This window comes from Methanobrevibacter filiformis (assembly GCF_001639265.1).
Taxonomy (GTDB): Archaea; Methanobacteriota; Methanobacteria; order Methanobacteriales; family Methanobacteriaceae; genus Methanacia; species Methanacia filiformis.
In genome coordinates this window covers 1-57,671 of the sequence record NZ_LWMT01000098.1, presented here as the reverse complement: position 1 = coordinate 57,671, position 57,671 = coordinate 1, and the positions used below count along the sequence as shown (strand labels likewise).

General features: G+C 26.2%; 48 protein-coding genes and 1 pseudogene. 26 read left to right on the top strand and 23 right to left on the bottom strand.

What is annotated here, in order from left to right; all coding sequences use genetic code 11:
- Positions 1–8: 8 nt before the first annotated feature.
- The 5 genes and pseudogenes from MBFIL_RS03555 to MBFIL_RS03535 form a co-directional block, all read right to left on the bottom strand.
- Positions 9–1,091 carry an iron ABC transporter substrate-binding protein gene (locus MBFIL_RS03555; protein ID WP_066971567.1) on the bottom strand — a complete coding sequence of 361 codons (1,083 nt, stop codon included), beginning with the start codon at positions 1,089–1,091 and terminating at the stop codon, positions 9–11.
- A gap of 95 nt (positions 1,092–1,186) precedes the next feature.
- Entirely contained in the window at positions 1,187–2,026 is an 840-nt protein-coding gene (locus tag MBFIL_RS03550; protein WP_066971565.1) for a class I SAM-dependent methyltransferase, read from the bottom strand.
- A 757-nt stretch (positions 2,027–2,783) separates the two neighbouring features.
- Complete coding sequence (locus tag MBFIL_RS03545; RefSeq protein ID WP_066971564.1) at positions 2,784–3,623, bottom strand: Rpn family recombination-promoting nuclease/putative transposase; 840 nt, start codon at positions 3,621–3,623, stop codon at positions 2,784–2,786.
- Between the two features lie 20 nt (positions 3,624–3,643).
- A pseudogene (locus MBFIL_RS03540) lies at positions 3,644–4,516 on the bottom strand (Rpn family recombination-promoting nuclease/putative transposase); the annotation flags it as partial.
- 673 nt (positions 4,517–5,189) lie between these two features.
- Positions 5,190–6,029, bottom strand: coding sequence for an Ig-like domain-containing protein (locus MBFIL_RS03535; RefSeq protein ID WP_066971557.1), 840 nt, complete (start codon positions 6,027–6,029; stop codon positions 5,190–5,192).
- Between the two features lie 672 nt (positions 6,030–6,701).
- On the opposite strand from MBFIL_RS03535, the gene MBFIL_RS03530 reads away from it, so the two are divergent.
- The 6 genes from MBFIL_RS03530 (at position 6,702) to MBFIL_RS03510 (ending at position 17,347) form a co-directional block, all read left to right on the top strand.
- Entirely contained in the window at positions 6,702–8,762 is a 2,061-nt protein-coding gene (locus MBFIL_RS03530; protein ID WP_066971556.1) for an Ig-like domain-containing protein, read from the top strand.
- A gap of 638 nt (positions 8,763–9,400) precedes the next feature.
- Positions 9,401–11,032: a right-handed parallel beta-helix repeat-containing protein gene (locus MBFIL_RS03525; RefSeq protein ID WP_066971554.1), complete on the top strand. Its 1,632-nt coding sequence runs from the start codon at positions 9,401–9,403 to the stop codon at positions 11,030–11,032.
- A gap of 287 nt (positions 11,033–11,319) precedes the next feature.
- Positions 11,320–13,119 carry a right-handed parallel beta-helix repeat-containing protein gene (locus tag MBFIL_RS03520; RefSeq protein WP_157078633.1) on the top strand — a complete coding sequence of 600 codons (1,800 nt, stop codon included), beginning with the start codon at positions 11,320–11,322 and terminating at the stop codon, positions 13,117–13,119.
- A 154-nt stretch (positions 13,120–13,273) separates the two neighbouring features.
- A complete protein-coding gene (locus MBFIL_RS03515) occupies positions 13,274–14,998 on the top strand; it encodes a right-handed parallel beta-helix repeat-containing protein (protein ID WP_066971550.1) in 1,725 nt (574 codons plus the stop codon).
- A 219-nt stretch (positions 14,999–15,217) separates the two neighbouring features.
- Positions 15,218–15,487, top strand: a complete 270-nt coding sequence (locus tag MBFIL_RS11225; protein WP_084266283.1) for a nucleotidyltransferase domain-containing protein — start codon at positions 15,218–15,220, stop codon at positions 15,485–15,487.
- A 276-nt stretch (positions 15,488–15,763) separates the two neighbouring features.
- Complete coding sequence (locus MBFIL_RS03510; protein ID WP_066971548.1) at positions 15,764–17,347, top strand: ATP-binding protein; 1,584 nt, start codon at positions 15,764–15,766, stop codon at positions 17,345–17,347.
- 433 nt (positions 17,348–17,780) lie between these two features.
- Here the strand turns inward: MBFIL_RS03510 and xth are convergent, their stop codons facing one another.
- The 5 genes from xth to MBFIL_RS03485 all read right to left on the bottom strand — a co-directional run bounded on the left by xth (position 17,781) and on the right by MBFIL_RS03485 (position 21,776).
- Positions 17,781–18,557: an exodeoxyribonuclease III gene (gene xth, locus MBFIL_RS03505; protein WP_066971546.1), complete on the bottom strand. Its 777-nt coding sequence runs from the start codon at positions 18,555–18,557 to the stop codon at positions 17,781–17,783.
- A gap of 12 nt (positions 18,558–18,569) precedes the next feature.
- Positions 18,570–19,289 (bottom strand): metal-dependent transcriptional regulator, encoded by a 720-nt coding sequence (locus MBFIL_RS03500; protein WP_066971545.1) that lies wholly within the window; start codon positions 19,287–19,289, stop codon positions 18,570–18,572.
- 192 nt (positions 19,290–19,481) lie between these two features.
- Positions 19,482–20,162, bottom strand: a complete 681-nt coding sequence (locus MBFIL_RS03495; RefSeq protein WP_066971544.1) for a TIGR02253 family HAD-type hydrolase — start codon at positions 20,160–20,162, stop codon at positions 19,482–19,484.
- 173 nt (positions 20,163–20,335) lie between these two features.
- Complete coding sequence (locus MBFIL_RS03490) at positions 20,336–21,019, bottom strand: DNA polymerase domain-containing protein (RefSeq protein ID WP_066971543.1); 684 nt, start codon at positions 21,017–21,019, stop codon at positions 20,336–20,338.
- Positions 21,020–21,392: 373 nt separating this feature from the next.
- Positions 21,393–21,776, bottom strand: a complete 384-nt coding sequence (locus MBFIL_RS03485; protein ID WP_066971541.1) for a 30S ribosomal protein S8e — start codon at positions 21,774–21,776, stop codon at positions 21,393–21,395.
- A 502-nt stretch (positions 21,777–22,278) separates the two neighbouring features.
- Here MBFIL_RS03485 and hypE point away from each other — a divergent pair.
- The gene (gene hypE / locus MBFIL_RS03480) at positions 22,279–23,289 is read left to right on the top strand and encodes a hydrogenase expression/formation protein HypE (RefSeq protein WP_066971539.1); all 1,011 of its coding nucleotides are present in this window, start codon (positions 22,279–22,281) and stop codon (positions 23,287–23,289) included.
- A gap of 36 nt (positions 23,290–23,325) precedes the next feature.
- On the opposite strand, the gene MBFIL_RS03475 is transcribed toward hypE, so the two are convergent.
- Together MBFIL_RS03475 and MBFIL_RS03470 are read right to left on the bottom strand one after the other, a co-directional pair.
- Complete coding sequence (locus tag MBFIL_RS03475; protein ID WP_066971537.1) at positions 23,326–23,700, bottom strand: hypothetical protein; 375 nt, start codon at positions 23,698–23,700, stop codon at positions 23,326–23,328.
- Between the two features lie 28 nt (positions 23,701–23,728).
- Positions 23,729–24,073, bottom strand: coding sequence for an Imm51 family immunity protein (locus MBFIL_RS03470; RefSeq protein WP_157078632.1), 345 nt, complete (start codon positions 24,071–24,073; stop codon positions 23,729–23,731).
- Positions 24,074–24,234: 161 nt separating this feature from the next.
- On the opposite strand from MBFIL_RS03470, the gene MBFIL_RS03465 reads away from it, so the two are divergent.
- Positions 24,235–24,636: an RDD family protein gene (locus MBFIL_RS03465; protein ID WP_066971535.1), complete on the top strand. Its 402-nt coding sequence runs from the start codon at positions 24,235–24,237 to the stop codon at positions 24,634–24,636.
- 93 nt (positions 24,637–24,729) lie between these two features.
- On the opposite strand, the gene MBFIL_RS03460 is transcribed toward MBFIL_RS03465, so the two are convergent.
- Positions 24,730–25,212: a thermonuclease family protein gene (locus MBFIL_RS03460; protein WP_211261702.1), complete on the bottom strand. Its 483-nt coding sequence runs from the start codon at positions 25,210–25,212 to the stop codon at positions 24,730–24,732.
- Positions 25,213–25,491: 279 nt separating this feature from the next.
- Between MBFIL_RS03460 and MBFIL_RS03455 the strand changes: the two genes are divergently transcribed.
- Both MBFIL_RS03455 and MBFIL_RS03450 read left to right on the top strand, forming a co-directional pair.
- The gene (locus MBFIL_RS03455; RefSeq protein ID WP_066971533.1) at positions 25,492–26,175 is read left to right on the top strand and encodes a CRISPR-associated protein Cas4; all 684 of its coding nucleotides are present in this window, start codon (positions 25,492–25,494) and stop codon (positions 26,173–26,175) included.
- 476 nt (positions 26,176–26,651) lie between these two features.
- Entirely contained in the window at positions 26,652–27,941 is a 1,290-nt protein-coding gene (locus MBFIL_RS03450) for a DEAD/DEAH box helicase (RefSeq protein ID WP_066971531.1), read from the top strand.
- A gap of 159 nt (positions 27,942–28,100) precedes the next feature.
- Here MBFIL_RS03450 and MBFIL_RS03445 read toward each other — a convergent pair whose 3' ends face one another.
- The 8 genes from MBFIL_RS03445 to purC all read right to left on the bottom strand — a co-directional run bounded on the left by MBFIL_RS03445 (position 28,101) and on the right by purC (position 34,388).
- Positions 28,101–28,913 carry a DUF7839 domain-containing protein gene (locus MBFIL_RS03445; protein WP_066971529.1) on the bottom strand — a complete coding sequence of 271 codons (813 nt, stop codon included), beginning with the start codon at positions 28,911–28,913 and terminating at the stop codon, positions 28,101–28,103.
- Between the two features lie 92 nt (positions 28,914–29,005).
- Positions 29,006–30,424 carry a single-stranded-DNA-specific exonuclease RecJ gene (gene recJ, locus MBFIL_RS03440; RefSeq protein ID WP_066971527.1) on the bottom strand — a complete coding sequence of 473 codons (1,419 nt, stop codon included), beginning with the start codon at positions 30,422–30,424 and terminating at the stop codon, positions 29,006–29,008.
- A gap of 64 nt (positions 30,425–30,488) precedes the next feature.
- Positions 30,489–30,767: a signal recognition particle protein Srp19 gene (locus MBFIL_RS03435; protein WP_066971525.1), complete on the bottom strand. Its 279-nt coding sequence runs from the start codon at positions 30,765–30,767 to the stop codon at positions 30,489–30,491.
- A gap of 80 nt (positions 30,768–30,847) precedes the next feature.
- Complete coding sequence (locus tag MBFIL_RS03430) at positions 30,848–31,633, bottom strand: uroporphyrinogen-III synthase (RefSeq protein ID WP_066971523.1); 786 nt, start codon at positions 31,631–31,633, stop codon at positions 30,848–30,850.
- A 108-nt stretch (positions 31,634–31,741) separates the two neighbouring features.
- Positions 31,742–32,470 (bottom strand): uroporphyrinogen-III C-methyltransferase, encoded by a 729-nt coding sequence (gene cobA / locus MBFIL_RS03425; protein WP_066971521.1) that lies wholly within the window; start codon positions 32,468–32,470, stop codon positions 31,742–31,744.
- Between the two features lie 54 nt (positions 32,471–32,524).
- Positions 32,525–33,178 carry a phosphoribosylformylglycinamidine synthase subunit PurQ gene (gene purQ, locus MBFIL_RS03420; protein WP_066971519.1) on the bottom strand — a complete coding sequence of 218 codons (654 nt, stop codon included), beginning with the start codon at positions 33,176–33,178 and terminating at the stop codon, positions 32,525–32,527.
- 46 nt (positions 33,179–33,224) lie between these two features.
- Entirely contained in the window at positions 33,225–33,473 is a 249-nt protein-coding gene (gene purS / locus MBFIL_RS03415) for a phosphoribosylformylglycinamidine synthase subunit PurS (RefSeq protein WP_066971518.1), read from the bottom strand.
- A gap of 171 nt (positions 33,474–33,644) precedes the next feature.
- Entirely contained in the window at positions 33,645–34,388 is a 744-nt protein-coding gene (gene purC / locus MBFIL_RS03410; RefSeq protein ID WP_066971515.1) for a phosphoribosylaminoimidazolesuccinocarboxamide synthase, read from the bottom strand.
- A gap of 714 nt (positions 34,389–35,102) precedes the next feature.
- On the opposite strand from purC, the gene glmS reads away from it, so the two are divergent.
- From glmS to MBFIL_RS03370, 8 genes are all read left to right on the top strand, one after another.
- The gene (gene glmS / locus MBFIL_RS03405) at positions 35,103–36,911 is read left to right on the top strand and encodes a glutamine--fructose-6-phosphate transaminase (isomerizing) (protein WP_066971514.1); all 1,809 of its coding nucleotides are present in this window, start codon (positions 35,103–35,105) and stop codon (positions 36,909–36,911) included.
- A 108-nt stretch (positions 36,912–37,019) separates the two neighbouring features.
- Entirely contained in the window at positions 37,020–38,465 is a 1,446-nt protein-coding gene (locus tag MBFIL_RS03400) for an MnmC family methyltransferase (RefSeq protein WP_211261701.1), read from the top strand.
- 377 nt (positions 38,466–38,842) lie between these two features.
- Positions 38,843–40,822: a tRNA guanosine(15) transglycosylase TgtA gene (gene tgtA, locus MBFIL_RS03395; protein WP_066971512.1), complete on the top strand. Its 1,980-nt coding sequence runs from the start codon at positions 38,843–38,845 to the stop codon at positions 40,820–40,822.
- Between the two features lie 313 nt (positions 40,823–41,135).
- The gene (locus MBFIL_RS03390; protein ID WP_066971510.1) at positions 41,136–41,546 is read left to right on the top strand and encodes a VOC family protein; all 411 of its coding nucleotides are present in this window, start codon (positions 41,136–41,138) and stop codon (positions 41,544–41,546) included.
- Positions 41,547–41,755: 209 nt separating this feature from the next.
- Positions 41,756–42,106 (top strand): nascent polypeptide-associated complex protein, encoded by a 351-nt coding sequence (locus tag MBFIL_RS03385; RefSeq protein WP_066971508.1) that lies wholly within the window; start codon positions 41,756–41,758, stop codon positions 42,104–42,106.
- A 176-nt stretch (positions 42,107–42,282) separates the two neighbouring features.
- Positions 42,283–43,029, top strand: a complete 747-nt coding sequence (locus tag MBFIL_RS03380) for a metallophosphoesterase family protein (protein WP_066971506.1) — start codon at positions 42,283–42,285, stop codon at positions 43,027–43,029.
- Between the two features lie 594 nt (positions 43,030–43,623).
- A complete protein-coding gene (locus MBFIL_RS03375; RefSeq protein ID WP_066971504.1) occupies positions 43,624–44,655 on the top strand; it encodes an NYN domain-containing protein in 1,032 nt (343 codons plus the stop codon).
- Entirely contained in the window at positions 44,648–45,853 is a 1,206-nt protein-coding gene (locus tag MBFIL_RS03370; protein WP_066971502.1) for a hypothetical protein, read from the top strand. The genes MBFIL_RS03375 and MBFIL_RS03370 overlap by 8 nt, the downstream gene beginning before the upstream one ends.
- A gap of 302 nt (positions 45,854–46,155) precedes the next feature.
- On the opposite strand, the gene MBFIL_RS03365 is transcribed toward MBFIL_RS03370, so the two are convergent.
- On the bottom strand, positions 46,156–46,299 hold the full coding sequence (locus MBFIL_RS03365) for a hypothetical protein (protein ID WP_157078631.1): 144 nt from the start codon (positions 46,297–46,299) through the stop codon (positions 46,156–46,158).
- A gap of 1,067 nt (positions 46,300–47,366) precedes the next feature.
- On the opposite strand from MBFIL_RS03365, the gene MBFIL_RS03360 reads away from it, so the two are divergent.
- The 3 genes from MBFIL_RS03360 to argB all read left to right on the top strand — a co-directional run bounded on the left by MBFIL_RS03360 (position 47,367) and on the right by argB (position 50,450).
- Positions 47,367–47,669: a hypothetical protein gene (locus tag MBFIL_RS03360; RefSeq protein WP_066971498.1), complete on the top strand. Its 303-nt coding sequence runs from the start codon at positions 47,367–47,369 to the stop codon at positions 47,667–47,669.
- Between the two features lie 296 nt (positions 47,670–47,965).
- Positions 47,966–49,363 (top strand): bifunctional ornithine acetyltransferase/N-acetylglutamate synthase, encoded by a 1,398-nt coding sequence (gene argJ / locus MBFIL_RS03355; protein ID WP_066971496.1) that lies wholly within the window; start codon positions 47,966–47,968, stop codon positions 49,361–49,363.
- A 205-nt stretch (positions 49,364–49,568) separates the two neighbouring features.
- Positions 49,569–50,450 (top strand): acetylglutamate kinase, encoded by an 882-nt coding sequence (gene argB / locus MBFIL_RS03350; RefSeq protein ID WP_066971494.1) that lies wholly within the window; start codon positions 49,569–49,571, stop codon positions 50,448–50,450.
- Between the two features lie 93 nt (positions 50,451–50,543).
- On the opposite strand, the gene aksF is transcribed toward argB, so the two are convergent.
- A complete protein-coding gene (aksF, locus tag MBFIL_RS03345) occupies positions 50,544–51,545 on the bottom strand; it encodes a homoisocitrate dehydrogenase (RefSeq protein WP_066971492.1) in 1,002 nt (333 codons plus the stop codon).
- A 390-nt stretch (positions 51,546–51,935) separates the two neighbouring features.
- Here aksF and MBFIL_RS03340 point away from each other — a divergent pair, with 390 nt between their 5' ends.
- The 5 genes from MBFIL_RS03340 (at position 51,936) to MBFIL_RS03320 (ending at position 56,981) form a co-directional block, all read left to right on the top strand.
- Positions 51,936–52,412, top strand: a complete 477-nt coding sequence (locus MBFIL_RS03340; protein ID WP_066971489.1) for a HEAT repeat domain-containing protein — start codon at positions 51,936–51,938, stop codon at positions 52,410–52,412.
- 474 nt (positions 52,413–52,886) lie between these two features.
- Positions 52,887–53,474: a pyridoxal 5'-phosphate synthase glutaminase subunit PdxT gene (gene pdxT, locus MBFIL_RS03335; protein ID WP_066971487.1), complete on the top strand. Its 588-nt coding sequence runs from the start codon at positions 52,887–52,889 to the stop codon at positions 53,472–53,474.
- A 1-nt stretch (position 53,475) separates the two neighbouring features.
- Entirely contained in the window at positions 53,476–54,393 is a 918-nt protein-coding gene (locus MBFIL_RS03330; RefSeq protein WP_066971485.1) for a class II glutamine amidotransferase, read from the top strand.
- A gap of 342 nt (positions 54,394–54,735) precedes the next feature.
- Complete coding sequence (locus MBFIL_RS03325) at positions 54,736–55,446, top strand: GltB/FmdC/FwdC-like GXGXG domain-containing protein (RefSeq protein WP_066971483.1); 711 nt, start codon at positions 54,736–54,738, stop codon at positions 55,444–55,446.
- Positions 55,447–55,496: 50 nt separating this feature from the next.
- Positions 55,497–56,981: a glutamate synthase-related protein gene (locus MBFIL_RS03320; RefSeq protein WP_066971481.1), complete on the top strand. Its 1,485-nt coding sequence runs from the start codon at positions 55,497–55,499 to the stop codon at positions 56,979–56,981.
- Positions 56,982–57,671 lie beyond the last annotated feature (690 nt).

Below are 57,671 nucleotides of genomic sequence, written 5' to 3'. Positions count from 1 at the left end.
AGTATGTTTTAAAAGTCTTTAAGTCCACTATTTTTAAGAATGTTCTTCACTTCTTCATCATTTAATTCATAATGATAAAATTCAGAATAAAACTCTTTTGTTATTTCTTTAAGATTAACATCATTAAATTTATATGGATACAACACTTTTGCAGTCCATGGAATTCCAATTATACAATTTGCACCAGGTGGTCGGTCAAACCAGTTAAATGGGGATGATGGTGATAGGTAAACTTCCTTGTTTTTAATAGCTTTCACATCTTTCCAGTTAGGATTATTATATGTATTATTATAAAAATTGGCATCTGTAGTTATTATTACATCAGGATTCCACTTTATCACTTGTTCCATTGTAACAGGAACTTCTCCAACTCCTTCTTGGACTGGTATATCTGCTACATTTATTCCTCCACAAATATCAATAAGTTGGCTATGGTATGTTCCAGAAGGATCAGTTTTAAGTCCATCAGGTCCTTCAGCATAATAAACTTTTCGTTTATCTGAATCTGGAATTGATGATGTAACATCTTCTACTTTATCATAGTATTTTTTCTTGAATTCTATTAATTTATTAGCTTTATCTTCCTTTTTAAGTAATTTTCCCATAAATTCAATTGATGAGTCTATTTCTGTCAGATTTGATGTATCTAAAACACCTACAACAGGTATTTTTCCAAATTGTTCTTGTCTTAAGTCAACATCGCTTTTATCAACATCTCCCATTCCTGTTTCAATTATGATGTCTGGATTCACTTTAAGCATTTCTTCATAGTCTCCATCTTGCCTACCATACCATCCTCCAACAACGGTTATATTTTTGTATTTTGAAGGAATGTGGGTTAATTCTTCAGGAGTCCATTCATAATTCAAACCTACAATTAAATCAGGATCTAATATATAAACTAATGTTGTCATTGGAGGAGATGTTGCAATTATTTTTTCAGTAACTTTTGGCACAGTAATAGTTCTACCAACCATATCATTTATAGTCATATCACCCTCTGGAGATACATTCTCTACACTGTAATATGTAAAAATCACTCCTAGAATAAGTAGAATACCTATTAATGGAAGTATGGTTTTTGCTTTCATTTTACCCACTGATTTGTTTAAATAGCTATTTTATTTTTATTAATTTATTAGTTTTTAAAAATAAGTTCTAAAGAGGGGGAAGAGGAGGAGTGGATCTAAAAACTATTTTTTTTCCACCAAATTAGAACTATGTCTGATTTATCAAGAGGGTTTTCTAATTTACCATCTTCTTCATTTAAATGTAAATTTTCTTTAAGAAATGGTTCGATTTTATTAATTTCTTCTTCACTTAAAATATCTTTTTTCCATTTCATACGATTAAGCGCATCATCGATATCATCGTATTTTCGGTTACCTACAAGATCGAAGTGTTCAATGTTGGGATATACTTCCAAATTGATGAGTAAATTAAATAAGTAATCAAAAGGTGCGAAATCTGGATATTCCTTTCCAATTTCTTTAAAGAATTTCTTTTCAATTCTCCAATTTCTTCTTCCAAAAACAGCTAAAAAGACGTATTTATTAGCTATTTCATTTATATTTTTTAAAACATCTTTTATATCGTATATTCCCATAAGAGAACGTGAAGCTAAAACAATGTCAAATTTTCCAACGGTATCAACATTCGCTTCTTCTATCTTCATATTTTGTATTTTTATATTTTTAATATTATCATGCTCAATTCTTTGATTAAGTAAATCGAGCATCATCTCTGAGGAATCTATTCCAAGAACTTCAGAAACCTTTTCAGCTATTAATGTGGTAACCGCACCTTCTCCACATCCTAAATCAATTACACTGTCATGTTTATTCAAAATCAATTTTTCCATAAGTTTGTCATGGTATTCATCTTTAATAGCTATTTTTTCAAAATGTATCTTAGGAGTTTTTTTTGTCCAATGCTTTTTCTTTTTATTTTCTTCTCCAAGTTCATTTACCCAAGCTTTTTCCCAATCATCTGCATTAAGATTATGTATACTTTCTTCTCTATTCATGTCAACACCATATTTTTATTAGTTCAAATTAAATCATCCAATTCTATTTAACATGTATTGTATAATTTAAATAATACTAAGGTTATACTATTTTTAATATCTTTGAAACAAACTTTTAAAAATGAGAAATCAAATTTCTCTAAATTTCTTTAGGAAATAAAAGTTTGATCAAAGCTATTTTGAAATAATCCTTCTAAAGAATAATGATTTTATAATATTAATTAGTATTAATATTTTTACTAATGTCTTTATTAATTCTCCTATTGAAATGTATTATATATTATTTCGTATAATTTATTATCAATTTGATAGTATAAATATATTAATAAATCAATTGATTAGTAAAATTAGGTCATTGTTAATTGTATTATATTTATCTACTTATGATTCATTGATAAATGATTTTTCATAAAAAAATATTATTCTTCGCAGGATTAAAATTTTTAAATTTTTTAAATAATCGTTTTAATAAAATATATCTTAATGTTGATTAGAATAGATTTTTATTAAATATTAACATCTATTATCGCAGTATAATTAATTATAATCGTGTAGATATAAACTTAACTTATTTATAATTAAATTTGAATTTATAAACTTAAAGTTGTTACACAGGATAAAGCTTAAAAGAAAAATTAACATGAAATACTGTTAAAAGCTCAAAGTGTGCCAAATTCTTAAAAAATAAGAAAATAAGAATATGATTTCTTATATAATTAATAATAATGTATTATAATTAATGTATTATAATGAAGTGTTATAAATCTTCAATCTCATTTATTGGAATTCCTGTAGCTTTACTTATAGTTTCAGGTGTGAAACCTTGCTTTTTTAAATTAATAGCTATTGTTAGTTTTTCTTCACTTCTGCCTTTTTCTATTCCTTTTTCAATACCTCTTTTTTCACCTATTTCGATTCCTTTTTCTTCTCTGCGTAGTAATGCGTTGTTGTATTCTGTTATTGCGAATTCTCTTTTTTGGTAATGTATTAATGATTCTTTATCTTTTAGAAGATCTTTCATTTTTTCGTCTGCACTTTTGATTCCACTATCCATATTTATCACCTTTTTAATTGTTTCATCTGATTCTTTTTCATTTAAAAATGACAGCCATCTGTGTAATGGATTATTTTCAATATCTTTATTTTTTAATTTCCTGAATTTTTTCATGTCTATGAAATGAAGTTCTAGATCATCTGTTAGTTTGCATTTTTTGTTGTTGTCTTCCCATATGTGGTATGTTGAGTGGAATTCTGGTACTGTGAGTAGACTGAAGTTTAATATGCCAATAGCTATTACTTTAGGTAATTCTTGATAATTGTCTCCAGAGTTTAAGTTAACAACGAATTCTCGACTCCAGTAGTACAATAATCTTTTTATCATGTTGTATTCATTAGCTAATTGTACTTCGATTTCTATTTTAGTTCCATCTGCTGTTTTTGCTCTAACATCTAAAATACAACTTTTATCTCCTAAAACGTCTGGTGTAATCTTTGTATTTTCAATAATCGCAATAGGAGTCAAAACATTGCATTCAGTTTTAGCTAAGACTGCATTAAGGAAAGATAAGAGTTGTTCTTCATCTCCTTGCTTAACAATGTACTATAAGAATAAATATTTTATTGTAAATCTTCAATCTCATTTATTGGAATTCCTGTAGCTTTACTTATAGTTTCAGGTGTGAAACCTTGCTTTTTTAAATTAATAGCTATTGTTAGTTTTTCTTCACTTCTGCCTTTTTCTATTCCTTCTTCTATTCCTTTTTTAATACCTCTTTTTTCACCTATTTCGATTCCTTTTTCTTCTCTGCGTAGTAATGCGTTGTTGTATTCTGTTATTGCGAATTCTCTTTTTTGGTAATGTATTAATGATTCTTTATCTTTTAGAAGATCTTTCATTTTTTCGTCTGCACTTTTGATTCCACTATCCATATTTATCACCTTTTTAATTGTTTCATCTGATTCTTTTTCATTTAAAAATGACAGCCATCTGTGTAATGGATTATTTTCAATATCTTTATTTTTTAATTTCCTGAATTTTTTCATGTCTATGAAATGAAGTTCTAGATCATCTGTTAGTTTGCATTTTTTGTTGTTGTCTTCCCATATGTGGTATGTTGAGTGGAATTCTGGTACTGTGAGTAGACTGAAGTTTAATATGCCAATAGCTATTACTTTAGGTAATTCCTGATAATTGTCTCCAGAGTTTAAGTTAACAACGAATTCTCGACTCCAGTAGTACAATAATCTTTTTATCATGTTGTATTCATTAGCTAATTGTACTTCGATTTCTATTTTAGTTCCATCTGCTGTTTTTGCTCTAACATCTAAAATACAACTTTTATCTCCTAAAACGTCTGGTGTAATCTTTGTATTTTCAATAATCGCAATAGAAGTCAAAACATCACATTCCGTTTTAGCTAAGACTGCATTAAGGAAAGATAGGAGTTGTTCTTCATCTCCTTGCTTACCCATGTACTCCAAGAATAAATAGTCGTTTAAAGGATTAAAACGTTCACCATTTTCTTTTTCATATAATTATTCTCCTTAAAAAGTTATAATGGTGGAGAAATAATTAGTTAACTAGTACAATGAATATCTAGTAAAAATATATAATTTATAACATTTAAATTTAACTAAAGTTATTACTAGTATGATCTAAAGTGTAAAACTAATTTAATATCGCCACTATAACTAATAGTAACATGGATAATATTAATAAATATTACTTAAGAATGGCCTGATAATATTTATCAGTGTGAAATAGTTATATTGGATAAAATAAAAATTATAGCATTGAAAAACTACAAGATGAAAGTAAAATTAATATGGGAAAAATAAGAACAATGTGAAATTGGGATTTCCAATTTGAAAAAATTAAAATTATTCTAAAAAAAAATGATTATTTTAATTAAATAGCTATTAAGTTTAATTAAAATAGATTTTTATTAAATATTAAAATTTATTCTCACGATATAAATGATTATAACCATATAAATGCAAATTTGACTTATTTAACTAAATTTAGAAATTTACATTTTTGAGTTGTTGTATATGCTAAAAATAATATAATAATAAAATAAAAGTCTTTAAAATTAAAAATAAGTATTTAATAATCTATAAAAGAAAAATAGTTTATTAATGTCTTAAACTATTTATTTAAAGATTATTTAACAGTTGCTGTTATTTTGTTGTTAGATTTGACTTCTAATCCTGAAGTTCCAATGATAGTTGGTCTAAGATTTTTATATGTTCCTTTTTTAGCTTTTAATGTAAAAATGATTTTTGCTGAGTTTTTAGTACTTACTTTTAAATTATTCACTTTTAAAGTAACTATTCTAGGATTTTTGTTGTATGTAACTGTTATTCCTTTACTAACAGTTGGTTTTTTGTAAGTTAATCCTTTAGGAATTTTATAAGTTATTTTAAATGTTTTTTTAGCAGGTCCAAGGTTAGCTAAAATAGTTGTTATGGTTAATTTACCATTTTTCACAGTATGACTATTTTTAACTTTTAAAGAACTATTTGAATTAACTTTTAAAGGAGTATTATTTTGAACAGGTTTTGAATCCTCTTTGATATTATTTATACCATCATTAGGACTAGCTAACTGGTCATTTTTAGCATTTGGGTTATAAACATTGAAATTAATAATTTCAGTAGAATATGCATTATATTCAGTATCTCCTGCAAAACTAACACGAAGTGTATGCTCACCTATATTTCCTGCAATATAATTAAATGTAACTGTTCCATTTATATCTGAGTATTCATGTCCACTACAATGTTCACCGTTAATTGAGAAATCTATTTTTTTTCCTTCTATTGCTTTACCTTCACTATTTATTATGGCAGTAACATTAAGATCGGTTCCTAATGTGACATTTTTATCAAAACTAACATTAATTTGAGTATTTGCCGCAGCACTCACACTAGAAACTGAAACTAATGTTATAACAATAGCTAGTACTATTAAGAAGCTATGTAATTTAATATTTCTTTTCATTTATCATCAACTCTATAGTGATTTAAAATATAATCAATAAAATTTAGTGTAAATCAGTGTAAATCTATTTTTGAGGGTATAAATCTAAAATATCATAAAATAAATAGGATAATTATTTTCATCTTTACTTCGATTTGTACCTATATACATATTATCATAGTATTTATAATATATATTTTTCTAAAATTGTTAAAATTGTTATGATATGTGGAATATATGGTCCTTCTCTTTTAGAATATTTGGTATTTAATAATTAATCAATAAAATAATGTTGATATATTGAAAATTCATTTTTTAGAAACAATTAGTTCATTATATGTTTATGTTATTTGTAATGCATATCATAATCAGTTTAGACATATTGATGGACATGAAATTAATTACATATTATAATCTAAAACTGAATTTTATTCGATTAAATTTATCGATTTAAAACTTGATTTATCTGTTAAGATTAGATTTTATTGAATTTAATTATAATTAAATCAATATTAATGATTTTAATGTAAAAATAATAATTAAATGGTTTTAAAATTGAAAAATAATTATTTATTAACTATTTAGTAATCTGTTGATAAATTTATTAAATAGAAAATATTTATATGATGTAATTACTATACATAACGATAATTATATCAATATAATAGTTTTATACTACTTGAGGAGGCTAAGATGATTAAGAAAATATTCATTTTTATATTGCTTATTACATTAATATCTATTTCACTTGGAGGTGTAAATGCTTCAGGAACTGAATATATTAATGATGCTACAATTGAAGGAATTAATGGAGCTATAGGAGATATTAATGATTATGATACTATTTATTTAGAACCTGGAACATATTTTGGAAAAAATAATACTAATATTATAATTAATAAAACAATCACTTTAATTGGAAATACTAATAATTCAACAAAGGTTATTATTGATGGTGAGGGTACTAACCAATTGTTCAAAGTAACAAGTTCTGGTAATCTAACTTTAATAAATATGACTTTAGCAAATGGATTTGTTGATGGAAATGGTGGTGCTATTTATAATGAGGGAGACTTAGCTGTAAGTAATTCTAATTTTGTAAATAATGTTGCAACTAATTTAGGTGGGGGAATTTTCACATTAGGTAATTCTAGTATTCTCTCATCTAATTTTACAAATAATACTGAAGCTATTTACATTAATGGGAATGATAATAGTGTTTTATCCTCTAATATTCTCAATAATTTAAAAGGTATAACTATTTCAAATGCTGCTAATGGGACAATTATTAACTATAATCGTTTATTTAATAATACTGCTTTAGGATATGATTTAAATAATGGTGGTAATAATACTAATGCTAATTTGAACTGGTGGGGTGCGAATTCTATAGCTTCAAATCAAATCAAAAATACTGGTGAAAATTTTGATAACCAATATTGGTTTGTTCTTCAATTAAGTTCTAATGACAAGAATTATCATGTTAATACAACTGAATACTACACGAAATTAACCACTTACACTTTAACTTATAACATATCAACTAACTTACCTACTGCATATGATCGTTTGAAATTAGCACTATTTAATGTCACAGTCATATGTCCATTTAATAATGTATGGTCGAGATATAGTAATGATATTACTCCTCAGAAGGGTTCTTTTCAATTAGCTAACATGACTGCAAGTAAATATAATTTAGATTATCACATGCCCTTTGGTGATTTTAATGTTAATGGAACTAATGTTTTCACAATGAAGGCATTTGTAGATAATGAATATTTAGTTTTAAATCTGAATTATATTTCATCTAATCTAAGTGTTGGATATTCAGATAATAACTCTGGAGAGACTGTAGAGTTAATAGCTAATCTTACAACTGTTTCTGGTACTCCTATTTACAATAAATATGTTGAATTTTGGATAGAAAATGTATATGTTGGTACTAATAAAACTGATCAGTTTGGAATAGCTAGACTGCAATATAAACCAACTATAAATGGTTCTTTCAATGTAAAAGCTATATTTGAGGAAGATGGTTCTTATGGAGAATCTGATGATAGTACATTAGTTGTTTTATCTAGTTTAAATACGCGGGAATCTCAAAATAAAACACAACTATCTATTTTAAAAGTTAAAAATGTAGTTTACGGAGAATTAACTGTTCTAAAAGCTAATTTAACTAATGAAAATGGTAAAGCAATTCCTTCTAAAACTATTTCTTTCTATGTTAACAATAAATTAGTTGGTACAAATAAAACTAATTCAAAAGGCATAGCTATTTATAAATACAAAGTTAAAAAAACAGGCACACTAAAAATTAAAGCTACTTTTGCTGGTAATGCAAACTACATAAAATCAACTGATGAAGATAAATTAACAGTACCTAAATTAGCTATTATAAAACTTAAAAATAATATTAAAAAAGGTAAAGGTAAAACTGTAAAATTACATACTATATTATATAATATAGGTCCAGATAAATCAAGCTTTAAAATTCCAATCAAGGTTACTAAAGGACTTACAGTTACTAAAGTCTGGTATAAAAATAAAAAAATGAAAGCAACATTTAACAAAAAAACAAAAACAATAAATTGGACAATCAAAAAATTAGGTATTACTAAAAAACATACAACTTGTGTTATAGTAACATTTAAAACAGATAGAAAGGGTAAATATTCAATTGAACCAATTGTTAAAAAAGTAAAAGGGCTTGTAGTAAGTTCTAACAATAAAGTTACTTTTAAAGTTTAATTTAATTAGAAAAAATTATTTAATCTTTTCTCATTTCTTTTAAATATTTTTCACAAGTCCTATTTTTAAATTTAGCAGGAGATTCAGCAGAATATATAGCCAAGCACGAAATTTTTGGCAATAATTATATTTTTTTATTTAGTTAATATGTCTTTATTCCCAATATAGAGAATAAAATAATCTATTTGGAATTTATTAATATTGCCAAAAAATCGGTTTTCTACTATAAAAACTCAATATGTTGATAAGTCTACATAAATTCTTTGCAAAGAAAACACAACCATATAAATATTGGAATCTAAACAAACCGTAAATCATGCAATACAAAGATTTTTATCAACGCACAATTAAAACATTAAAAATTCTTAACATTGCAATAGTGATATAGCATAGAATGTTTTCCATCAAATCGAAAACTATTTATATGCATAACGAACTCTACCATTATATGATGGGAGATTGTTTACAAAAAATTATTATTTAAATCAGTAGTGATATGCACATATATGATTTACATGTGTATTGTTATGTAATCATTATTTATAATTTATACACATATCTTCTGTTAACTTTTATATTATTAAATTTATATTAGAGGAGTTGATTAAATTAAAAGAATAAATAAAATATTATTCTTAATGGTTCTACTCGTAGCAATTGGATCATTAACATCCGCAGTTTCTGCAGCACAAATTAACGTAACTTCAGGTGCAGATATCGCTGGTCTTCAAGGTCTTTATGATAATGCTGCAGATGATGTTGAGATAATATTCAATAATGGAACTTATAATGATGTTAAGTTAGTAGTTAACAAAACCGTTAAGATTCATGGTAATGGTGCAACATTAAATGCTAATGGTACTGCACCTATATTTGAAATTAAAACAGGTGACAAAGCAGAATTGTATAATAACATTCAGATATACAATTTAACATTAGTAGGTAGTACTGCTATTACTGTAAGAGGTGGTACTGATATAAGTTTAAAAAGTCTCACATTAACTGGAAATAACATTAGTACTGGATATGGAATTGATGCAAAACAAGGAGTAAATGGACTATTTATTGATAATGTTAGTGTAATTGGATTTAGAGATGCTTTAGGTGTAGGTGGAGGATTAAATACTATAATTAGTAACTCTACTTTCAAAGATAATGGTAGAAATGCAATGTCTTTCTTCCAAAATGCAGCTAACATAACTGTTACAAATAACATATTAGATAATGCATCATTTGGAATCTTCTATGGTGGAGGAGTTAAGAATGTTGTAATTTCTGGAAACACTATAACTAATATGACTTGCCAAGCAATAGCTTTAGTTAAAGCTGCTAATAGTACTATAATTGCAAATAACACTATTACAAATAACCAAATAGGACTTATTATAAAAGCTGGTGATGAAAACCACGGTGAACCTACTGATGTAAATGATATATTTGTTGATAATAATACTATTGCTGATAATTACTTAATAGGAATTCTTTTAGAAAATATTCCTGAATTTATTTTAAATAGTAGTAAACTTAACATCACTGTTAATAATAACATAACTAATAATGGTATTGGGTACAAAGAAAATTATTATGATTTGCAAACAGGTTCTGGTTGGAGTAATGAAATAGGAACTGCTTTTAATGTTGTTAAAACATATTTGCCTGGTACATCTCTTGAACCAATCATATATGTTACTGTACAGGTTCCTGTAGAAGTTATTAAAGAAGTTATTAAAGAGGTTCCTTCAAATGCTACTGTTGTAGAAGTTATTAAAGAGGTTCCTGTAGAAATTATTAAAGAGGTCATTGTAGAAGTTATTAAAGAAGTCCCTATAAATGTTCCTGAAAATGCTACTATTGTAAATGTTACTAAAGATGTTATTAAAGAAGTTATTAAAGAGGTTCCTGTAAATGTTATTAAAGAGGTTCCTGTAGAAGTTATTAAAGAGGTTCCTGTAAATGTTCCTGGACCTAAAGAAATTAAAACTAAAAACGTTCAAGCTATTGTTGTCCCTACAGTTAAAGTTTCTAAAGCTACAATTAAAAAAGGTAAAAAAGTAACTATTACTATTAAATTAAAAAACTATTCAAAAACAAAAACTGGTAATTTATCAGTAGCTGTAAGTAAAACATCTAACAAAAAATCTGCTATAGTCAACGGTAAAAAAACTAAAACTATTAAATTTACTGTAAAAATTACTAAAAAAGGAACCAATAAAATAGCTGTATACTTAAATGGTGTAAAATTCACTACCCTTAAAGTAAAAGGTATATAAACTAATATGAATTAATTACAACCATTATACTTCCTTTTTTTATTTTTTATGTACTATTAATTTAAGCTAAATTAAATTAATTTAAACATATTATTGATTCATTAGACTCAATAACTCTTTAAGTTAATTTAAGTTAATTTAAACTATTAACAAAACAAATTAATTAAACATTATAAGGATTAATGCAAATTTAATTTGTAATAGGAGGAATTAAAATATTTTCAAAATTTAATATATTGTGTTGTTTTAGTATTGTTTTATGTTTATTATTATCTTTATCAAATGTAGTGGCTACTGAACTCACAATAGATTTTGATGATACGGGGATGCCTGATAATATAAACACTATACAAAGTATTATTGATTCTGCTATAAATGGAGACACTTTAATTTTTAAAGGGTTATCTTATGGACATATTTATCTTACAATAAATAAAGCTTTAAATATTATCAGTGATGTTGGAACAACACTTTCATCTTGTCCAAGTAACTCTGATAAGCCAATATTCACAATAAATGAAGGTGGAAGTGGTACTAATATAACTGGATTCACCTTTATGTCAAAATCAGAAGACAATATTGCAATATTTTTAAACAACACTAAAAATGTATTAATTAAAAAAAATAACATATCTGGTTCTAAAATAGCTATTGATGCTGTTAACTCTAATTATACAAAAATAATTGGAAATACAATTACAAACAATAAAGATGGAATAATTTTTGAGAAAAACACTACTAATAACGAAATAACTGAAAACAATATTTCAAAGAATAAAGAACATGGAATTATTTTTGAAGGAGGAGAAGAGTCTACTCATAACAATATTAAAATTACTTATAATTATCTAAATGATAATGAAAAAGGGTCTGGAGTATACATCAATAGTAACTTTCCAAACATGAATATATCAAGTAATATGTTGACAAATAATGAGAAACATGGAGTATACATGGGTTATGGAGCTAATAAAACTGATGATTCAATTGCAATCAATAATAATTATATAATGAACAACAGAGGCTTCAATGATTTTGAAGTTCAAAGAGTAAATACTTCAGATGAAGATAGGTTAGTTTTAAAAATGGGATATAATTTTTTCGGTACACAAATAAGAAGTTTGATTTCCCTTTGTGCAAAAACAAGTACAGGACTTATGGGGACTGAAATAAAACAAATATCCAATGGATTATACAGATTATCTTATATAAATTCAGATAACAAATCATTAATTGAAAATATCATACCTCACTATGTGAAAGTTTATCTTAATAAAGAATCCACTAATGTTTATGTTGTAAATGGAACTGGAATAATTGATTTTAGAGAATCTGAATTTAAAACGACTGGAAATGAAGTATATACTTATTATAAGTATAAAGATGCTATTAACATAAATGATGGTGATGTACCTAAAAAATCACTTGATATTTCAACAACAGCTAATAAATTAAATGTGAAAAATGGTGATTTAGTTCAATATACAACTACTGTGAAAAATAATGGGGATAAAAAAGTTCAAAATATTAATATATCAAAAATGATTCCTAACTTTAACATAAATAGCTATAATGTTAATATTGGAGAATTTGATAAAAAAACAGGTCTTTGGAGCATTCCTATATTGAAATCAGGAGAAATAGCTATTTTAAAAATAGATTTAAAAACAAATAAGGCAAGTACTTATAAAACAGCATCTACTTTAACTGGGGATGGATTTAACTTAAAATCAAATGAACTATCTTTAAAAGTTGAAGATTATGTAAAGTTATCTTCATCAAATAAAATTAAAAAACCGCAAATTAAGAAAAACAAATCCACTTTCCTTATTTCTACTATTAAAAATAGTGGAACTATAAGTTCTAAATATTTAAAAGTAAAAGTACAGCTACCAAAAGGGGTTAAATTAGTCTCTGTAAATTATAAAAACAAATTTAATAAGAACACTAAAACGTGGAAAATTAAAATACCTTCTAAAAATGGAATTACACTTCAAATGAAAGTTAAAGGCACTAAAAAAGGTAAAAATAAAGTTGTCTTTAATGTTAATGGAAAAAAAGAAACTAAATATTTGGAAGTATATTAAACAGATATTTATGGTGTTAAACTCACTTTAGATAATTATAAATAGATTATCAATAATAAATATAAATAGCTAATAGTTATATGGGATGTAAATAGTTAATTATGTATAAATCTAAATTAAATTGTGTGCTTATGATAAATAAAGGGTTGATTTCATGAGATGTGAATTATTAGTATTAGTAATATTTCTGATATTTTTATTACCTAATGTTGCATCAGGAGCAATTATTCAGGTAGATGATTCTTCAAAATATACTAATGTTAATGAACAAATACAAAGTATTTTAGACAATGCATCTTCTGGAGATACCATTGCTTTTAATGGGAAAAAATATGAAAATTTGACTTTATCAATAAACAAAAAATTAAACATAAAAACAAATGTTGAAACATCAATAAAAAATTCAAACAACAATAATGCTATATTTTCTATTAATGGATCTAAAGCTTCAGGAACAACAATATCTAATTTTTCATTGTATAATGAATATGGATCTACTATTAATTTAAACAATACTAAAAATATCAATATATCTAAAAATAAATTAACCTCTTCTAATAGCTATGGTATATCAATTAGAGATAGTTCTAATATTAATATCAGTGGTAACACTATAATTAATTCAATTGAGGGATTAATAGCTATAGATAGTAATAATATTAATATAAAAAATAATAATATTTCTAAAAATAACATTGGAATTGATTTAGCAAATATAAAAAATATAGTAATTAGTTCAAATAAAATAGATAATAATAAAAATGGGATAATATTATCTAATATTGTATGGGTTGATGTTGTTAATAATGAAATTATGAATAATAACGAATCTGGTATTCATATGGGTAGTTCAATAAAGGATTTAAATATAAAAAACAACACAATTAAAAATAATTATTATGGGATAAGACTAGATTCAACTACTAACAATGGATTAACTATAAAAAGTAATACTATAACTGAAAATCATGAGGGTATTAGCTTTGGTTTTAAATATGTTGATACTACACACAAAGACATATCTTCAAATGTTTTATATAAAAACTCTGGAAAAGAGGTAGAATTAATTGAATCAAATTATGCTACTATAACTATAGGATCAAATTGGTATGGTTCAAATGATTGGGGTTTTGTAAACATCTGCCATAAACTTAAAACAGATTTAATTCGAGTGGACCTTGTAAATATGAAGGGAGGATTGTTTGCTATTAGATTTTATGATGAAAATGGTAAAGTAGTAACTGATTTACCTTCAGTTAATTTAATTTCTATTTTAAATGGGAAAAACAAACAATCCTTATCTACCATTAATGGTGAAGCTATTGTTAATTATAGTAGTGAACTAGATTTATTATCAAATCAAGATAATAACATTGATTTTTATGTGGATAATTTTCATGATAAAAAAACCATAAAAAAAGAAGATTTATATCTTAAAGATAATGGCAAGGGTAATAATGGAATAGGTGCTGCTGGGGATGGTAGTGGCTCTAATGGCAATGGTACTAGTGGAATAGGTGGTAGTGGAAAGAGTAATAATGGCTCTGGAGATGATACAAATGTTACGGGAGTTTTTGGAACTGATAAAGGTAAAACAGATAATAATTTAGATAAAATTAATGGTGGCGAAGATAAAACTAAAGGTGAAACACTTAAAAAAGAAGGATCAAACATTAACTCAGCAGGTGCAAAATCTACTGCTGCTGCTAAATCTAAACCTGTTGTTGCTAAAGAGCTAAGAATTAAAGATAATACTAAATTTAGAATTAAAATTGATTATTATGTAATAGCTATTATTACAATATTCCTTTTTTTATTTATTATTGTAGGATATATTTCAAATTATTTCAAAGCAAATAGAATGGAATTTAAACAATAACAAGAATATTCTATAAATTAAAGAATATATATTTTATTTGCATAAGTTTCACAAGTCTCAATTTTTAGTCCAATGCTCAGTTAAACACTATAAATTAGAAAAACAAGTAAAATATCATAGCTATAAATTTTCAATAATGTCAAATTAAGATAAAAATTCATTTTAAATCCTTTAAATACTGAATTTTATTGTCTTTATAGTATTTATATTATTTAATAAATTATTTATATTATAAAAAATAGATTAAATAGTGATAAAACGAATCGTAAACAAATAGCTATTGATTTTCCTAATCCTTTAAATCACACTGAAATTGAGAAGATTATCTTATTTGGCTCTGTTGCTCGTGGAGAGGATAACGGGGAATTAGATATAGATATTCTTATTATAACAAAAAAGAGAATGATGATATTAAGATTAAAAGAGATATTTATAATAAAGTTTTTAATATTCTCATGGATATGGGTGAGAGAATTTCCATTAAAATGAGACATTTAAATCAATATAACTCTAATCTTGACTTTCTATTTTATGTAAATGTTGAAAGAGAAGGTATTGTCATAAAACAATGAAATTATTGAGATATTTATGGATAAAACATACCAAAAAAGATTTAAATAATGAAAAAGAGTTCATTGATGGGTGTATGAAATTTTTATAATTCAAAAGAGAATGAGGTAAATTTTTAACAGAACCTAAATATTTAAAGCATTTAAATTTAATTAAATGGTATTTTAAACTCTAAATAGAATATAAGTGATAACTATGAAAGATTTACCTTTGGATATTGGAACATTTTCTAACTTAATTGAAAATGATTATATATATGTAGATAAAACAAAATTTATTCATGAGATATATAAACCTGGTAAAAAGTTTTTTTTATCACGTCCTCGCCGTTTTGGTAAATCACTTTTTGTTAGTACGTTAAAAGAGCTTTTTAAAGGGAATAAACAACTTTTTAAAGATTTATACATCTATGACAAATGGGATTGGGATGAAACATATCCTGTAATACATTTGGATTTGAGTGTAGATAGTACTAGTTCTGATGAGCTAAAAAATTCTTTAAATGATTTAATAGAAAGAATAGCTAGAGATTTCTCAGTTAAACTTTGTGGTTCTAATTTAAAAAGTAGATTTGGAAGTCTAATCATAGAAATTCATAAGAAACACAATCAAAATGTCGTGGTTTTGATCGATGAGTATGATAAACCTATAATTGATAATATTACACATTATGATTTGGCAGAAGCCAACAGAAAAATCTTAAATAACTTTTACGGTGTTTTAAAGTCTAATGACGAATTTATTCAGTTTATTTTTTTGACTGGTGTTACTAAATTCTCTAAGACTTCTATATTCTCAGGTCTTAATAATGTGACTGATATCACTCTTACCTGTCCTAATATTTGTGGTTATACTCAAGAAGAATTAGAATATTATTTTAAAGAATATGTAGTTAAATTTACTAAGGATAATAATATTTCTAACCTTCACTTGTTGTCTTTAATTAAAAAATGGTATAATGGTTATTCATGGGATGGTGAAAATAGGGTGTACAATCCTTATTCTATTTTATCCTTATTTTTCAAAGGTCAGTTTAACAATTATTGGTTTGAAAGTGGAACACCTTCTTTTTTAATAGATTTTATCAGAAATAATAGCAATATAAATGTTTTATTTAATTCAAATAAGATTATTCGTGGAGAATTTCCTAATTTTCATTTAAAAAAGCTTGATTTCACCACATTATTATTGCAAACTGGTTATTTAACTATTAAAGAAGTAGATATTGTTGTAGGTGAGCTTCCTTCATACACTTTAGATATTCCAAACAAAGAAGTTAATGATTCTTTATTTACTTCAATAATTACAGATTATACTAATGAGGATAGTGAGGATGTTATTTCTTTATCCAGTAAAATTTTAAATGAAATTATTAAAATAGATAATAATGGTTTGCAAAATTCATTTAACAATTTAATTAGCAGTATTCCATCATTATTATATGGTAATATTAAAAAAAAAGATTTAATTGAGTCTTTTTATCATGGTATGTTACTTTCATGGTTTAAGTTAATGGGGTTTTTTATAGAGGGTGAAGTTTTAACTTCTAAAGGGAGGCTTGATGCAGTTCTTAAAAAAGGAGATCTTATAATCATTATTGAAATTAAATATAGCTTAACTGAATCTTTAGATAAATTGATAGATAAAGCAATTTCACAGATTAAGGATAAAAAATATTATTCACCCTACATAGATTACAATGTTGTTCTACTTGGTGTTGCATTTGGAGACCGCTCAGTTAAATCTCATGTAGAATCATTAAATATTCAAATGATGTAACTCAGTAGAAAATATTTATTCACATTATACTCTCCTATCTTTTAATATATGTCCATGACATTTTCAATTGCTTATTTTTATGTGTTGATTAAATGTTTATTTTCCATTTTAATTATTATATTTGCTCTCAAGTATTCTTAAATTTATAAAGCATATTATTAAGAATTATGTCATTTAGCTAAATGACAAAAATATTCCTTAAAATTATTAATAAGTTTGATTAAAAACTATGTCATTTAGCTAAATGACAAAAGCCTTATTATAAATTATATTATTTTTATTATTTCTGATAGTATATACAGTAAATATTATTTTTATTATTATTATTGAAAAAAGTAATACTTTATATATTAAGACTACTCTTTTTTTTAAAGTTTGAAATGTTTGTTTTATTAGTACAATCATTTTGCATGGTTAGAATGCTGAAAATAAATTAAGGTAAACTTATAGTAACTCCAATAGGGCAGTGATCAGACCCCATAATATCAGATAAAATATAGCTATTTTTCACATTATCTTTAAATTCTTCATTAACAAAGAAATAATCAAGTCTCCAACCTACATTTCTATTTCTTGCTTTTGTTCTATAGCTCCACCATGTATAATTTTCACTTTCATTATTAAACATTCTAAAGGTGTCTATGTAACCATTAGATAGGAACTTATCAATCCACTGTCTTTCTATTGCTAAGAATCCTGAAACATGTTCATTTTCTTTTGGTCGAGCTATATCTATTTCTTTATGGGCAGTGTTTAAATCACCACATATTATTAAATTGTTTCCTTGGTCTCGTAAATGATTACTGTAGTCTAAAAACGCATCATAGAAATCAAGTTTGTATTGTAATCTTTCCTCACTCATTCCTCCATTTGGATAATAAATATTTAGGAGTATAAAGTCATCATAATCACATCTTAAAACTCTACCTTCATTATCAAATTTTTTAATATTTAATCCTTTTTCTACTGAGTTAGGTTCAATTTTACTGTATGTTCCTACTCCACTGTATCCTTTTCTTTCTGCTGAGTTAAAATAGCTATTATATTTTTTAATATCTGTTATTTTATCAGGTAATTGGTCGATTTGTGCTTTTGTTTCTTGTATACACACTATTTCTCCAGGTTCTTCATCCATCCATTCTAAGAATCCTTTTTTTGATATTGCTCGAATTCCATTGACATTCCATGATAGTAGATTAATTGTGGTCATGTTATATTTTCCTTAATTTAATTTTAAGAAGATATTATTTGCTAATTCTCTCTTTAGTTCTTTTTTTTGGTTATTTACTTTTATAATGATCTTATTTGATTCCTTCACATTATTTTCAATAATAGCTATTTTCGCCCCAATACATACAGATACCTCACTAAATTCATCTAATGTATTGGAGTTACTTCTTATAAATAAGACTTCTCCTTCATTATTCGCTGTGATTTGTGTAAGTGATAGTAAATTATCAGACCTAATTCCAATTTCCTCTATACTTTCATCATTGTCTAAACACTCTTCACAGTTATTAAAATCAAAATCACATTCTGGAATTAACTGTTTACCTGGGCATTCATCAGGATGTTTCATTAAGTGACACATTGCTCTTTCAGCTTCATCTGATAGAGAATGCTCCATTTCACAGGCTTGTTGATGTATATTTTTTTCGTCAATGTTTAAAACATCTGATAAGAACTTTTCAAGGATTCGGTGTTTTCTTTTAATTTTTTTAGCTATTTTATATCCTTTATCTGATAGCATTGCACCTTTATATGGTTCATAATTGATGTATTCTCCTTGTTCCAACTTTTTAAGCATTTGTGTAACACTGCCAGGGGCTATGTTTAATGATTTGGATATTATGGTAGTGGAAACATAGTTATCACTGTCACTATGATCATATAATACTTCTAAATATTCTTCTATGTTTTCACTTAAGACTTTTTTCGCCATATTGTTCCTCATTATTTAAATATATAGTACTTAATATTTTATTAAGATATATAAAAAAGTTTTGGTTAACCTAAAAATAGCTAATTTGTTAAATCATGAAAATTAGTAAGAAAAATGAAAATGCAACAAGATTATTTCCCTAAGGAATTTAGAGAAATATTTGATTTCTCATTTTTAAAAAGTTTGATTCGTTTATAAAATACTATCTACTTCATCAATATTATCAATTATTTGTATATTTATGTTTTCATCTATTATTTTTTTTCTTTCTTCATCTGTGACTTTTGAATTAACTAAGATTGAAGACATTCCAGCATTTACTCCACCCATTGCGTCTTCTTTAAATTTATTTCCAATCATTATACTGTTTTCTGATGAACAGTTCATGGCATTTAAAGCTTCTTCAAATATCCTTTTATTTGGTTTTTCAAAGCCTACTTCTTCAGATGTTATTATTTTATCAAAAAATGGATGTAAGTTCATTCTAACTAATTTTTCCCATTGTTTTATAGTTATGCCATTTGATATTACTGCTAACTTGTATCCCTTGGTTTTAAGATGAATTAAAACTTCATTAGTACGTGGAAATGGTCTAAGTAAAGCAAATTTCACGTTGTGGTATGTTATCATTCCACTAGCTATTAATTTATAATTTTCTTCACCATAGACAGTTTTTGTTAGAACATTAAAATGTTTATCATAATTTGACCCTTTTTGAGCAATGATTTCTTTTAATAAATTATATGCTTCTTCATTAGTCAAATCCAATCCATTATCTACCATAGCATTAATTGCAGCTTCTCTAGCTATTTTAGCAAAATTTGATGTATCTAATAATGTATCATCTATATCAAAGAACACTACTTTATCCATTCTTACACCATAATCCTTATTTAATTATCTATTATTATCAATCTTATTATCTATTATTATATTTGTTTTTAATTTTTCAACAGTCTTTATATTTGTTTTTAAACTTAATAATATTTTTCAACAGTTTTTCACTGTTTTTAATTAATTTATTTTTAAAATAATATTAATTTAATTTAGAAGAATGCATCTAAATTTGTTTGTTTTTCTTTTTCACTTAATTCAGTCAAGCTTTCTTTAGTGTAGCCAAAGGAAGTCATAATTCTTGTTACTGCAGGGATTAGTTGGTTGTCAATATAGTAATCGGCATCATATGTATATCCATTTATCTCTTCAATAGGGACTGCTCTACTACTTATTGATCCTTTGCCTTTAACAATAATGTATCTTATAATGGATCCTTTTCTAATTTCAGTTCCTTTTTTCTGTAATTGTTCAGCAGCTACAATATGTGGACCGATTTGTTTGTATTCTGAAAGCTTTTTTGTAATTTGTGTGTGTATAATCATGTTGTTAATGTCTACTTTTCCAGTTTTTATATTTTTTAAAGTAGTTTCGATTATTTTAACTGCCTCATCAACATCTCCATTTTTTAAGAGAGCCATAAGAATTGCTTGTTGTGTATTTTTAGCAATAGGTGCCCAATCTCTTCTAACAAGCTCTAATCCTTTTGCAATTATTTTATTGTTTTCAATAACAGCATATCTCTTTTTTGTTACAAAAAAACCTCTTCTATAAAATCCTTCGTATTCAAGCTCCATATTCTCAGGTAAACTTGGATTTAAATAATTCAAGAATTTTCTAGCTCTTTGGCTAATTAATTCTTCGAGATTTTCTTGTGTTTTTGATTCAGTTTCCAAATTCCCACCATTTAATTTGAATAATTAATGCTTAAATCATTATTATAATTATTAATAATATTGTCTATGAAATAAATTCTCTATTATATTTGGATATATGTATATTTAGATATAAATATTCTATCTTTATCTATAATTATTAAGTTTACATATTTATAATTATATTTTATTATATTAGGATATACGAATAAAACTAATTTTAAAATAGGTATTTTCATAGTAATAAATGGCTAAAATAACTTAAAATAAAATATTAATTGTAACTTAATTCAATTAAACAGAAATAGTATTTTTATGTAGCTATTAAGTATTTAATAGCTATTTTAAAATTATAATATGTAATTAATCAAAAATAAGAATATTTATAATGGAATTATTCTTGGATTAAAGTGCCATTAATAACTCCATCTTGACCAGGTCTTGAAGTAACTTTTACTTTTCCCACATTTGTTTCTACAACAGCACCTTTAGTAATAATGTTTCGTCTAACATAGTTTGGGTTAGCTTTGTTTTCAATAACATTTAATATTTCAAGTGTTTGAGATTTTTGATTATTTGTATCAACAACATTTATTTTATTGTTTAAAGCTAATCTTAGTTTTTCGTTTCCACCACGAGTTCTTATTTTTCTTAACCTTTTATCGCCGAGTCTAGTTTCAGCTGGTTCTCTTCCGAGTTCAAATTTCTTTTTTCCACGATTTGCTCTTCTTCTTCCACCACTTGCTTTTCTTGTGGATTTTCCTTGAAATATTGCCATAGTTTCACCTTGATATTTATTTAATTTTATAAATAGATAATCTTCATTAAAAAGATTATGGATAAATAGCTATTATTTATTCTATAGATATTTTAGCTATTTTTATAAGATATTTTCTTTAAATTAATTATAAAAATAAAAGAAAAATAGTCTTTTAAAAAGTATGATAACAAAATATTGGTTTTATTAATATATAAATGTTCTTTTTATTAAATTTAATATTTAGTCAAATTTAATATTTAGTCCTAAGTTATATTTATTCTATGTTTCATAAGATTTATAAATTTTATTATAACTTCAACATGAACCTCAAATTTAAATATTTAAAAATTTATACTTAATGTAAAATAATATAATTATACTTAATATAATATAAATTAATAGAGTCATAGGTATTAATTAGATTACAAGTGTAGTTTAATATTCGCAGATATTAATTAGATTATAATATATTAGATTATAATATATTAGATTATAATATTAATGGATTACAGGAGATATTATGAAAATTGGAATGTCACATGGTGCTGGTGGAGAAGTTATGGGAAAACTGATATCTGAAACTATTTTGAATAACATAACTAAAAAAGAAGTTAATGGAGGAATAGGTTTAGATTCCCTTGATGATGGTGCCACAATCCCTTTAGGTAATCATGAAATTGTAGTGACTACTGATGGACACACAATAAATCCATTGTTTTTTCCTGGAGGGGATATTGGTAGGATTTCAGCAGCAGGAACCATTAATGATGTTTCAGTTATGGGTGCAAAACCACTAGCTATTACAAATGCTATGATCATAAGAGAAGGATTCGATATTGATGATTTAGACAAGATTATCAAGTCTTTAAATGAAACATGTATGGAATGTGATGTTGGAGTAATAGCTGGAGACACAAAAGTAATGGAACAAGGAAAAATTGATGAATTAGTTATGGTAACTACAGGTATAGGAATAGTTGAAAAAGGAAAAGCAGTTAGGGACTCTACACTCCAAGTAGGAGATAAAATCATAATAACGGGGAGTGTTGGGGATCATGGAATGTCTTTAATGTCTTTTAGAGAAGGTTTTGGTTTTGAAACAGATCTTAAATCAGATGTAGCTCCTATGTGGGGAATTGTTGAGAAAGCACTTGAAATTGGAGGGGTAACTGCGATGAAAGATCCTACTCGTGGAGGACTCTCAAATGCAATTAACGAAATGTCAAATAAGTCCAATGTAGGGGTTCTTCTTCAAGATGAATTGATACCTGTTAAAGAGCAAGTTAAAGCAGTTTCTGACATGCTTGGAATAGATCCATATGAAGTAGCAAATGAAGGAAAGGTCTTAATGGGAGTTAAAGCAGATTTGGCTGAAGAAACATTAAAAGCTATTTCTAAAGATAAATATGGGAAAGAAGCTCAAATAATTGGTGAAGTAACTAATGATAAACATGTTTTAGTTGAAACTCCAGTTGGAGGAGTTAGAATACTAGAAGCTCCAATTGCGGATCCAGTTCCAAGAGTTTGTTAAATGTATCCTTTAACTTTATCATTTTATTCTTTAACTTTATTCTTTATAACTTAAAATTACTGTTGCATATTTATTGTATCCTGAACTAGAATTAACTACTTTCCCATCCTTTAAAATTGATACATCTAGAGGTGCTGTAGTATTGGCAGTTGATGGGGATTTTTTATTCGCTGTTACATGAACATTATTTGCAGGTCCTATATTAAATGTTTTGCTTCCACTTCCATAATCTGAAAATGTTTTATTAGAAACAATGATCACATGCCATGTTGTACCTGAAATTTCAACTTGATATCCTTTAAATTGACTTTTATTTGTTTTTACATCATTATTTGGAGTATTGCCAAATATTCCAAATCCGACTATAATTATAATGACTATTATTACTATAATTCCTATTACTTTTTTCATATTATGCCCTGGTTACTTTTTAACTCTATTAATCCAATTCTGCTTTTAAAAAGAGGTTTTTTATTAATTCTTCATCTTCACATGCTTCATGAAATTTAACAGCAAATTCCTTAAGTGCTTTTAAATTCTTTGAGTAAACGCAAAACATACTTCCTTCAGGATCAAATCCAATATCTTCTTTTAAATGAGGAACTTCTTCATTTAAGAAAACTAATGCAAGTGATCCCCAATCATATCCATTCCCTTCAAAACCTTCATCTGCTCTTAATTCAAAAATACTATTTAAATACTCGCCAACATTTAATATAAGTGATCCACGATCTTCATATTCTAAAAATCTAAATGGTTTTATTATTTCATTAATATCTATCATTGTATATCATGCCCTTAATTCACATTTTTAAATTATTTATTGATTAATTTATATATTCTATTATAAATTTACAATTCTATTGTAATTTAAATATATTTATCATAATTTAAATAATACTTATTACAAATTTAAATAGTAATTAAACATCTGAGTTGATATGTATGGTAAGTATATTTAAAAAGAGAATTATAGCGTATATTGCTGATTTTTTTGTTATTTCGGCATTTCTATGGATTTTTGCTCAAATATTAGCATTTATTGTAATTCCACATTCTATGTTTTTGATTTACAATTATTTTATTTATTTATTGCCAATAATAATTATTGTTTACTTTGTTTTACTTGAAAAAATAAAAGGAACTACTGTTGGGAAACATTTAATGTTTTTAAAGGTCAAATCTAATACAGGAGGTTCTATTTCTTTTTTTCAAGCTATTTTAAGAAATATATCTAAGTTATATTGGTTACCTATTATTTTAGACATTTTAATTGGATACTTAACTGGTGGATCTAAAGATAGAATTTTAAATAAACTTTCAAAAACAAATGTTGTTGAGGAATAGCTATTATAATTATATAATTATAAAATAAATAACTATTAAATAATAGCTATTAAATAATAGCTATTAAATATAAAATGGGCTATTTTTTTAGCTTTAATTGTATTTTCCAAACCCTTTTTGGAATTCTGATGGTGGAATGTATAATACTTCTGCATAATTTAATTTAAGAAGTTCTTTATTTATATTAACTCCATTAACATATACAATAGCTAAAATTCTTCCATATTTATCTTTATTTTTTTTATTATCAATATCTAAATAGAGTGTTTTTCCAAGACATTTACCTTTAATGTAATCTTTTGCTTCTTGGTATCCTGATTCATTTCTTTCAGGGGTATCTACTCCCACAAGGCGAATTCTTCCTACTCCTTCAACATCAAGAGTATCTCCATCTACTATATAATCACAATAACCTTTTACCTCGTATTTAACTTTTGTTTGATTGTTAGATTCATTATTTGAATTATTTTGAGTTGGAAGAGGTTTTTCACCTGAAATTTCATTTGTAGTTTCATTGTTCTCTATAAAACTATAAACACTGTTAGTATTAGCTATAAAATGGCTTGAAAACATCATAGTTGAGAATATAATAGCTATAATAATAAATATCAATTTTTTTGAAGAATTTCCTTTCATGTTATTTATATCTAGTTTTATTAATTTATTAATTTATTTGTTAACCATGCATCATTTCAAATATTAAATAAAATATAAGTTAATATAATTAAATGACTTATTACATCTTATTACATGATATTAAACTAATTAGTAAATATATTACTATATACTTACATATACTTACTACATAATTTAAATAATTATCATATCTGCTTAAATATTATATTTGGTGAGTTAATGAAATACAAACTTGTTAGAAATCGAAAGGAGCATAATCTTAAAAATCATGCTGAGATTAAAGGAATTCAAATTTTAAATGAAAAAAATTTATTTCCAATTAGTTGGTTGAACCAACAAGGGTATTGTGAATATAGTTTGTATTTAGAACATTTTAAGAAAATTGAAACTATGCCTACTCAAGCTATGGTTGAGGGGGTTAAAGAACATAAGAAACTTGAGGATAAATTTAATGAAATTGCAGTTGAATGTACATTTAGTGAAACACTTGGCTATTCTAAAGAAGAAAAGATTATATCTCGAGAATTTTTTGTTTTATCTGAAATTCATGGGATCATGGGTTATATTGATGAAATATGGATGATGCCTAGTGAATTTATAATAATTGATGATAAGCCAGGAAAGATACCTTATCACTCATTAATAAATCAAGTTTTAGCTTATGCTTTAGCTTTTAAATCAATGATTGGAGAGGATAATCGTAAAATTAAGGTGGCTCTTCGAGAGAGAGGTACTGATAATATATTTTGGATAGATGAATTTGATGAAAATAATGAAAATTCTATTAAATTTTTAATAAATAGGATGAATGGTTTATTTGAAGGAATAAAACCATTTATTCCAACAAAAAATAAAAATAAATGTAATAAATGTCGGTTTCAAAGCTACTGTGAACATTTTTAATTAAATAAGTTAATACTCTTCTTTATTTAACTCTTTTTTATTTTTCATTTTTAATCTTTAAAAGCGATTAATATAAATGGTAGTAATTACATAGTTTAAATGTTATTGATTATAACTAATTTTAGCATGAATTATAAATATATTTTTATTATCTTAATCATAATTATTAATAATTTTTATTTGATTAATATATGTATGTTTATTTGATTGAATTTATGGAATATTTATTCGTATTTTAATTAGATTTCTAATTTCATTGTTTAAATTTTAGTTTAATCGATTAATATTAAACTAATTATAATTATTTATTATTATATTATCACAATTATTTATTATTTGATTTATTGTTAGCTATATTGTATTAGATAATTCTTAATTTAATAATTCATAATATATGTTGATTAACACTATTTATGTTGTTTTTAATAATTATAAATTGTTTAAATGAATTATTACTTAAAAGGAAGAAGAGTAAAATGGAACAATTATCATTTGAAGATTTTGAAGTATCAGATAACATTAAAAATGCAATTAAAGATATGGGTTTTGAAGAACCAACTCCTATTCAATCTTTAACTATACCTGTTGCACTAAAAGGAGAAGATATTATAGGGCAAGCACAAACAGGAACTGGAAAAACAGTGTCTTTTGGAATTCCTCTATTAGAAAAGATTAACATAGAGGATAAGTCTCCTCAAGCTATTGTAATTTGTCCTACTCGTGAATTATGTATTCAAGTAGCTGAGGAGTTAGGACGACTTTCAGCCTCTATGAGAAAGCTTTATATTCTTCCAGTATATGGTGGTCAGCCTATTGGAAGACAATTACGTGTTCTTAAAAAAGGAGTGCATATAATAATTGGAACTCCTGGACGATTACTTGACCATATTAAAAGAAGAACACTGGATTTATCTGGAATACAAATAGCTGTTTTAGATGAAGCAGATGAAATGCTTGATATGGGATTTAGAGAAGATATTGAGGATATTTTGAGAAATACTCCGAAAAGTAGACAAACTTTATTATTTTCTGCAACTATTCCGAAAGCTATTAAAAGATTAGCTAATAACTTTCAAAACCATCCTAAACACTTAAGAGCATCTCAACATCATGTAACTGTACCAGAAATTGAGCAGTTCTATTTTGAAGCAAAAGAAAGAGTTAAGCTTGAAACTCTAGACCGTTTAATGGACATATATGACTTTAAACTATCTCTAGTATTTTGTAATACAAAAAGAAAAGTTGATAGGTTAGTAAGAGATCTTAAAAGTAGAGGATACCAGGTAGATGGTATTCATGGTGATATGCGTCAAAGTCAAAGAGATAAAGTAATGGGTAAGTTCAGAAAGGGTCAAATAGAAATCCTCGTTGCAACTGATGTTGCTGCAAGGGGAATTGATGTTTCAGATGTTGAAGCAGTTTTTAATTATGATGTTCCAAATGACAATGAATACTACGTTCATCGTATTGGAAGAACTGGAAGAGCTGGAAAAACAGGCTATGCATTTACTTTCGTTGCAGGAAAAGAAATATACAAACTACGGGATATCCAAAGATATGCTAAAACTAAAATTAAACAACAAAAAATACCTTCATTAAGTGATATTCAAAAAGTTAAATCTAACTTAGTTTTAGATAAAGTTGTAAATATTATAACTAATGAAAACTTGGATAAAAATATTAAAATAATTGAAAATTTAATGGAAAATGGATATAATTCCATTGATATTGCAGCAGCATTATTAAAATTAGTTAAAGAAGAATAAAATATCTAATAAGTTAGTATAATTTAGTAAAATAGATTAAAAATAAATATAATACTATTTTATTATTTTTTATTTTATTATTATTTTTTATTTTATTATTATTTTTTATTTTATTATTATTTTTTATTTTATTATTATTTTTTATTTTATTATTATTTTTTATTTATGTGCATCAACAATATTATATTTAATATTCTCATTATCTAGTCCTTTTGTAATACTTTTGGTCATGTTTCCTACTGATAAAATTAAAATATTTAGTCCTTTTTTAGCTGCAGATACACTTGAGGGGGTTATTGCAAATTCTAAATCTATTGGTAAATTTAATTTTGTTGCTACTGCACGAGATATTGTCCCCATAATTCCTACTTTATCAAATTTTGAATTTATTCCCCATTTTTCAAGTCCATCTTCATAGACAGTTTTTATTAAATCTAAGTCTGCTACTTTTGATCCTCCTTCTTTAATAGTTGGAAGTGTTATTATTACAATTTGCCCAGATTCTAAATCTATTACTCCAGTAAGGGATGTTAAAGCAACATCTTCATTAATATTTGTATCATTTAACACAATGGCATTTGCATTTTGTTGCTTTTTTGTTGCATAAAGAACTCCGTTATCCATGTAAATACCCACAGAATCATTTTTTTTAAGATTTTCTGTAGCTATTGCAGGCCATATGGATTTGTAGTAATTCATTGTTTCTAAAACATCATCGGCATAATTTTTAAGGTTCAATGCTTCTTTTTTAACCTTAACTATTCCTTTTTGAGTTATTTTGTATGGGGAACGTCCATCACTGGAACTGATGTATTCTTCATCAATCAGTGTTTTAATATTTTCTGAAACTGCTTGAACTGTAATTCCAAGTCTAAATGCAAGGTCTTTTTGGCGAAGGTGAGGCTCTTGTTTGGATATTTCACTTAATATCTGAAAATGAGTCATTGCACCTCTTTTTTTAAAGATTTTCATGATAGCTATCTCCTTAATATATTGTATATTATGTGTTAAGTTACTTTTTGTGTTATGATTATTTTTTCCTGTTATGTTTACTATTGTGTTTATTAAATTATTCCATTTAAACTTTCATTAAATTTCATTAAAAATTCTTCTTTCTTTTCTCCAGGAATATATGCTCCACAGGCAACAGAGTGTCCACCACCACTTCCTCCAACAGAATTAGATATTTTTCTTATTATGTTTCCAAAATGTATTCCATCATATGCAAGTAGTCTTGAACATCTTAAAGATACTTTTAAATCACTATTTTCCTCGCTTACTTCGGTAAATCCAATTATTGGCTTTCTCCAGTTTCCATAGCTAAGTATCATTCCAGCAATTGTTCCAACAACTGAACTTTTTATTCCATTTCCATCAAAATACTGTATATTTTCTTTTTCTATGATTAAATCATCATCTTCAATTTTTTGGATATTTTGAGCTAAGTATCGTTTATGGTCTTTTGATATGACTTCAAGTTCATCTAATGCAGCTATTCTATCTCCTTTAAGTATTTTAATCGCGATATCTTCTCTTTGATTTCTACTACATGCATTCATAGCTGTCGAAAATTCAGATGCATCTCTAAGAAAAGTTTTGTTTTCCTCTTGTAAAAATTCATAAGAATCAGCTGCTACAAGTTTTGGAACATAATGAACATATTTTTTTGGAACTTCTTTAGACAACATCTTTACAAGTTCTGAAAATAGCTTTCCTTTTTCTATATCAGTTAAATCACTTAAAGTTACAAATTTATCTCCATTTTTCCGTTTAATTCCAATATCTTTCATAAGTGCAATAGCTTCAGTTTTATTATTAGTTATAGGGAGATTAACATCGCTAAAATACGATAATGCTACAAATAATGGTCTAGTTTGACGACCATAAAGCGATAAGTCTTTAATGGATTGAACATAACCTTGGTTTATACTGTCATTGAGTATAATGGAGTTTAATCCTTCAAGAGTTCCATTTCTACTATTTTGCATATCTCCAACTGCGGATAGAACTCCAATCCAACTTAAATCAAGATAATCAAACTTTTTAGCTAAAAAATAGCTTATTCCTCCTCCAGAAACATAGTTGGAACCATCTATTCCATAATAAAGAGGGTTAATTTCTAAAAACTCATAAGGAACTATAGATCCATATTCTATCTTTCTTATTGGAGGGTGGTGATCGAGAATTATTATTTTAGATGATTTTTTTGCAAATTTATCAATATTCTGTCCAGATCCTAAATCTGAGAATATTGTTAATTCATGTTCCAACTCTAAATTTTCTAGTTTATCTAAACTAACAAATTCGCTTTCATGATTCTTTTCTTGCCGATCTAGCATAGTAGACAAAATAGCTCCTGCAGACATTCCATCACAATCAATGTGGCTGTATATTTTAATGTCTTCACTATTTTGAATAATTTCTTTAGCTTTTTCAAATGATTTATCCATTTCTTTTGGTATTTCTGTTAATGGCTCATTCATAAGTATCCATATTTGTATTATTCACTATATTTTGTTTTACTATGTTTTACGCTAATTTTTATTCTTATTTTTTTCTTGATTCTTTAATTTTTGAACTTATTTTGATTAAAACTTCAATTTTACTTAAATCTCCCTTTTCTACAATTATTCTACCTGAATTTTCCCACCATGATCTCGGATAAGATTTATCATCTTCTGTTTTAGGATTTAATTTAAGATTTCTCGCTGCTCTTGAAATTTCGGTTAAGCGAGGCTCTTGAATGCTATTTTTTTTAGCTATTTTTCTACCTTGATTTCTAGATCTTGTTGAATCTATATAAACTGGCCATATTATAGTTTCCATATTTATTTTTCCTCCTTTAATTTTTCCTAATTTTCTTTCATTGTACCATTAATGGATTAAATTATTTCAACTTATCTTAATTAAAGTGTTTCAAATAATAGTTGTATCATATCTTTTACAGTATATTTTTCAGGATATACTGCACTAATATTATATTCATTTAATATTTCATAAGTTATTGGACCAATAGCTACTGTTAATGTTGAAGTAGATAATTTATTAATTAATTCATCTTTTTGGTTGTCAGTAACTATTTTAAATAGGTTTTTTACTGTAAGGGGGCTGGTGAAAGTAATTGCATCTATTTCATCTGCTATTATTTTAGAGATTAATGTTTCGATTCTAAGAGTGTCTAATGGTATTCTTGATCTGTATGCTTCAGCTATTAACACATTAGATCCCATTTCTTTTAATTTCTCGGGTAATATTAATCTGGCATCTAAAGTCCTTGGAATTCCTATTAATTTTCCTGAAATATCAATATTTTTGAAAGATTCTACAATTCCTTCTGCAGTATAAACTTTAGGAACTAAATCAACATCTAAACCTTCTTTTTCAAGAGATTCTTTTGTTTTAGAACCAATAGCTCCAATTTTACAATTCTCATTTAGTTTACCTTTAAAATCAGGATAAAATGTAAGAATTGATTCGATAGATGTGGGGGATGTGAAAATTATCCAATCAAGTTTATCAAGGCTATTGATCAATTTTTTAAGGGTTTTAGAATTAGTTAATTCTAATTCTAATGTGGGAGCAATAAATGGTTCTGCCCCATATGATTTTACAAGTTCTACTGCTTCATTGATTCTATTAAAAGGTCGTGTAATAGCTATTGTCTTTTGTCTTTGATTGTTATTTTCTACCATTGTTATCACCATGTTATTAATAGAGTTATAGTAAGTAGGTTATAAAATATAATGGAATCAAGTAATATGGTTATAATAATATTATATTTATTATTAATATTATTCTACTTATTGTTGTGTATTATCATCTTTAAATTTTTTAATGGTTTTGTAAACTTCAATAACATTTCCAACTATCAAAATAGCTGGAGTGTTAATTTCTTTATCTGCAATATTTTCTAGTGTTCCAAATATGATTTTTTCATTAGGTAATGTTCCATTTTCTATTACACAAGCAGGAGTTTTTGGGTCTTTATGTTGCATAATTTCTTTGGTGTTTTCTTTAATATTTCCAATTCCCATTAATATGATTAAAGTATCTGCAGTATAGTCCCATTTCACTTGTTTCTCTTTTTTTGTAGGGTCTTCGTGACCGGTTATAACTGTAAATGATGTAGATATTTTTCTGTGAGTTAATGGCAATCCTATTGATGTTGGGACTCCTATAGAGGAGGTAATTCCAGGAATAACTTCAAATGAAATGTTTTCTTCAATTAAACTTAATATTTCTTCCCCACCTCTTCCAAATACAAAAGGGTCTCCACCTTTTAGTCTAACAACTATTGGATTAGTTTTGCCATTATCTATTAATATTTGATTTATTTCTTTTTGAGATTTATAATGTTGACCTGCTTTTTTACCAACATATATTAATTTAGCATCTTTAGCATGGTTTAGCAACTCTTCGTTTGCTAATCTATCATAAATAACAACATCTGCTTTGTTTAAAGCTTTAACTGCTTTTAAGGTAATAAGTTCAGGATCTCCAGGACCTGCACCAATTAAATAAACTACCATATTTTCACCGATTACTTTATTAGTAAGATTACTTTAACTAGTAAACTATAATCATTATTTTAAAATACCTTTAAAGAAGTTTAAACCATCACTTGAACCTAAAATATCTTCCGAAGCTCTTTCGGGATGAGGCATGACTGCACAAACTAATCCACTTTCATCACAAACTCCAGTAATTCCAAATAGTGATCCATTTGGATTTTTATCATTAAATTGAAGAACTATTTGGTCTTGGTCATTAAGTAAATCCATACCTTGTTCATCTATAAAATATCTGCCTTCAGCATGAGCTACTGGCATTTTAATAGATTCATTCTTTTTGAAGTATTTTGTAAATGGTGTTCTATTAGTTCTGACATTTAAATCAACCCATTCACAGTTAAATTTTGGATTTTCATTAACTGTAAATATTCCTGGAACTAATCCTACCTCAGCAAGTATTTGAGCACCATTACAGATTCCAAGAACTGGTTTTTCTTCTTTTGCAAGTGATTTAATTCCATCAATGATTGGTGTAATAGATGCAATTGCTCCTGCACGTAAATAATCTCCATAAGAGAATCCTCCAGGAATTACAACTGCATCTAAATAGCTAAGATCTTTTTTACTCCACCAAATATACTCTGGATTTCCTCCAGCAAGCTCTATTCCATGATAGACATCTCTATCACAGTTTGATCCTGGAAATTGTATAACTCCAACTTTCATTCTGTTATCCTCAATTATATTATTGTGATTAATTTATAATCAAAATTTAGCTATTCAAAATATTTATTTCATAATCATGGATTATTGGATTACAGAGTAGTCTTTGACACATGTCCTCTACTTCTATTTCTACTTTAGATGCATCATTTTCTTTAATTTGGAATTTAATGGTTTCAATAGTTTTAGTATTCTCTACCTTATATCCCAATAAATCTAATGCTCTTTCAATAGTACTTGCTTCTGGATTTAACATTCCTTTTTTTAATGAAATCTTAACTTCAACATCAAATATCATAATTATCACTATTATTGTTTTAAAGAAATTTTATCTAGTATTAAATAAATGTTGATTAAATGAATAGCTATTTTTAATAATTTTAACTATTTGAAACAAACTTTTGAAAAAGTTTGAACAAAAGCTATTACAAAATTTAAGCATTTTAAGCATGATGAATGCTTTTATTAATTAAATTTTCCATTTTTTAAGGTCATTTTCATCTACAATCATTGTACAAACTTGTTGGTAGATACTCATAACTTCATTTTGATTTTGACCTTGCCTAAATGAGTCTTTATCTAATGTTTTTAAGGTTTCAATGTTCCAGAATCTACATGTATCAGGACTTATTTCATCACCTAAAACAATGTTTTCCTTCAAGTCTTTTCCAAATTCAAGTTTAAAATCAACTAATAATATTCCTTTTTCTTTCAAAAATTCGCTTAATATTTTATTAATCTTTAAAGTTATTGTTCTTATTTGATTAAGCTCATCTTGCGTAGCTATTTTTAATGCAATAGCTATATCATCATTTAACATTGGGTCATGGTATTCATCGTTTTTATAATCCATCTGAATTATAGGTACTTTGAGTTTTTGAGCTTTTTCAAAAGGAAACTTTTTTAAAAGACTTCCAGTAGCTATATTTCTACATATAACTTCTAATGGTATCATTTTAAGATTTTTAGATAATATTGAGCAATTTTCAATCAGTTTAATGTATTGCGTGTTAATGTTAGATTCTTCAAGTATTTCAAAGAGTTTAGATGATATTAATGAATTATATTTTCCTTTTCCTTGGAAATTATCTTTTCTTTCTCCGTCTCCTGCGGTTATATCATCTCTAAACTTAACTATAACTTCATATTCATTATTGGTGCTATATATGTCTTTTGCTTTTCCAGAATATATTTTAGTTCCTATGTTTGTCATTATATCACAGAATTTACTATAGATTAATATTAATTTAAATAGCTTAAATATTTAAATTACATTTTTTAATACTTAGAGCTTTAATTAATATATAAATAAATTATTATCTACTAATTATCATAATATTCTTATATTTTGTATTGTTTTTATTTTATATATGTACTTATTACTATTACTAATAAATTATTGAATAGGATTATAATATGTTTTTATTAATATAATCTACATTACTGATGTAATATATATTTTTATATTGTATTTTTGTATTTAATCATTTATATTAATATCAAGTATATTTTAATATCTTCTTTAATAGAAAATTATAAATTAATAAAGAAATATATGTTAATATAGAAATTTATTAAATAAGAATTAATGTGTATTTAATAAGATATATAATTTTTAGTCATAGTAATTTCTTATTATATTCTTATCAAATATAGTATGATTAAATATCTAATGAATGAAAACATCTTAATAATGATTTTAATTGTTCTTATTGATTAATATTTTAATATAAATATATTTAGTATAATATGAATCATTTAATAGTAATATAAATCATTTAATAACTTACTTAAATAACTTATTTAATAAATTATTCAAATTTTAATATAAATTTTTTAAATTTAAAACTAAAACAGTATTCAATATTAATAATTGTTAATGGAGTCAATTTTTAATCTTTTGATTGTATTAATTGTGGTGTAAATTATGTGTGGAATCGTGGGATGTATTGTAAAAAATAAAGAAGTGGCTCCTGTTCTTTTAGAAGCTGTACGAAAATTAGAATATCGTGGTTATGATTCTGTTGGAATAGCTACTTTAAACAACAATGATGGGATCGATGTAAAGAAAGGTGCAGGTAAAATTGATGAAGTAGATTCAAACTTACACTTAGATGAACTTGAGGGAAATGTGGGAATTGCACATGTAAGATGGGCGACTCATGGAGAACCTAATAAAATAAATGCTCATCCTCATTTAGATTGTCATGATAATATAGCTATTGTCCATAATGGAATAATTAAGAACTATTCTGAAATTAAAGCTCGTTTAATTAGGGAAGGGCATGAATTTAAGTCTGCTACTGATTCTGAAGTGATAGCTCATTTACTTGAACATTTTACTAGCACTGGAATGGATTTTGAACATGCAATGATTGAGACATTAGCTAAAATTGAAGGGTCTTATGCAATTGCAGCAATATTCAACGGGGACAAAAACAAAATAATTGCAGTAGCTAAAAAAAGTCCACTTGTAGTTGGTATTGGCGATAAAGGAAATTTTATAGCATCAGATGTTCCAGCATTCTTAAAATACACAAATAAGGTTATTTTCCCCGAAGATAATGAAATCATTACATTAGAGAAGGATAGTGTAACCATAAAAGATTTAGATAACAATGTTCTTGATAAAGAGATTCATATTATTAATTGGACTGAAGAAATGGCTGAAAAGGGAGGATTTGGTCATTTCATGATAAAAGAAATCCATGAGCAAGCAAATGTAGTTAAGGATACATTATCTGGAATAGAGGATATTGAAAAAATAGCTAAAAATGTTGGAGATATTAATAGGATTTGTTTTGTAGCTTGTGGGACATCTTATCATGCAGCTCTAACTGGAAAATACTTATTTGAAGGATATGCTCAAATTCCAACAGATGTTGTATTGGCATCAGAATTTAAATATTCTGCCAAGTCATTAGATAATAAAACATTAGTTATTTTCATATCTCAGTCTGGTGAAACTGCAGATACCTTAAGTGCACTAGAACTAGTTAAAGGGACTTCTAAAACAATAGCTATTGTTAATGTCCTTGGAAGTAAAGCCACACGTATTGCAGATCATGTTATTTACACTAAAGCAGGACCTGAAATAGGAGTTGCGGCTACAAAAACCTACATGAGTCAATTAGTGTCTATTTATCTTTTATCAGCTTTTCTTGCTCGAGATAAAATTAATAATACTGAATTTTACAATGAATTACTTGAAAAATTAGAAAAAGTTCCAAAATTCATTGAAAACATACTTAACAATGAAGATAAGATTAAGGAGATAGCTATTAAATATAAATATCCTACAAATTTCTTTTTCCTTGGAAGAGGATTATCTTATCCTACTGCACTTGAAGGAGCATTAAAATTAAAGGAAATAACTTATATTCATGCAGAAGGCTATGCATCAGGTGAATTGAAGCATGGTCCACTTGCTCTTATTGATTATTGTGTTCCAGTTCTTGTTTTAGCACCAAAAGGTGATAGTTATTATCATACTTTAACTAACATGGCAGAAGTGCAAGCACGTGGAGCAGATGTAATTTTATTATGCTCTGAAGATGAAAATACTGAAGATCTCAATGTTTCTGATCTTTTTACCATTGACAGAGAAGTTGATGAATTAATAGCTCCATTAGTATATATTGTCCCTTTACAAATGTTATCTTATTATGTTAGTGTCTATCGTGGCTTAGATCCAGATAAACCTCGTAATTTAGCTAAATGTGTGACTGTGGAATGAATAATAAATTAAGTATTATTGCAAATTCTTTTTTTCAATTATTTTATAATTTCCACTTTCTATGCTTTAATATTTATTTATCCTTATTTATCCTTATTTTGTGTTATAATGAATAATAATAAATTAAAATCAAATATTCTGAGTAAAAACAACAATAATACTTTGAATGAAAATAATAATACTAGTAATAATACTAGTAATAATACTAGTAATAGTACTAGTAATAGTACTGGTAATAATGCTAATAATAATACTAATAATACTAGTAATAATAATATTAATTTTAATATCTTGAATGAAAATACTAATAATGGTACTAATCCTAATAGTTCAAATGAAAATATTAATTTTAATAGTGAATATCTTTTTAATGATCTTATTAAATCAATCAGTAATCTTTTTTTAAAAGAGGTTTCAACAAAAAATAAAGATTATCGGGATGATTTATCAAAAAATATTGTAAAGTTTTTAACTAAAACTGATGATGGTTCTTATACATTAAATTCTTTTGACTTTAATGATGGTGAATCTGAAACAATGCATACAACTACTGGTGCTATTTCTGAATCTTTTGAAAAGTTTGTGAAACCCTTAAATCTTGGAGATAATGATTTTTCAGCATTTCATGTTTTGGATATTTGTAGTGGCTTTGGATATAATTCTTCAGCACTAATTCAGGAATTTATAAATAATCATGGGGAGTGTAATGATTCTAATTTATCAATTGATATGGTTGAATTGTCTCCATATAAATTAGCTATTGGATTACTTATTCCAAGTCCCATTGAATCACATGATTTAATTAAAAAAGCTATTGAAAATAAATTAATTGAGAAAAATTTATTATCTTTAAATTTAGTGGATTTTAAAATTTCTGATAATTTGGACATTAATATATTTATTGAGGATGCAAGAATCGCTGTCCAAAATTTACATTCTAATAGGTATGATGCTATTTTTCTCGATGCATTTTCACCTAAATTAACTCCTGAGTTATATTCTTTAGATTTTTTTAAAGAACTTTATCGTGTAATCAAATATGATGGAATAATTGCAACATATACTTCAGCTATTCCAGTTAGATCTGCTTTTATTTTAGCAGGATTTCATGTTGGGGAAGGTCCTGTTTTTGGAAGGAATACTGGTGGAACCATAGCATCTAAAAATCCTAATAAAATTACTAACTCTTTGGATTTTGATATTGAAAGAATGATTGGATTATCTGATATTGGAATTCCTTTTAAAGATCCTCATTTGGATTTAGATTCCATAACTATTTTTAAAAATAGACAACAAGAGCGTGCGGATGCAAGAGGGACTTATAAAATTTCTTCTGCTGTTAAAACTCCTATTTTTTTAGATAAAGATATTGAAGAGGGGAAACTAAAAAGGAGAGTTTTAAGAAATCTCAATGCTATTGGTATTGAAGATACTAAATCTAAAGAAGCATGTTATATTATTGCTCCTCAAAATAAAGACAGCTCTAATTTTAAAAATAATTCTAAGGATAGGGTAATAGCTATGTCTAATAATTTAGAATCCTTTCTCAATTAATTCAATTAATGATAGTTTATAAATAAGATATGTGTTATAGATTAATTAAAATAGTTTATTAAGAATAATTTTCAAAGAATAATTTTCATAATTATTCTATTTTTATCATTGTTTTGAAATTTTAGCATGTTTTGAAATTATTTAATTTTGATTTAATTATAGTTTTATCTTTGAAATAATTTTTTAATCGTGTAATATTCTTAATTTGAATTTTAAGAATGATTTAAATAGTTTTGTTTAAAATTTATTAGTAGGTAGTATTGAACTAATGATATTTAATTTGATTAATTAACCTAATATCTAGTTAACATATAATAAATAAAATACTGCCTAACTATTATTGAATTAAGGTATTATTAAATTAAGGAAGGGATATCATGTTTGAAATAAAAAGTAAAGATGCTAAAGGGAGAATAGGAATTTTAAAAACAGCACATGGAGAGGTCAGAACTCCAGCTTTAATGCCAGTTATACATCCTCGAAAGCAAACAATAGATGTTGGTAAGCTTGGTGCAGAAATTGTTATTACAAATGCTTATTTAATTTATAAAGATGAAAATTTAAAGCAAATAGCTATTGAAGATGGAGTTCATAATTTAATTAATTTTGATGGTCCTGTTATGACTGATTCTGGCTCATTCCAGCTTTCTGTATATGGTGATGTTGATATATCCAATGAAGAAGTTATGGAATTTCAGGAGTTAATAAAAACAGACATTGGCACATCATTAGATATTCCAACAGCACCTTATGTTACATTTGAAAAGGCAAAATCTGATATGGATGTGACATTAGAGAGGGCAAAAGAAGCTAAAGAATATAAGGATGAACATAATATTAAAATGCTTCTAAATTCTGTTGTTCAAGGTTCAACTTTCTCTGAACTTCGAGCCTATTGTGCGGATGAACTTTCAAAGCTTGATTGTGATTTGTATCCTATTGGTGCAGTTGTTCCATTAATGGAAATGTATCATTATTCTGATTTAGTGGATGTTGTAATGAGTTCTATTTCACATCTTCCAGATTCTAAACCAAGACATCTCATGGGTGCAGGTCATCCTATGATATTTGCTTTGGCTGTTGCAATGGGCTGTGATTTGTTTGATTCAGCAGCTTATATATTGTATGCAGAAGATGATAGGTTTTTAACAACAAGGGGAACATATAAATTAGAGAACTTACAAGAAATGCCTTGTTCATGTGAAATATGCACAAAGTATACTCCTGATGATTTAAGAAATATGGATAAAAAAGAAAGAGTGAACTTAATAGCTGAACATAATTTAAATGTGAGTTTTGCAGAAATAAGGCTTATTAAACAAGCTATTTATGATGGAAATTTGATGGAACTTGTTGAGGAGAGATGTAGGGTTCATCCAATGCTTCTTGATGCTTATCGAAGACTTAAAGAGTATTCGGACGATTTGGAAACTTATGATCCAAGAGTTAAAAAATCTGCATTTTACTATACTGGTTCTGAGTCATTAGCTCGTCCTGAAATTAGAAGACATTTAAATAAATTAAATAATATGGATAAAAAGAAAAATCTTGTTATTTTACCTAATTCCAGAAAACCTTATTCAAAATATTTACAAAATGATCTTGGAGATTTCTATGTTTATGGTGAAGAAAAGGATATTGATTTAGATAACACCGATTTTATGGTTGCAGACATCCCATTTTGCTTAATACCTTTAAATATTGATGAAGTTTATCCATTATCTCAAAATGAATCTCCAAAAATTTCAGATATTGAAAGTCTTGAATTTGTAGAAGATTTTATATTAAATTTCATTGAAATGAACTATTCTCAGACATTGGTACATAATAAAGTTGTTGATAAATTTAATTTAGGTTTATTTACTATACATCCTCAATCAAATGAAGTTAAATTTAAATTAACAGATCATGAGAAAATAATAGCTATTGCAGATTATCAATTTGGAAAAGGAGCAGGAAAAGCACTTTTTGAAGGTAAGATTGAAATAGAAAAAAGTAAAAAAACAGGCAAAATTAGGCATGTCTACTCTAGTGGAGAGCTTGTGGCGAATATGCGCGCCCATGATAGTTTTTTTGTTCTTGCTCTTGAAGGTGCAAGAAGACTTCATAGAATCATGAAATATCCAGATAACAGAGTAATCGTAAATGAAGATTCTGAAAGCTTTGCAAAAGAAGGTAAAAGTGTTTTCTCAAAATTTGTCATTGATTGTGATAAAAAGATTAAAGCAAATGATGAAGTTTTAATTGTAAATAAAAATGATGAATTATTAGCTTTTGGTAAATCTTTACTTAATTATAATGAAATCATGGATTTTAATGTTGGACAAGCAATAAAAACTAGAAAAGGCAATATATAATATTTGCAACTAATTTATATATAGTTTAATCATAATTAATCATATACAGTAGGACTTACAATTAATCATAATTAATCATATACAGTAGGACTTACAATTAATCGTGATGAACTATTATTCTGGTTAGATTTTTAAACTCTAATTATATTTTTAATTAAATATTTCTAATATTCTTTTTATTTAGAAAAATGCTATAATATGAAGCTTATTTTTCTAAATTATTTCAAATATTATTTTATTTAATTATTTGCATATTTAATTTTACAGAAGTTATAAATAAAACTTTAAATAACAATTTGGAATGTGATATTTTATGGTAGTTGGACCACATGTTATGTTTAATGGTAATTGTGAAGAAGCAATGAAAATATATAAAGATCTATTCAATGGTTCTGATCTTAAAATGGTTAAATATAAAGATGTTGAATCAAGATTTGATAGTGCCTCAATGAATGATAAAGAAAAGAACATGGTTCTTATTGGTGAAATGATTATAAATAATACTACTTTTCTTTTTTCTGATATTCCTGAAAATTATGCTCCTGGTAACAATATGGCTTTAGCTATTAAGCTAAAAACTAAAGAAGAAGTTAATTATATTTTTGATGGTTTAAATGAAGAAGCAACTGTACATATTGATTTGGGTCCGACATTTTTCAGCTCATTATATGTTTTATTCACTGATAAGTTTGGAATAAATTGGGAATTGATGTGTAGTGAGTAATTAAATTTCGCATTTGTATTTGTAATACAAAAATTTATAAATTGTTTAATATATAATATTAATACTATTAATTATAATGAATATTGTTAGATTAATATTTATTTAAATTTATATTTTAGTTAAAAATATTAGCTTTAATTAAATTTAAATTTTATAATTTAGTTTAAATAATGATTTTATATATTTTATATAACTTTTTGAGGATTTTTATGATACCTGGTATGAATGCAAAACAAGCAAAGCAAATGGAACGTCAAATGAAGAAGATGGGAATGAATATGCAAGATCTTCCTGGTGTTAAAGAAGTTATTATTCGTTTTGAAGATAAGGAATTGATAATTTCTGATGCTGAAGTTAATTTAATGAATGTAATGGGTCAGGAGACTTATCAAATCACAGGGCATGCTGTTGAAGTAGATATTGAGACTGAATTAATTATTCCTAAAGAAGATATTGAAATGGTTGCAAATCAAGGAAATGTCAGTGAAGAAGAAGCAGAAAAAGCATTATTATCTACTAATGGTGATTTAGCAGAAGCTATTTTGAAATTAAATCAATAGTTAATTTATTAAGTCTTTATTAAATTAATTATATAAATAGCTATCAAAATAGATTATTAAATTAATTATATAAATAGCTATCAAAATAGATTATTAAATTAATTATATAAATAGCTATCAAAATAGATTATTAAATAGCTATTAAATCATATTAACAACAATACTAAAAAGATAAAATGACATTTATAGCACATATCTCGGATTTGCATGTTGGTACCAAAGGATTTAATAAAGATTCATTACTTTATATAGTTGATGAGATTAATAGCTTAAAGCCTGATTTAATTGTATTAACTGGGGATCTTACAGAGAAAGGCTATTATTCTGAATATTTGGAAGTTGTAGAATATTTAAATCTTTTTAAATCACCATTATTTTCAATTCCAGGTAATCATGATTCTCGTAATGTTGGCAATGAATCATTTGAGGAGATAATTGGAGAGCGTAACTGGGCAAGAAAAATTGATAATGGTGAGGAAATGCTTCTTATTGGTTTAGATAGTAGTGAGCCTGATATTGATGAAGGACATGTAGGTAGAGCTCAACAGATTTGGATGGAAAATATTCTTGATGAGGCTGTTACTCATTCATTGTTTTCTATTGTGGCTATTCATCATCATGTAATTCCTATTCCTTCAACTGGTCGTGAAAAGAGTGTTTTATCCGATGCAGGGGATGTTTTAAAGTCTTTAATTGATAATAATGTTGATATTGTTATGTGTGGTCATAGACATGTTCCTTATCTGTGGAAATTTGAAAATACTTTATTTATTAGTGCAGGAACAACTTCTTCAACTAAATTACGAGGTAAAAGCTTAAATTCATTCAATACTTATGATATAACTGAAAATCGTGTTGATGCTATTCTCAATCAAATTGATGGAGCTAAAATATCATTAGGTAATCTTAAAAGAGCATTTTAAAAAGTATTTCTTTATTAATTTATCTCTACCTTTTGATTGTAATTCCTATTTTTATTTAATATGATTGGTCTTTACATTTAATTCTATCATGTTCCAGTGAATTCACTAATAATAGATTATTTCTACATTTTATTTCTTGATTAGATATCTATGGGCTGTTTTATAAATAACTTTGTTTTTGTAACTTTTATAATAACAAAGATTAATATAGTAGTAATCAATAAATATTATTATAGTATACAAAATAAACATAGTTTTGTTCATGATAAATTTGAATACTTCAATAATAATATTAAATCGTATATTATATGTATTCATATGTATTTATCATGTGTAATTTATTCATAAAACAATAATCATTGAGATTTGAAATAACATTTAAATAATTGTTTTATAATATCCTAAAATAATTTAGTATAAATCTAACTAACTTAAATTAGTTTTACTTGGTTTTGATATTAATTAAATCATTTTTTTATACTTAAATTAATAATCAATCTAAAATTATTTTAATTAAATTGATTTATATATGGGAAACTTAATTTTTAGGAGATTTGTTCCTAAATCTTTAATAATGTCATTGTAGGTGATATTTTGAAAGTTGTTATAGATGCATCTAATGTAGCGAGTTATAAACGAGATGAAAATTCAAAACCTAAATTAAATTATATCTTATCTGCAGTGAAAGCATTAGAACAGAAAAATAATGAATTCATCATTGTAGCTGATGCATCATTAAAACATGAGATTGATGATAAAGACAAATACAACCAACTGCTTGAAGAGAAAACAATTGAACAAGTTAAACCAGGACATAATGCTGATCAATATATTCTTAATATTGCAAATGAAAAAAATGCTAAAATCCTTTCTAATGATTTGTTTAGAGAATTTAGGGATGAATTTCATGATATTAATAATATGAGGATTCCTTTTTCTTTTAAGGATGATAGAATTATTTTAGGTAAAACTAAGAAGCCTAAAAAAGTTAAAAACATACTTCAAAAAATTTCAGACAATATATTATCTGAATTGGATAACAATCGTCGAGAGGTTTATACAGATAAAAATGAAATTGACTTTAGTCCACTTAATATTACTAAAGAAGCATTGCTTAGAATGGATAAATCGCAAAGATCTGGTGTTGGTAATAAAATTGAAGGAGTCTTTTCTAAAATACCAATGTTTGGTAAAGTAATAGATATGATTGATGATGTTGAATCATCAGCACCTTATGTTATCTTTGTTTTAGTGAATCCTAAAAACTATAAAGAGGCTGTTAAAAATGCAGGTAATATTTCTGTTACTATTGGTGATAGATTAAACTTAGATAAAAATCCATTGATAGCCGTTAGAAATGATTTGTTCATGAAACCTGATAAATTTGATTTGAATATTATATATTCTGATGAAGTAGAGGAAGAGTCTTACTATAACGTGAATATTAGAATAAACACTAATGATGAGCTTTTTATTAAGAAAAATTCTCGTAATATTGCAAGTACTGTTGCAGGACGAATTGGGTCATGGAAATTTCCAATTGTTTCAGTTAAGGTTGATATGCTACTTGAAAAACCTGGAGATTACGAAATTTTCTTAGAGAAAGGAGGTAATCTCAATGTCTAATAATAGGATAGTTAGGAGTATTTTCAAAGCATTAACTAAATATGAGATTATCAGCATTGGTACTAAATATTTTCCAACTACTCCATTAGAAATTGAATATGTTGAAATGTTTAATTTCACAAAAACAATGCTTTTAGAAATAGAAAAAGCTGAAATAACAACAGAGAGTATTTTTCATAACCTGCTTCGAGATGTTGGTGCAGAAAACATTCCTCAAAACCACAAATTCTATGAATTAAAACCTGCTGAAAATAGGATTGAAGAATACGCACTTGTAAGTAACATTATTATGGGTAGTGATCGTTATCTTTACATTGAATTATCTGCTCCCCACAATATTATAAATCACTTCTCTGAAATCATACATAATGAACACGGAAAAATTGTAGAACAAAGCTCAACTGAGATAGTTTCAAGATTATTATCTAAAAATGATGCAATAAGAGTAGCTATTCAACTTGTAGGTATAGGGTTAAATAACAATATCAGTGTTAGAGCATCTGTGGGAATGACTGGAGCTGCAGCTATTGAGAGATCTATTAACTTAAATAAAGAAGTTGGTAATGTTCCAGGAATAGGATTTACTAAGTTAGGTGGAGAATATGCTTTAGTACTTGATTCTAAATTCATTAAATCTGAAGGAAGTTCAGCTATTAATAAAAACTACTTATTTATTGATATGGTTGATTCAACCAGCTTCATTAATAAAAATGGCAGAGATAAATTAGTGGACTTGATGGAAAGTATTAAAAAATTCATAGAACAAGAATGTAATGGTAAAATCGAAGGATATCGCCAAGGTGGTGATGATTTAATTGCAGAATTCCCAAGCAAAGACTTAGCTATTCGTGCAGGACTTGATTCAGCATGGTTTGTCCTAAATAATGGTGCTAAAATCAGAGCAGGAATTGGTAAAAGTAGAAGAGAGGCAGGAGAACGAGCACAACTTGCAGATGAAATTAAAATCCAAGGTTCATTATCATTAGTCATTTTTGAGCTTGCTAATGGGGTTTATTCTTATTATATTCCTTCTGAATTTATTAGAACTATATTAAATTTTATCCTAAATAAAAAATCTAAAATAATAGGTGTTTTCTTATTTGTCTTTATTGTATCATATGTTCTTGCAATATTCGGCTTTGGACAACTAGGAATTATTCCAGTAATTTTAGCAGCTATTTACGCATTAATTTCTTAAATTATCTATTAATATCTTTATATTAATTTTTAAAATACTGTTTTTCTATTTTTTAATGATATTTTATATATCATCATTTTCCAGTATTATTTTCTAATATTTATTATTAATATCATTTTTATTATTACTATTACTCAAATAAATATTATCAATATTACTTTATTTCTAAATAGCTATTAAATATTGTAATCAATTGTTAAAAAAGAGTTGTCGTGTTTATTTTTATATCTATATCTAATTTTTGTATTTATCCTTGTTTTATACAATTTTATTAAACATGGTGTACTTTTTGACTATTTTTTTTAAATTTTTTCTTCAGTCATTCTTTTAGCTTCTAAAAGTATTTTTGTGACTTCTTTTGATCGTGCGCCCTTATCAAGTCTCCAATTGATAGATGCGTTTTCATCTAACCATTCAGCTAATTCTTTTGGAAGTGATATATTCATTCTTGATTTTTCTGATAGCTTCCAAAGTCTATCAACTTCTTCATTTTTTACCATATAATTTAACTTGTATTAATAAATATATATTTTTTTCTAATTATGTACTCAATTATGTATTTATTTAGTTTCATATTTATTTGTATAATTAATTATATGTCTTTATACTCATGTGTGTATGTATGTACTTACTCTTTCTTTATAATTTATTAATATTTATTTATATATTCTTTATTTGGTATTGTTTCTTCTTAAATTATACACTGTGCTTTATTGCTTGAAATATCTTTTTAACTCTTTTTAACTAATGTTCTAAAATTAATTTATTATTTAACCATAGGATGTTTTTCTTTATTCAAGTCTATTTAATTAGAATATTTTCAGTAGTTTTGATAATAATCCAACTTTTCCTCTTAAAAGTAATTATTTACTAATTTTCTAATTGATTAAAGTGTGATACTTTGTTTTTATTTTAGCCATTGTTCATTTGATAATACAAATTTCTTAGTATATCAGGGTGTACACACTTACACATATAACAAAGTATATAAGTAGTTAACAATATATAAATAGTTAGAAATGTTATTATCAATCAATACATAATACTATTACATAATACATGTTGGTGTTATGTAATATATATTTATATTATTTGTTGTGTATTAGTGTTGATTTAATCATACATAAATTTGATAGTGCTCATGAAATTCAATCAATCCATTAATTAATATATAAATTAGTTAATTTGTATTAACTGATTCATTTATAAATTTAAATTAGTTAGTAAATCTTTGATTATAATTGTATTTATTGATATTAATCAATATAGATGTTGGTATTGGATTATTTTGATGTATCTGTTGATATTCATTTAGCTATTTTCTACTACTACTATTATATAAGAGTTTACTCATATAAAAAGTTAATTATGATATCCTTCTTCAAGGGAGGTAATTTCATTAATTATATTAAAATCTTAAAAATATTAATAAAACAAAAATGATAATGTGGAGTTATTATATTTAAATCAATGGTTTATGAGATTTAACTAAGCTATTGGTAACGGAGGTAACATGAATTCTAAAAATGAAGGAAAATTAGTTTTATTTTTAATAATAGGATTGGTTGCATTTGGATGTGGGTCTGGAATTGGGATATCTATGGGAATTTCTGGAGTAGACGCGCATAATGATGTAGTTGAACTTAATACTACTGAAAATGTAACTCAAGAGATACTTAGTAATGATGCGCCAAATAATGAAGAAATCCTTGCTAATTTTGACACAAATGAAACTGTAATTAACAATTCTTCTAATAATTCTTATGAATCAAAAAATTACAGTCAATACCGATCAAATAATGAATTTGATTATTAATTTCATTATTTAAACAATTTTATTTTCTTTAAATATTAGATAGCTATTTTTAATAGATTATTAACTATTTATCTATTAACTATTTATCAGCTATTTAGCTATTAGTTTACTTATTTTATTGTAAATATTATTAATATTAGTATTGCTATTAATTTAATATTAGTACTATTATTACTATTATTAGTACTAATCATTATTTCATTTTCAATAGTTGAGTTTATTAATGATTTTCTAAATAGCTATTTATTGTTAGTTGTAGTAACTTAAGTATATTCAATTTATTTATAGGTGATTTTATGTGTGCAAATAATTTTAAAATAAATTTCGTTGATGGTGGTGTTTGTGCTATACGGGGAGTTAAAACAGCAGGTTTTAGAGAAGGTAAGTATGGAATTAGTATAATTTCCTTTAAAAACAGTGATGCCACAGGGGTTTTTACATCAAACAAGATAAAAGCAGCACCAGTTCTTTCTACTCGTGAAACATTAAAAAATGGTAAATTATCAGCAATTGTAGCAAACAGTGGAAATGCTAATTGCTTTACTGGTCTTGATGGTGAAACAGACTGTAAAGACATGATTAATTTAGTGGCTGATGAATTAAATATCTCTTCTAATGAAATAGCTATTGCATCTACAGGTGTAATAGGTAGGAGACTACCTATGGAGATAATGGCTAAATTGATTAAGAAAACTGCAAATAATTTAGATGATGGTTTATCCTCTTCAACTAATGCTGCAAAAGCAATCATGACAACGGATACAGTTCATAAAGAAGCAGCAATTGAAGTTCAATTAGAAAATGGTGATAAATTTAGAATTGGGGGAATATGTAAAGGTACTGGTATGATATCTCCAAATATGGGAACTATGCTATGTTTCATTACTACAGATATAATAGCTAATTCAGATTATTTAAATAAAGCTTTAAAAAAAGCAGTGGATGATAGTTTTAACATGGTTGTGGTTGATGGGGATGAAAGTACTAATGATGAAGTTATATTAATAGCTAATGGAAGTTCTAATTTAGATGTTAATGTTAATGAGATTAATGAGGCTTTTCAAAAAGGATTAACTGTTTTATGTAAAAATTTAGGGAAAAAAATGGCATTTGATGGTGAAGGTGCAAGTAAATTCCTTGAAGTTGAGGTTATTAATGCTGGATCTGAAAAAGATGCTAAATTAGCATCTAAATCAGTTGTAAAATCAGCACTTGTAAAATCAGCTGTTTTTGGTGAAGATCCTAATTGGGGGAGAATTGTAGCAGCTATTGGATATTCTGGGGCTGATTTCAATCCTAAAAAAATATCAATAGCTATTGGTTCTGATGATATCAACATTGATGATTTTGACCTTATAAATATTAATAATATTAATAATAATCATAATATTAATAATAATCATAATATTAATAATATTAATAATGGTTCTAAAAATATTAATTTTAATAATAATAGTATTAATAACAGTATTAACAATAGTATTAATGATAATGAAAATTTAATTTACTTAGTAAAAAATGGTAATGTTTTAGGTTTTGAAGGAACAAAAAGTCTTAAAAATGCTGAAAAAGCAATGAAAAAGAAATATATTTACGTTTTGGTTGATTTATCTAATGGAAATCATACTGCCACTGCATATGGTTGTGATTTAACCTATGATTATGTTAAAATAAATGCAGATTATACTACATAATGTTTAAATCATAATTTATTGACTTGATAGTAAATTTTATAAAATGTGTATTATTAATATAACTATAATTAAAAATATAATATGAAATAATTACTTTATAAATATAATTTTTAATCTTAATATAATATTTTAATCTTAAATATTCTTAATATTAATGCATTGTTGTTTTTAATAATTTATTTTATTATTCTATTTCAGTGATTTTATGAAAACAGTTAATATTTTAGTTGAAGCATTACCATTTATAAAAGAATTTCACAATAAAAAGGTAATGATAAAGTATGGTGGACATGCAATGATTGATGATGAATCTATGTCTTCTACAGTTAGAGATACTGTTCTTTTGAAATATGTAGGCATGGAACCTGTTGTTGTTCATGGTGGAGGTCCAGAAATAACTAGATCTATGAATAAATTAGGTAAAGAACCTAAATTTATTAAAGGTCTTAGAGTTACTGATGAAGAAACTATGGAAATCGTTAAAATGGTTTTAGTTGGTAAAATAAACACTAATATTGTTTCAAAGATGGGGGTACATGGTGGAAAAGGTATTGGTATTTCTGGAAAAGATAGTGAGTTAATAATAGCTTCTAAAAAGGATCCTCATAAAATAAAAGATAATGATACTGGTGAAGAACAAATAGTAGATTTAGGTTTAGTTGGTAAGATTGATTCAATTAATGTTGAACTCGTGGAATTACTTACAGAAAATGATTACATTCCAGTTATATCTCCAATTGGAATTGCTTCTAATGGAAACACGTTAAATCTTAATGCTGATACGGTATCTGGCGAAATAGCTAGTGAAATTAATGCTGAAAAGCTAATAATTTTAACTGATGTTCCAGGACTTTTAAAAGACCCTAATGACCCAAATAGCTTGATTAAACAACTTAAAATTAGTGAAGTTGAAAATTTGATTGAAAAAGGAGTTATAAATGGAGGAATGATTCCTAAAATAGAAACCTGTGTTAAAGCTATTGAAAATGGTGTAGAATCTGCTCATATTATTGATGGTAGAATAAAACATTCTTTACTTCTTGAAGTATTCACAAAAAAAGGTATAGGGACTATGATCACTAAATAAATTTATTATTATTTATTATTTATTTTTTACTATTTAACTTGTATTTTTTGTCTATTTAATTATCTCTTATTTTTTTTATTCTTTTTATTCTTTTTATTTTATTTCATGTATTTCTTTAATAATTGCATTAACAACATCTATTGTTTTAGCATTACCTCCTAAATCAGGAGTTAGACTTTTTCTTTTTTTAATAACATTTTCTGTTGCTATGTTTATTTTGTCTGAGTAATATTTTTCTCCCAGGAATTCTAGCATCATGGACATTGATAGAATCATAGCTATTGGATTAGCTATTTTTTTCCCTGCGATATCTGGTGCTGAACCGTGGATTGGCTCAAATATTCCGTGTTTATCTCCTAAATTTCCAGAGGGTGCGAGTCCTAATCCTCCAACGAGACCAGCTGCCTCATCTGAGAGTATGTCTCCAAAAAGATTTGTTGTTACTATAACATCAAAAATTTGAGGTTTCATAACAAGATACATTGCTGTTGCATCTACATAGAAATCTTCGGCATCTATTTTTGGGTAATTATTGCTTATTTTATAAAATGTTTCTTTAAATAGTCCATCGGTTTTTTTCAAAACATTGGCTTTATGAACACAAGTCACTTTCTTTCTGTTATTTATTTTAGCTTTATTAAATGCAAAATTGATTACTTTTTCACTTGCTTTTTTAGTAATTACTCTTTCAGCTATAGCAATATCATTTTTTTCGCAGGTTTCATTTTGGAAGTACATCCCTTCTGTATTTTCTCGAACAATAATGAAATCTATATCATTATATAATGATTTAATCCCTTCAAATGATTTTATTGGTCTTACATTTGCATAGGCATTCAATTCTTTTCTAAGAGTAATTATCGGGCTTTTTTTCTCAGGAACTGATGTTATAGCTCCAAACATTGTTGCTTTTGTTTTTTTAGCTTTTTTAATGGTTTCTTCAGGTAAAGTAGTTCCACATTTTTCAAAACAGTCTTTTCCTGCCTTTGCTTCAATAAATTCAAGATTCAAATCTAATGATTCTAAAAGAGTTATTCCTGATTCAACTACTTCTTGCCCTATACCGTCTCCAGGTATTGTTGTAATCTTAATCATGCTTATCAACAAAATTATCAATTAATCAGCTATTATTTATTTTTAGATATTGTTTTCAATTATTTTTCCTGTTTTTTGTTTGATTAGGTCTTAGCTCATTGACTATAAATTACTTCTGATTAATTAAATTAGTATATTTATTATACAAATCATTGTGTAATACGAAAATATATATGTATTATATGATATAATTATTAAGTAATAAATGATTTATTATTTTATTATTTAATAGATAAATTACCTTAAAATAAAATTTGAATATTATTTAATTAGAAATTATTATTAATTAAATAGCTATTATGCTTAATTTTATTAATTTAATTTGTTTTTATTTAATATTCTAGTATTTTAATAACTAATTTATTATTTAACCAACAGGAAGGTTTTTTCATGGCGAAAGATATAAATGAATTAATTGATGATTTAGGTAACAGTGATGAGTTTGTTCAAGAAGAAGCTATTGCAGATCTTGAATTGAGGTCAGATGAATCAACTGACTATTTAATTGAAGCTTTAACAATTAAAAAAAGTAAAGATATTAAAATAGGAGTGGCTAAAGTTTTAGGTTTTATTGGAGATTCTAAAGCTATTGATCCATTAATAGCTACTTTAAAAGATCCTAATAAATTAGTACGAAGAGAAGCATCAACTGCCTTAAGCAGAATGGGAGATTCAGCTGTTGAACCTTTAATTAATATTTTAGATAGTGATGATTGGAAAATTCGAGGAGCAGCTGCTTGGGCTTTAGGAAATCTAAAGGATCTTCGAGCTATTGAACCTTTAGAAAAATTGCTTAAAGATGAAAGTGGTTTTGTTAAAGCTGGAGCTAAATGGGCTATAGATAACTTAAACAAATCTAACCAATAAATTTTCCAATTTTTTTTATCCAAGGTTTTTTCTTAATTTTTATTTATTTGTCTAGTATATGATTAATAAGTTGATCATTTTTACTATTTTTAGCTACTTTTCTATGTTTTAAAGTATTTTATATCTAATTTCAGTTATATTTATATATTAATATGCTCATATTAAATAATGTAGCGTTTATAGATGTTGCATAACATCTACAAAAAAGGATAATTATGGATAAATTATGTTTTAGTTGGAATATATTCATAGAATATTATTAATACTTAGTTAAATTTTAATAATATAATTATTATTAAGTAATTTCTTTATCCATTACTATCTACTTATTAAATAGACTTTTTTATAACACTTCTTTTTGACTTTTGATTCAATCAGTTGTAATAGTAATGTAAATTTTTATAAAATTGAGTCTAATTTTTATTAATTTCATGATTTTATTTATTAACTTAACTAATTAATTAAAGGGTGCACATGAAAACTATAGGTGTTTTAAACTTACAAGGTGCTGTTAGTGAACATTTTGACATGATGAAAATAGCTATTGAAAGGACTAATCTTGATTTTGAGATTAAATCTGTAAGATATGCTGAAGAAGTAGCTAATTGTGACGGAATTATTATTTCTGGTGGTGAAAGCACTGTTATAGGTAAGTTAATAGCTGAAAGAGGGATTGGCGAAGTAATAAAGAATCAAAATATTCCTATTTTTGGAACTTGTGCAGGCATGGTGTTAATGGCCAAAAAAGTTGACTATGATCAGCCTATTTTAAATTTAATGGATTACGAAGTTAAACGAAATGCTTTTGGTTCTCAGAAAGACTCATTTGAGAAAGAAATTGAGATCTTAGGTGATAAATTTCAAGGAGTTTTTATACGAGCACCTGCAATAGAAAAAGTATATAATGTAGATTCATCAAATTCTAGTAAAATAGAAATACTTTCAGAAATTGATAATAAGATAATAGCTATTAAACAAGGAAAGAACATTGCTTTGTCTTTTCATCCAGAATTAACTAATGATACAAGATTACATGAATATTATTTAAGGGAGGTTTTATAATATGTGTGGAATAGCGGGAATTGTTTATAAAGATAAAAGAATACACAATGTTGGAGAAGATATGACTAAAATGCTTGATGCACTTCAACATAGAGGTCCAGATTCTGCAGGATTTGCTATTTATGGAGGGTTAGATTTAAAAGAAAAGGAATATATTCTTAATATTCAGGTAGCTAATAAACCAGGATTACTTGATAATGTTAAAAATACTATTAATGCAGTAACTTCTATCGAATCCGATGAGATAACACCTTCTGTTGAAAATACTCTTATTTACAGATGTAAAATAGCTTTAAATGATTTTCCTGAATTAAAACCTCTTATAATGACTATTGATCATTTAGATGATGTTATTGTCTTAAATGGAAGTCATTCTTTTGAAATGATAAAAGATGTAGGTCTTGTATCAGATATTGCAAAGAGATATGATACTAATTTAATTAAAGGGACTCATGCTATTGGTCACACAAGATTCTCTACTGAAAGTAATGTAGATAGATACCATGCACACCCTTTCCAAACTTATATAATTAAAGATGTTACTGTTGTTCATAATGGGCAAATAACAAATTATTGGAAGATAAGAGATCCTTTAGAACGTAAAGGTCATGTATTTGAAACTAATAATGATACTGAATGTTTAGTTCATTATATTGCTGATAAATTAAACTCTGGTTACTCCTTAGAAGAATCATTAGAACATTCTGTAGAAGATATGGATGGTCCTTTTTCATATATAATTGGAACTCCACAAGGTATTGGAATAGCTAAAGATAGATTAGGGCTACGTCCTGGAGTAATGGCAGAAACAGACAATGTTTTTGCAATAGCATCTGAAGAGGTTTCACTTCGTGAAGTAATAGATACTAATGAAATTGAACAAATTTCTCCTGGTGAAGTTAGGGTTTATGAGATTTAGTTATTAATTTAGTTTAATTTAATTATATTCTGTTTAATTATGGATTATTTAGTTATTAATTTAGTTTAATTTAATTATATTCTGTTTAATTATGAATTATTTAGTTTAATTTAATTATTAGATTTAGTTATAAATTATTTAATTATTAATTAATTATAATTTCAATTTAATTATAATTCAAATTTTATTTAATTATTACAATCTTTGATTGTCATTGTAATAATTAGTTATATATATATATATTATTTAAATTTTATTTAATTATTATTTAATTAGTTATTTAATCATCAAGGTGCTGATTATTATTTAATTAATATTTATATTTGTTATGGGGATCAATAAATGGTAGATAAAGTAGTTGAGATAGATGTATCTAAGATGACACCACGTGAAGCTAATGAATCTCTTAAAAATCTAGCTATTTCTAATGATAAAATTGTCATTAAAAACCCGAATGCTATGCATTATCTTATTTCTGGATTGGTTGATGATGTAGCTATTGATATTAATGGGTCTGCAGGTTATTTTGTTGGAACTATGAATGATAAGGCTAAAATCAAGATCATTGGTAATGCTGGATGGTTTGCAGGAGATAATATGACTGGTGGCGAAATTATAATTGAGGGAACCACTGGTGATGGTGTAGGTCAAGGGATTTATGGTGGAACAATAGTTGTAAGAAAAGGTGCTGGAGCCAGAACTGGCGAAATAATGAAAAATGGAACAATTATTGTAGGTGGAGACTCTGGATTCATGAGTGGAATATTCATGATGGGGGGTCGTATTGTTGTTCTTGGTGATTTAGGTGAAGATGCTGGGGAATCTATTATTCGTGGAGTTATCTATGTACTTGGGGATGTAAAAAGCTTAGGAAAAAATGCTAATCTTGTCCCAATAGATGATGAAGACAAATTTGAACTTAAAGAGCTTCTTTCTAGCTATGAATTTAATTTAGATGAAGAAGATTATACTAAATTTAGAAAAATTATACCTAAAAGTAAAAGACCATTTTACGGTGGAAAAGACGAAAATGATTGCGATTGTGCTGATTAAGAATACATATTTTTTTGGCTTAACTTAAATAATTCAACAAGAGGGTAAAAATGCCATATACTGTTAGTAGAGATTCTGTTTTGTGTAAGAGGGAGTTTAATCGTCCAGGATGTTGTTGGTATAAATGTGATAATAGGGACGATGCTATTTGTCCAGAATGTTATTCTTGTTATAACAATTGTCCACATGATGTTTATGGGATGATAAACAATGAACCTTATCCTGTTCATCAAAAAAAGTGTGTAGGTTGTAGAATTTGTGAAGAAATGTGTCCAAACAATGCCATTAATGTAAATGCTGTTGCAAGTGATTCAAGAAATGTTTGGTCATATGATGATTTATTTGAAATCAAAAGGGAGTCCCTTGAAGGTTCTTATAAAATAAAAAGTATGGGGTCTGTTAGACATATTCCTACTTTTGATGATTTAGTAATAATACCTGCACAAGTTTCCAGACCTCCATTAGATAAATATAGGGAGCCATGTTTTACAAAAGTAACTTTAGGAGACAGATATGCTGAAAATCCTTTAAAACTAAAAACTCCTATAATGATTGGTGCAATGTCATTCGGTGCCTTAAGTAAAGAAGCTAAAATGGCACTAGCATTAGGTTCAACGCTTTCAGGAACTGCTGCTAATACTGGTGAAGGTGGGATGTTAGAAGAAGAAAGAGAGTTAGCTGATAAATTAATAGCTCAATATGCTTCTGGACGATTTGGTGTATCTGCAGAATACTTAAACAATGCAGATGCTGTAGAGATTAAAATAGGTCAAGGTGCGAAATCTGGAATGGGTGGACATTTACTTGGTGAAAAGGTAACTGCAGATGTTTCTAAAATTAGAATGATACCTGAAGGATCTGATGCCCTTTCCCCTGCAAGGCACATGGATATTGTTGGTCCAGAAGATCTAAGTATGAAAATATCTCAACTTAGGGAAATCACTGACTGGAAAGTTCCAATTATCGTTAAATTTGCATCTGGAAGAGTTAAAGATGATGTAAAAATAGCTGCAAAAGGTGGGGCTGATATAATTGTAGTAGATGGTATGCAAGGCGGAACTGGAGCAGGACCTGCTGTTGTAACTGAACACTCAGGAATACCTACAATTGCTTCAATTGTTGAAGCAGATGAAGCTCTTAAAGAAGTTAATTTAAGAGAAAAAGTTAGTTTAGTAGCTGCTGGAGGAATTAGAAGTGGTCCTGACTTAGCAAAAGCAATAGCTTTAGGTGCTGATGCAATTTACATAGGTACTGCAGCTTTAGTATCTATTGGTTGTAGAGTATGTCAAGTATGTTACTCTGGAACTTGTAGAAAAGGAATAGCAACACAAAACCTAGAATTAAGACACAGATTAGACTACAAAAAAGCAGGTATTGGACTTGCTAATTACATAAACGCAATGACCGAAGAAGCATGCATGCTTATCCAACAAGCAGGAAACACAAATATTAGTAAAATAGAAAAAGAAGATCTAAGATCATTAACATTAGAAGCATCTAAGTTAACTGGTGTCAAAATGGCAGGATCAGATTGAAATACTATATTTTAATAATAAATTAAGATTAATTGATAAGGACTAATATATACAAATCATAAATAAAAAAAATAATGTATAAATTATTTATACGAAAGTATAATATTTTTATACAATAAATATATTTTCACCAAAAACATGAAGATATTCTTGTTTGGTTAATCTTAGCTTTATCCATTATAATCACATTTTTTCATATTATTGTATAAAATATTTACACGATTATTAATTATATTTTACTTATTTATGAAGTTTAAAGGAGTTTATCCATAATTAAAATAAAGGTTTATGATTGTTGGATATGGTTTTAGATGTTTTTTAGTTTTTGTTTTAGTTTTTTGGTCTATTTTTTGTGTTTTAGTTTTAAACTTTTTAAATGTGTTTTTTATGATTTGAAGATTTTATTTGATTGTTTTTCTTTTGATTTGTTTTTTCTGTTGTTTTTTTCTATTTTTGGTCTAGTGTTTGGGTGATTTTAGTGTAAGGATGTTTGAATTCCTTTTTTTCTCTCTAATTTTTTGAAGTGAAAGCTTGATAGTATGTGCTTCTTTTCATGTTATAACTTTTTTAATGAAAAAGTATATAGTATTATTAAGAAAATTATGAATATTGTTTAATTAATTACTAATGTTTTAGTATTAAGTTTTTAACAATGTTTTGTATTTTAATAATTTATTATTTTTAATTATT

Bases quoted from the DNA above. Each gene is read 5' to 3' on its own strand.
- argJ (WP_066971496.1), top strand. From the start codon at position 47,966: ATGTGTGCAAATAATTTTAAAATAAATTTCGTTGATGGTGGTGTTTGT.
- MBFIL_RS03525 (WP_066971554.1), top strand. From the start codon at position 9,401: ATGGTTCTACTCGTAGCAATTGGATCATTAACATCCGCAGTTTCTGCA.
- MBFIL_RS03365 (WP_157078631.1), bottom strand. From the start codon at position 46,299: ATGAATATATCACTTCCAAAAGAATTAGCTGAATGGTTAGATGAAAAC.
- MBFIL_RS03435 (WP_066971525.1), bottom strand. From the start codon at position 30,767: ATGGAAACTATAATATGGCCAGTTTATATAGATTCAACAAGATCTAGA.
- MBFIL_RS03550 (WP_066971565.1), bottom strand. From the start codon at position 2,026: ATGAATAGAGAAGAAAGTATACATAATCTTAATGCAGATGATTGGGAA.
- argB (WP_066971494.1), top strand. From the start codon at position 49,569: ATGAAAACAGTTAATATTTTAGTTGAAGCATTACCATTTATAAAAGAA.
- hypE (WP_066971539.1), top strand. From the start codon at position 22,279: ATGAAAATTGGAATGTCACATGGTGCTGGTGGAGAAGTTATGGGAAAA.
- MBFIL_RS03385 (WP_066971508.1), top strand. From the start codon at position 41,756: ATGATACCTGGTATGAATGCAAAACAAGCAAAGCAAATGGAACGTCAA.
- recJ (WP_066971527.1), bottom strand. From the start codon at position 30,424: ATGAATGAGCCATTAACAGAAATACCAAAAGAAATGGATAAATCATTT.
- MBFIL_RS03450 (WP_066971531.1), top strand. From the start codon at position 26,652: ATGGAACAATTATCATTTGAAGATTTTGAAGTATCAGATAACATTAAA.
- MBFIL_RS03530 (WP_066971556.1), top strand. From the start codon at position 6,702: ATGATTAAGAAAATATTCATTTTTATATTGCTTATTACATTAATATCT.
- MBFIL_RS03555 (WP_066971567.1), bottom strand. From the start codon at position 1,091: ATGAAAGCAAAAACCATACTTCCATTAATAGGTATTCTACTTATTCTA.
- MBFIL_RS03465 (WP_066971535.1), top strand. From the start codon at position 24,235: ATGGTAAGTATATTTAAAAAGAGAATTATAGCGTATATTGCTGATTTT.
- MBFIL_RS03515 (WP_066971550.1), top strand. From the start codon at position 13,274: ATGAGATGTGAATTATTAGTATTAGTAATATTTCTGATATTTTTATTA.
- MBFIL_RS03445 (WP_066971529.1), bottom strand. From the start codon at position 28,913: ATGAAAATCTTTAAAAAAAGAGGTGCAATGACTCATTTTCAGATATTA.
- MBFIL_RS03535 (WP_066971557.1), bottom strand. From the start codon at position 6,029: ATGAAAAGAAATATTAAATTACATAGCTTCTTAATAGTACTAGCTATT.
- MBFIL_RS03330 (WP_066971485.1), top strand. From the start codon at position 53,476: ATGTGTGGAATAGCGGGAATTGTTTATAAAGATAAAAGAATACACAAT.
- pdxT (WP_066971487.1), top strand. From the start codon at position 52,887: ATGAAAACTATAGGTGTTTTAAACTTACAAGGTGCTGTTAGTGAACAT.
- glmS (WP_066971514.1), top strand. From the start codon at position 35,103: ATGTGTGGAATCGTGGGATGTATTGTAAAAAATAAAGAAGTGGCTCCT.
- purC (WP_066971515.1), bottom strand. From the start codon at position 34,388: ATGACAAACATAGGAACTAAAATATATTCTGGAAAAGCAAAAGACATA.
- cobA (WP_066971521.1), bottom strand. From the start codon at position 32,470: ATGGTAGTTTATTTAATTGGTGCAGGTCCTGGAGATCCTGAACTTATT.
- MBFIL_RS03460 (WP_211261702.1), bottom strand. From the start codon at position 25,212: ATGATGTTTTCAAGCCATTTTATAGCTAATACTAACAGTGTTTATAGT.
- MBFIL_RS03360 (WP_066971498.1), top strand. From the start codon at position 47,367: ATGAATTCTAAAAATGAAGGAAAATTAGTTTTATTTTTAATAATAGGA.
- MBFIL_RS03455 (WP_066971533.1), top strand. From the start codon at position 25,492: ATGAAATACAAACTTGTTAGAAATCGAAAGGAGCATAATCTTAAAAAT.
- MBFIL_RS03325 (WP_066971483.1), top strand. From the start codon at position 54,736: ATGGTAGATAAAGTAGTTGAGATAGATGTATCTAAGATGACACCACGT.
- xth (WP_066971546.1), bottom strand. From the start codon at position 18,557: ATGACCACAATTAATCTACTATCATGGAATGTCAATGGAATTCGAGCA.
- aksF (WP_066971492.1), bottom strand. From the start codon at position 51,545: ATGATTAAGATTACAACAATACCTGGAGACGGTATAGGGCAAGAAGTA.
- MBFIL_RS03470 (WP_157078632.1), bottom strand. From the start codon at position 24,073: ATGATAGATATTAATGAAATAATAAAACCATTTAGATTTTTAGAATAT.
- MBFIL_RS03390 (WP_066971510.1), top strand. From the start codon at position 41,136: ATGGTAGTTGGACCACATGTTATGTTTAATGGTAATTGTGAAGAAGCA.
- MBFIL_RS03370 (WP_066971502.1), top strand. From the start codon at position 44,648: ATGTCTAATAATAGGATAGTTAGGAGTATTTTCAAAGCATTAACTAAA.
- MBFIL_RS03485 (WP_066971541.1), bottom strand. From the start codon at position 21,776: ATGGCAATATTTCAAGGAAAATCCACAAGAAAAGCAAGTGGTGGAAGA.
- MBFIL_RS03340 (WP_066971489.1), top strand. From the start codon at position 51,936: ATGGCGAAAGATATAAATGAATTAATTGATGATTTAGGTAACAGTGAT.
- MBFIL_RS03320 (WP_066971481.1), top strand. From the start codon at position 55,497: ATGCCATATACTGTTAGTAGAGATTCTGTTTTGTGTAAGAGGGAGTTT.
- MBFIL_RS03380 (WP_066971506.1), top strand. From the start codon at position 42,283: ATGACATTTATAGCACATATCTCGGATTTGCATGTTGGTACCAAAGGA.
- MBFIL_RS03400 (WP_211261701.1), top strand. From the start codon at position 37,020: ATGAATAATAATAAATTAAAATCAAATATTCTGAGTAAAAACAACAAT.
- MBFIL_RS03510 (WP_066971548.1), top strand. From the start codon at position 15,764: ATGAAAGATTTACCTTTGGATATTGGAACATTTTCTAACTTAATTGAA.
- MBFIL_RS03475 (WP_066971537.1), bottom strand. From the start codon at position 23,700: ATGAAAAAAGTAATAGGAATTATAGTAATAATAGTCATTATAATTATA.
- MBFIL_RS03430 (WP_066971523.1), bottom strand. From the start codon at position 31,633: ATGGTAGAAAATAACAATCAAAGACAAAAGACAATAGCTATTACACGA.
- MBFIL_RS03500 (WP_066971545.1), bottom strand. From the start codon at position 19,289: ATGGCGAAAAAAGTCTTAAGTGAAAACATAGAAGAATATTTAGAAGTA.
- MBFIL_RS03495 (WP_066971544.1), bottom strand. From the start codon at position 20,162: ATGGATAAAGTAGTGTTCTTTGATATAGATGATACATTATTAGATACA.
- purS (WP_066971518.1), bottom strand. From the start codon at position 33,473: ATGATATTTGATGTTGAAGTTAAGATTTCATTAAAAAAAGGAATGTTA.
- purQ (WP_066971519.1), bottom strand. From the start codon at position 33,178: ATGAAAGTTGGAGTTATACAATTTCCAGGATCAAACTGTGATAGAGAT.
- tgtA (WP_066971512.1), top strand. From the start codon at position 38,843: ATGTTTGAAATAAAAAGTAAAGATGCTAAAGGGAGAATAGGAATTTTA.